46 protein-coding genes (2 of these 46 cut by a window edge) are annotated in these 57,671 nt (G+C 49.2%); 15 read left to right on the top strand and 31 right to left on the bottom strand.

The genetic code is table 11. The features are described 5' to 3' along the window. Positions 1-87: the end of a zinc-binding dehydrogenase gene (locus tag MHB80_RS02425; RefSeq protein WP_341280675.1), read on the top strand. Its footprint begins 924 nt before the window's first position; 87 of the gene's 1,011 nt are visible here — the last part of the coding sequence; its start codon lies beyond the left edge, outside the window; it ends in the stop codon at positions 85-87. On the opposite strand, the gene MHB80_RS02420 is transcribed toward MHB80_RS02425, so the two are convergent. Then, positions 53-964, bottom strand: coding sequence for a helix-turn-helix domain-containing protein (locus MHB80_RS02420; protein WP_341280674.1), 912 nt, complete (start codon positions 962-964; stop codon positions 53-55). The two genes, MHB80_RS02425 and MHB80_RS02420, sit on opposite strands and share 35 nt — an antisense overlap. 205 nt (positions 965-1,169) lie before the next feature. Between MHB80_RS02420 and MHB80_RS02415 the strand changes: the two genes are divergently transcribed. Together MHB80_RS02415 and ytxJ are read left to right on the top strand one after the other, a co-directional pair. Continuing rightward, positions 1,170-2,657, top strand: a complete 1,488-nt coding sequence (locus MHB80_RS02415; protein WP_341280673.1) for an MDR family MFS transporter — start codon at positions 1,170-1,172, stop codon at positions 2,655-2,657. 96 nt (positions 2,658-2,753) lie between these two features. Then, a complete protein-coding gene (gene ytxJ, locus MHB80_RS02410) occupies positions 2,754-3,095 on the top strand; it encodes a bacillithiol system redox-active protein YtxJ (protein ID WP_341280672.1) in 342 nt (113 codons plus the stop codon). A 205-nt stretch (positions 3,096-3,300) separates the two neighbouring features. On the opposite strand, the gene MHB80_RS02405 is transcribed toward ytxJ, so the two are convergent. Then, a complete protein-coding gene (locus MHB80_RS02405; protein WP_341280671.1) occupies positions 3,301-7,749 on the bottom strand; it encodes a glycosyl hydrolase 53 family protein in 4,449 nt (1,482 codons plus the stop codon). A 346-nt stretch (positions 7,750-8,095) separates the two neighbouring features. On the opposite strand from MHB80_RS02405, the gene MHB80_RS02400 reads away from it, so the two are divergent. Together MHB80_RS02400 and map are read left to right on the top strand one after the other, a co-directional pair. Beyond that, entirely contained in the window at positions 8,096-8,842 is a 747-nt protein-coding gene (locus MHB80_RS02400) for a helix-turn-helix domain-containing protein (RefSeq protein ID WP_341280670.1), read from the top strand. A 26-nt stretch (positions 8,843-8,868) separates the two neighbouring features. Next, positions 8,869-9,615: a type I methionyl aminopeptidase gene (gene map, locus MHB80_RS02395; protein WP_341280669.1), complete on the top strand. Its 747-nt coding sequence runs from the start codon at positions 8,869-8,871 to the stop codon at positions 9,613-9,615. 186 nt (positions 9,616-9,801) lie between these two features. On the opposite strand, the gene MHB80_RS02390 is transcribed toward map, so the two are convergent. The 5 genes from MHB80_RS02390 to MHB80_RS02370 form a co-directional block, all read right to left on the bottom strand. Then, the gene (locus MHB80_RS02390) at positions 9,802-10,680 is read right to left on the bottom strand and encodes a carbohydrate ABC transporter permease (protein ID WP_046231688.1); all 879 of its coding nucleotides are present in this window, start codon (positions 10,678-10,680) and stop codon (positions 9,802-9,804) included. 18 nt (positions 10,681-10,698) lie between these two features. Continuing rightward, a complete protein-coding gene (locus MHB80_RS02385) occupies positions 10,699-11,592 on the bottom strand; it encodes an ABC transporter permease subunit (protein WP_341280668.1) in 894 nt (297 codons plus the stop codon). Positions 11,593-11,769: 177 nt separating this feature from the next. Further along, positions 11,770-13,452, bottom strand: a complete 1,683-nt coding sequence (locus MHB80_RS02380; protein ID WP_341280667.1) for a sugar ABC transporter — start codon at positions 13,450-13,452, stop codon at positions 11,770-11,772. A 125-nt stretch (positions 13,453-13,577) separates the two neighbouring features. Further along, positions 13,578-15,218 (bottom strand): response regulator, encoded by a 1,641-nt coding sequence (locus MHB80_RS02375; protein WP_341280666.1) that lies wholly within the window; start codon positions 15,216-15,218, stop codon positions 13,578-13,580. Then, on the bottom strand, positions 15,211-16,983 hold the full coding sequence (locus MHB80_RS02370; protein ID WP_341280665.1) for a sensor histidine kinase: 1,773 nt from the start codon (positions 16,981-16,983) through the stop codon (positions 15,211-15,213). Before MHB80_RS02370 ends, MHB80_RS02375 begins: the two co-directional genes overlap by 8 nt. A gap of 182 nt (positions 16,984-17,165) precedes the next feature. On the opposite strand from MHB80_RS02370, the gene MHB80_RS02365 reads away from it, so the two are divergent. Then, positions 17,166-18,755, top strand: a complete 1,590-nt coding sequence (locus MHB80_RS02365) for a sensor domain-containing diguanylate cyclase (RefSeq protein ID WP_341280664.1) — start codon at positions 17,166-17,168, stop codon at positions 18,753-18,755. 91 nt (positions 18,756-18,846) lie between these two features. After that, on the top strand, positions 18,847-20,073 hold the full coding sequence (locus MHB80_RS02360) for an MFS transporter (RefSeq protein WP_341280663.1): 1,227 nt from the start codon (positions 18,847-18,849) through the stop codon (positions 20,071-20,073). Between the two features lie 71 nt (positions 20,074-20,144). Here the strand turns inward: MHB80_RS02360 and MHB80_RS02355 are convergent, their stop codons facing one another. The 8 genes from MHB80_RS02355 to MHB80_RS02320 all read right to left on the bottom strand — a co-directional run bounded on the left by MHB80_RS02355 (position 20,145) and on the right by MHB80_RS02320 (position 28,869). Then, positions 20,145-20,657, bottom strand: a complete 513-nt coding sequence (locus MHB80_RS02355; protein ID WP_341280662.1) for a C40 family peptidase — start codon at positions 20,655-20,657, stop codon at positions 20,145-20,147. Between the two features lie 211 nt (positions 20,658-20,868). Beyond that, positions 20,869-21,954, bottom strand: coding sequence for a cation diffusion facilitator family transporter (locus MHB80_RS02350; RefSeq protein ID WP_341280661.1), 1,086 nt, complete (start codon positions 21,952-21,954; stop codon positions 20,869-20,871). Between the two features lie 246 nt (positions 21,955-22,200). Then, a complete protein-coding gene (locus MHB80_RS02345) occupies positions 22,201-23,283 on the bottom strand; it encodes an efflux RND transporter periplasmic adaptor subunit (protein ID WP_341280660.1) in 1,083 nt (360 codons plus the stop codon). A gap of 64 nt (positions 23,284-23,347) precedes the next feature. Beyond that, a complete protein-coding gene (locus tag MHB80_RS02340; RefSeq protein ID WP_341280659.1) occupies positions 23,348-24,709 on the bottom strand; it encodes an ABC transporter permease in 1,362 nt (453 codons plus the stop codon). Then, positions 24,706-25,422, bottom strand: a complete 717-nt coding sequence (locus tag MHB80_RS02335) for an ABC transporter ATP-binding protein (protein ID WP_341282836.1) — start codon at positions 25,420-25,422, stop codon at positions 24,706-24,708. The genes MHB80_RS02340 and MHB80_RS02335 overlap by 4 nt, the downstream gene beginning before the upstream one ends. 579 nt (positions 25,423-26,001) lie before the next feature. Further along, entirely contained in the window at positions 26,002-26,655 is a 654-nt protein-coding gene (locus MHB80_RS02330) for an SGNH/GDSL hydrolase family protein (RefSeq protein ID WP_341280658.1), read from the bottom strand. 77 nt (positions 26,656-26,732) lie between these two features. Then, positions 26,733-27,707: an aminoglycoside phosphotransferase family protein gene (locus tag MHB80_RS02325; RefSeq protein ID WP_341280657.1), complete on the bottom strand. Its 975-nt coding sequence runs from the start codon at positions 27,705-27,707 to the stop codon at positions 26,733-26,735. 79 nt (positions 27,708-27,786) lie between these two features. Next, the gene (locus MHB80_RS02320; protein ID WP_341280656.1) at positions 27,787-28,869 is read right to left on the bottom strand and encodes a lactonase family protein; all 1,083 of its coding nucleotides are present in this window, start codon (positions 28,867-28,869) and stop codon (positions 27,787-27,789) included. Positions 28,870-29,162: 293 nt separating this feature from the next. Between MHB80_RS02320 and MHB80_RS02315 the strand changes: the two genes are divergently transcribed. The 3 genes from MHB80_RS02315 (at position 29,163) to MHB80_RS02305 (ending at position 31,064) form a co-directional block, all read left to right on the top strand. Then, complete coding sequence (locus MHB80_RS02315) at positions 29,163-29,378, top strand: hypothetical protein (protein WP_341280655.1); 216 nt, start codon at positions 29,163-29,165, stop codon at positions 29,376-29,378. A gap of 196 nt (positions 29,379-29,574) precedes the next feature. Further along, positions 29,575-30,225: a futalosine hydrolase gene (locus MHB80_RS02310; protein WP_341280654.1), complete on the top strand. Its 651-nt coding sequence runs from the start codon at positions 29,575-29,577 to the stop codon at positions 30,223-30,225. After that, on the top strand, positions 30,222-31,064 hold the full coding sequence (locus MHB80_RS02305) for a 1,4-dihydroxy-6-naphthoate synthase (protein ID WP_341280653.1): 843 nt from the start codon (positions 30,222-30,224) through the stop codon (positions 31,062-31,064). Before MHB80_RS02310 ends, MHB80_RS02305 begins: the two co-directional genes overlap by 4 nt. 69 nt (positions 31,065-31,133) lie before the next feature. On the opposite strand, the gene MHB80_RS02300 is transcribed toward MHB80_RS02305, so the two are convergent. Continuing rightward, the gene (locus tag MHB80_RS02300; protein WP_341280652.1) at positions 31,134-31,265 is read right to left on the bottom strand and encodes a hypothetical protein; all 132 of its coding nucleotides are present in this window, start codon (positions 31,263-31,265) and stop codon (positions 31,134-31,136) included. A 287-nt stretch (positions 31,266-31,552) separates the two neighbouring features. Here MHB80_RS02300 and MHB80_RS02295 point away from each other — a divergent pair, with 287 nt between their 5' ends. Continuing rightward, on the top strand, positions 31,553-32,380 hold the full coding sequence (locus MHB80_RS02295) for a hypothetical protein (protein ID WP_341280651.1): 828 nt from the start codon (positions 31,553-31,555) through the stop codon (positions 32,378-32,380). Positions 32,381-32,818: 438 nt separating this feature from the next. On the opposite strand, the gene MHB80_RS02290 is transcribed toward MHB80_RS02295, so the two are convergent. The 7 genes from MHB80_RS02290 to MHB80_RS02260 form a co-directional block, all read right to left on the bottom strand. Then, positions 32,819-33,010, bottom strand: coding sequence for a hypothetical protein (locus MHB80_RS02290; RefSeq protein ID WP_341280650.1), 192 nt, complete (start codon positions 33,008-33,010; stop codon positions 32,819-32,821). A 385-nt stretch (positions 33,011-33,395) separates the two neighbouring features. Beyond that, on the bottom strand, positions 33,396-34,412 hold the full coding sequence (locus MHB80_RS02285; protein WP_341280649.1) for a hypothetical protein: 1,017 nt from the start codon (positions 34,410-34,412) through the stop codon (positions 33,396-33,398). Between the two features lie 18 nt (positions 34,413-34,430). Further along, positions 34,431-35,420 carry an aldo/keto reductase gene (locus MHB80_RS02280; RefSeq protein ID WP_341280648.1) on the bottom strand — a complete coding sequence of 330 codons (990 nt, stop codon included), beginning with the start codon at positions 35,418-35,420 and terminating at the stop codon, positions 34,431-34,433. A gap of 108 nt (positions 35,421-35,528) precedes the next feature. Continuing rightward, positions 35,529-36,350 carry an AraC family transcriptional regulator gene (locus MHB80_RS02275; RefSeq protein ID WP_341280647.1) on the bottom strand — a complete coding sequence of 274 codons (822 nt, stop codon included), beginning with the start codon at positions 36,348-36,350 and terminating at the stop codon, positions 35,529-35,531. A gap of 363 nt (positions 36,351-36,713) precedes the next feature. Beyond that, a complete protein-coding gene (locus MHB80_RS02270) occupies positions 36,714-36,974 on the bottom strand; it encodes an HPr family phosphocarrier protein (RefSeq protein WP_341280646.1) in 261 nt (86 codons plus the stop codon). Between the two features lie 254 nt (positions 36,975-37,228). Further along, positions 37,229-38,599 (bottom strand): MFS transporter, encoded by a 1,371-nt coding sequence (locus tag MHB80_RS02265; protein WP_341280645.1) that lies wholly within the window; start codon positions 38,597-38,599, stop codon positions 37,229-37,231. Positions 38,600-38,636: 37 nt separating this feature from the next. Beyond that, a complete protein-coding gene (locus MHB80_RS02260) occupies positions 38,637-40,913 on the bottom strand; it encodes a glycoside hydrolase family 3 C-terminal domain-containing protein (RefSeq protein WP_341280644.1) in 2,277 nt (758 codons plus the stop codon). A gap of 311 nt (positions 40,914-41,224) precedes the next feature. On the opposite strand from MHB80_RS02260, the gene MHB80_RS02255 reads away from it, so the two are divergent. Together MHB80_RS02255 and MHB80_RS02250 are read left to right on the top strand one after the other, a co-directional pair. Beyond that, the gene (locus tag MHB80_RS02255) at positions 41,225-42,958 is read left to right on the top strand and encodes a histidine kinase (protein WP_341280643.1); all 1,734 of its coding nucleotides are present in this window, start codon (positions 41,225-41,227) and stop codon (positions 42,956-42,958) included. Continuing rightward, entirely contained in the window at positions 42,936-44,546 is a 1,611-nt protein-coding gene (locus MHB80_RS02250) for a response regulator (protein WP_341280642.1), read from the top strand. The genes MHB80_RS02255 and MHB80_RS02250 overlap by 23 nt, the downstream gene beginning before the upstream one ends. Positions 44,547-44,666: 120 nt before the next feature. Here the strand turns inward: MHB80_RS02250 and MHB80_RS02245 are convergent, their stop codons facing one another. The 5 genes from MHB80_RS02245 to MHB80_RS02225 form a co-directional block, all read right to left on the bottom strand. Next, complete coding sequence (locus tag MHB80_RS02245; RefSeq protein ID WP_341280641.1) at positions 44,667-46,355, bottom strand: extracellular solute-binding protein; 1,689 nt, start codon at positions 46,353-46,355, stop codon at positions 44,667-44,669. Between the two features lie 61 nt (positions 46,356-46,416). Further along, the gene (locus MHB80_RS02240) at positions 46,417-47,295 is read right to left on the bottom strand and encodes a carbohydrate ABC transporter permease (protein ID WP_341280640.1); all 879 of its coding nucleotides are present in this window, start codon (positions 47,293-47,295) and stop codon (positions 46,417-46,419) included. Between the two features lie 18 nt (positions 47,296-47,313). Beyond that, a complete protein-coding gene (locus MHB80_RS02235; protein ID WP_341280639.1) occupies positions 47,314-48,276 on the bottom strand; it encodes an ABC transporter permease subunit in 963 nt (320 codons plus the stop codon). 133 nt (positions 48,277-48,409) lie between these two features. Further along, on the bottom strand, positions 48,410-51,373 hold the full coding sequence (locus tag MHB80_RS02230) for an endo-1,4-beta-xylanase (RefSeq protein WP_341280638.1): 2,964 nt from the start codon (positions 51,371-51,373) through the stop codon (positions 48,410-48,412). A gap of 385 nt (positions 51,374-51,758) precedes the next feature. Further along, a complete protein-coding gene (locus tag MHB80_RS02225; RefSeq protein WP_341280637.1) occupies positions 51,759-54,275 on the bottom strand; it encodes a helix-turn-helix domain-containing protein in 2,517 nt (838 codons plus the stop codon). Positions 54,276-54,471: 196 nt separating this feature from the next. On the opposite strand from MHB80_RS02225, the gene MHB80_RS02220 reads away from it, so the two are divergent. Further along, positions 54,472-54,828 carry a DUF1304 domain-containing protein gene (locus MHB80_RS02220; RefSeq protein WP_341282835.1) on the top strand — a complete coding sequence of 119 codons (357 nt, stop codon included), beginning with the start codon at positions 54,472-54,474 and terminating at the stop codon, positions 54,826-54,828. Between the two features lie 120 nt (positions 54,829-54,948). Here MHB80_RS02220 and MHB80_RS02215 read toward each other — a convergent pair whose 3' ends face one another. Continuing rightward, complete coding sequence (locus MHB80_RS02215) at positions 54,949-55,707, bottom strand: MBL fold metallo-hydrolase (protein WP_341280636.1); 759 nt, start codon at positions 55,705-55,707, stop codon at positions 54,949-54,951. Positions 55,708-55,825: 118 nt separating this feature from the next. Between MHB80_RS02215 and MHB80_RS02210 the strand changes: the two genes are divergently transcribed. Then, positions 55,826-56,239 (top strand): Lrp/AsnC family transcriptional regulator, encoded by a 414-nt coding sequence (locus MHB80_RS02210; protein WP_341280635.1) that lies wholly within the window; start codon positions 55,826-55,828, stop codon positions 56,237-56,239. A gap of 140 nt (positions 56,240-56,379) precedes the next feature. Here the strand turns inward: MHB80_RS02210 and MHB80_RS02205 are convergent, their stop codons facing one another. Both MHB80_RS02205 and MHB80_RS02200 read right to left on the bottom strand, forming a co-directional pair. Beyond that, on the bottom strand, positions 56,380-57,159 hold the full coding sequence (locus MHB80_RS02205; protein WP_341282834.1) for a phytoene/squalene synthase family protein: 780 nt from the start codon (positions 57,157-57,159) through the stop codon (positions 56,380-56,382). A 108-nt stretch (positions 57,160-57,267) separates the two neighbouring features. Further along, positions 57,268-57,671, bottom strand: partial view of a stalk domain-containing protein gene (locus MHB80_RS02200; RefSeq protein WP_341280634.1) — the final stretch only. It continues 1,102 nt past the right edge of the window; only the last 404 of its 1,506 coding nucleotides appear in the window; its start codon lies beyond the right edge, outside the window; its stop codon occupies positions 57,268-57,270.

Genomic DNA, 57,671 nt, shown 5'->3' with positions numbered 1-57,671 from the left:
AAAGAGGCCTTTGAACGTATGAAACGCGGCGAACAGTATGGCAACATCGGAATTAGCATGGCCCAGGAGCCACATGATCCTTCTTAAGCTTCATCACATACTTCTCCAGCTGGAGGGTGAGGCTCCTAAGCTCATGCTCCTGCTGAAGCAAACCAAGCAGCGCTTGGATAATAACCACCTTTGGCTGGTCACGTGCAAATTCCTCAGCAAGCGCCTCGGTCGCATCGACGAGTTGGGTCCGTCTGGAGCCTGTAATCGCCAGCTCCTTAATAACAGCGAGCAAGGCGTCCAGCAATTGGCTGCGCTTCTCTTCCAACGATATCTGTTTGCACTTCATTCCTTGGCTTATCCTATCGAACATCAATACGTCCGTTAAAATCGGTTTCTCCTGCTTGGCCAAAATATTTGCAGCCATTTCCTCCATCCGTTCTAAAACAAATAGGGTGATATCCCGGATGCGGATCGGTCTATTTTCAAAAATCATCAGGAAGTTAAACTCTTTAATGATCCCGCCATATACCGTCACCATATCCCAAATATGAGGCGTTATTTGTTCACCAAGCAGGCGAATCAGACTGTTTTTATGAAGGTCGTACATCATCGTTCTCATTTGGATGAAAAAGGGGGCTAGCTCTTTTTTCGTTTTAATTAATTCCTTAATTTCCTGCATAATAAACTTATTGATCACAAAAAACTCCAGCGTCACTTCCGTTTCCCGCACAAAAACTTCACGAGGCGAGAGCCCCTCTTCCTTAAGAATCCCTGCAAGCTGATCATCCAGCAGCTGCTGCCGACTTTTGTGAACTTCCTTGAATAGTTCTTCCTTCGACTGAAAATATTTATATAAGGAGCCTTTGGCGATTCCGCAATCATCGGAAATATCCTGAATCGATGTTGCCGCATAACCCTTCTCCATAAAATGGCGGACGGCAGACTCAATAATTCTGTCTCTAATCAGGCTCAATAAAATCCCTTCTTTCAAAATCATTTGACTTTCAGCAAAAAATCGATAAAATAAAGCCTAGCGTGACCGACCAGTTTTACAAAGAAACCACTAGTCAATTTTACGAAATCTACTCCTCCTTCGTCAAGGAGCAGCTCGCTAGGCTGACTGGTTCTTTGAGCTCAGATCGGTATATAAAACCCAAGAGAGGACGAGGAGCCTACACATGTCTACACCAAATGCTTCACAGTTAGCCTCAGAACCGGAATTTTCCATCAAATCGATTTTGGCGCCGCTTCTGGCCATCATTATTGGCATGATGATGGTTATTCTGGACAGTACCGTCGTCAATGTCGCTGTTCCTAACCTGCAAGAGTATTTCAACAGCTCGCTCAAAACGATCCAGTGGACAATCACTGGCTATACGCTGGCTCTATCCGCTGTTATCCCGCTTGCCGGATGGATGACCGATAAATTTGGGGCAAAACGAATATTTCTTATTACTATCGCGCTGTTCACACTGGGCTCCATCCTATGCGCATTGGCACAAACGCCTGAGCAGCTTGTTTTGTTTCGAATCATTCAAGGCGTTGGCGGCGGCATGGTCTCCCCTATCGGTATGGCCATGATCTTTAAAATGGCGCCACCCAACAAACGCGGCGCTGTTATGGGGATGCTCGGAATTCCAATGCTGCTAGCCCCTGCCATTGGCCCGATATTATCCGGCTGGCTGATCGGCTTTGCGTCATGGCACTGGATTTTTTTAATCAATCTACCAATCGGTATTGCCGCTTTAATTGTTGGTAATAAATTCCTGCCGAATCTTGAACGTCAAAAAGCTCCTGCACTCGATATTTTGGGGATGATTCTTGCTCCTATCGCATTCGCTATGCTAGCATTCGGCGTCAGCGAAGGGGGAACAGACTGGGGCTCCACTCGAACCTTAACCGGATTAATCGTAGGGGGATCGGCTCTCATTCTGTTTATTATCGTTGAGCTATTACAAAAACAACCGCTGCTGGAGCTGCGCGTGTTCCGCTCCTCCGATTTTACTCGCAGTATTATTTTATCATGGATTTCACAAATTGCCTTGTTCGGATCGATGCTGATGATTCCTTTGTATCTGCAAAATGTCCGCGGGTTCTCTGCGCTTGAGAGCGGACTGACTACCTTGCCGATGGCCATCTGCTCGATGATCTTTATGCCGATTAGCGGTAAGCTGTTCGACAAGTTGGGAGCTCGCCCGTTAGCTTTAACGGGACTATCCATCATAACAATTGCTTTGTTCTCCCTATCCCAAATTGGGACGGATACCCCAATCGGTCTCGTTATGATCCCTATTGGCATGATGGGAGCGGGGATGGGCTTATCCATGATGCCGCTTAACACCCATGTGTTGAACTCTGCGCCGCGTAGACTCGTCAGCCGTGTAACGCCTTTGACATCAGCTAGCCAGCAGGTCGTTACATCCTTTGCCATTGCTGGTCTGACAGGCTATTTTTCGTCACAGATCACGGTCCATATGTCCGAGACAGGCGCTAGCAGCAACATGCTGGATAATATGTCACTCGCCTTTGGCGATACCTTCTTCCTATCAGCGGGCATTGCTGTAGCAGGAGTATTATTAAGTATCATCCTGCGCAAGCCAAAGCTGAGGGATGATCACGAGCAAGAAGAGGATGCACCGGACCCTGCGATGATGATGGGTCATTAATTTCAAGGCAAGATGACTTTTTGCTCCGAGAAGGGTACAATAAAGGGAAGTAAGCTAATATCAATTATTGATTAACAGACAAAAGGAGTGTTAACAATGACACAATATCGTGAAATAGATTCAGCAGAGCAATGGGATGCCGCTTTGGAGGGCTCCAAGGATCGCGCTCTGGTTGTTTTCAAACATAGTACAACTTGCCCGGTCAGCGCGAACGCGCACCGCGAATTTACAACTTATCTGGAAGCTAATCCGCGTCAGGATACCGATTATGTCCTTGTAAAGGTCATCGAATCACGCCCTGTATCGAACAAAATCGCTGAAGACACGTCGGTTAAGCACGAGTCGCCGCAAATTATTTTTATCCAAAACCAAGAGAAGGTTTGGAGCGCTACACACTGGGCGATCACATCCGAGCATATTACGGCTGTTCTTGACTAATTGGATTATAAATGCAACACAGATATCAACTGTCTTGCAAAAACTTAAAACCCGAGCCGCTTGTTTCCGCAAGCGGCTCGGGTTTTTTAAATCTAAATTAACTGAACAGGCTTCGCTTTCGTTCAAATGACTGACAAAAAGACGGTGCCCCGGTCGCTATCGACCTGGAACACCGTCTTCATTTACTTCCTAGCAGGCTTTGTTGTTATTCGTATAATACGGAAAGCACCTTGGCAATTACGACTGCCGATTGTGCGCGAGTTGCCGTCGCCTGTGGCGCGAAAGCACCATTGCCCATGCCGGAAATCAGCCCAAGCTGCTTGATCGCAGCTACTGCTTCCTGTGCATAATCGGAGATTTGCTCGGCATCTGTGAAGGAGGCTGGTGCATTCGCAGGCTGCGCTGCTCCTCCATCAGCTGCGAAACCGCTTTGCTTCGCAGCGCGGTACAGCATAACCGCCATTTCCTCGCGCGTAATGGAGGCATGGATGCCGAAGGAGCCATCCGCTCTGCCATTAATAATGCCACTCTGCTCTGCGGCAAGGACAGACTGCTCATACCAGCTGCCAGCCTTGATGTCGCTCAGCTTCGTTGTAGCTCCGTCTGTGCTCTTAAGACCGAAGGCCTGAACGAGCATATGCACAAACTGCGTCCGGGTTACGCTGCCGGCAGGCTGGAATTTGCCTGCCGCTGTACCTTGAACGATGCCCTTGGCCGCAAGGCCTTCAATTGCAATCTTCGCCCATGGATACTGCGCGATATCGTCAAATGAAACATTTGCATAAGCCGCTGCATAACGGCTGAAATGCGCCGCCTTGAATACGATCACTTGCTCCGACTCGCGGTACACACCGCTATGGACGGCTTCTACAGTGCCGTTGCTGTTCAAATAATAAACGACTGCCTGATGCGGCTGCTCGCCTGCTTTCAGCGTATAGGGCAAAGATACTTCAACTTGCCCTTCGCTCCATGCGATCTGCTTGCCATCATGGACAAGCGTCAAATCATACACTTGATTCGCGCCAACTTGCGCGCGCTCCTCAGCTGTAAGGGCAGCCGAGTCTACTTTCTCGGCTGTGAAGGCCAGCGTTGCAGCGGTGTTTTGCGCCGCTGCTACGGCAAGGGCTTCGACGGAGACGCTGATGCGTACGCCGCCCAGCCATACATGCAGCACCGGAACGTTGTGATCGGTCAGCTCTTTAATTGCAGCCGCTGGCAGCTGTACGACTGCCTGCTGTGCTGCAGCTGCTGGAACGACGCGAATCGTGACGTCGTTCCCGCTTGCCTGCGTCGCCGCCTTGCCCAGCTCGCTGGCGGTGACAGTCGCGACCAGCTTGCCGGAAGCATCTGGCACGCCGCTTGCGATCGTAATCACAGCAGCCGATGGCGCTGCTGTTGGTTGTGGGCTAGCCGCCCCAGTACCCGACCCCGACGAGGTGCCCGGCGTTGACGCCGCAGATGCCGTTGGCGCCGGCGTCCCTGGTGTTGGCGACACCGGAGATACTGTCGGTGTTGGTATCCCTGGTGTTGGCGACACCGGAGGTACCGTCGGTGTTGGCTCCCCTGGCGTTGGCGTCGGTGTTGGCGTCGGCACCTCTGGTTCCGTCGCCACTTCCAGCCCTGCAACCGCAGCTGTCACTGCTTCTGCGCTCGCAGCTACCTGCGCCTGATCGGCTTCCTGATCCGCGCTTACCCGCTGCGCAGCAGCCAATGCTTCAGCAAGCACAGACCAGCTTGCTGACGTGTATTCGCTTTGCGTCAAGCCAGCCGCTTCAGCGACTGCAGCATGCAGCTCGGCCTTATCGGCTAGAGCAAGCCCGAATGCCTTGAAGTCCATCATGCCGACCCAGCCTTGACCCTCAGTAATCGTCAGCTTGAGATATCGGCCCGTGTTGTTATCCGTCAGCTTGTGGCTGTCTGAAGGCATCGCCAGCGTTTTCGTATCCGCTGCGGTGCGGAACGTTACGCCATCATCGGAAATTTCCACCTTGTAATGGACAACTCCCGCCCATTTGTTGAGCACTACTTTTTTCACCAGCGAGGATTGGCCCAGATCGACCATCCACCAGCTGTCCACTCCTTTATCTGTACCCCATGATGTGCCTTCATTTTGATCGATTGCACCTTCTGGAGCATTGGTCTTGCCTCCGCCGCTGCCTGCGTTGCTGGAAGAAGTCGCTGCTTTAAACGCTGCGATATCCTGCAATGGCTTAAGATCTTGAATCGCTGCAGCAAGTGCTTCCGTCGCAGCCACAACCGCTGTTTGAACGGCCTGGCCATCGCTGTTTACCGCCTTCGCATTCCCTAATGCAGCTTGCAGCAAAGCCCATCCGGCCGCATAATATTCCGCGCCGTCGAGCTGCTCAGCCGATACGATGGTAGTGACCAGTGTGCCTTTGTCCACGTTAGACAAACCATTCAGAGCTGCCTGCAAGCCGGCAACCGCCTGATTGACGATCGTTTGTGTTGCTCTTGCATCACCAGACGCCGTCCGTGCGATAGCAAGCGCATTTTGCAGCGCCTGCCAGCTTTTTACTGACCAGTCCGCCTCTTGCTTCGTTTCGGCATCAGCAATCAGCTGTGTCAGCGCCGCCTTATCCGCCGCTATCACTTCAAGCCCAGCGACTACGGACGCCAGCTGCGCCTCAGCCGCGTCCACTTCAGCTTGCGTTACGCCTTGAGCCGTATACGCTTGATCATGAACGAGCTGCGCCTGATTGATAGCAGGTTCAAGCTGCGGCCAGCTCTGCGGCGTAAAATCTGCCCGGGCGAGCGACTTGGCTTCCGCAATTGCTGCCGCCAAATGCTGACGATCTGCCGGAGCTGCCGTTAAGCCATGCTTATACACGTTCAAGGAATCCAGCGCATAGCCCTTGTAAGCATATCCGCCGTTAGCTGGATATTCATCGTAATCAAACATCGCATGATTTTCCCACGCGTCGCCCTCAGACGCAATCCAGCCTACATTCGATGGAATCCATGCCGGCTCCCAATAGAAAAATCCAGCTCCCTTGTTATTCTCCACATTGGAGATCAAATCCATAATCGTTTGAATCGCGTCATATTGACCTTGAACGGTTGCGTCCCATGTTGCCCCGCCTGTTTTCAGCTTTTGGTCGGAGCTGATAATATTTTCATGGGCATCGCCATTTTTATAAGAGAACGGATATGAGGTTTCGGCAATAACCACTTCTTTGCCGTAACGCAATGCCATATCGTCCATGTTGATTTTCACTGCTTCCAGCGTACCATGCCAGAACGGATAATAAGATAATCCGATAATATCGTAATCGACTCTACCGTTGATCCCGTCAAAGAAATAGCGGAAGGTCGCATTTTTTCCGCCTTCAGCAAGATGAATCATAATTTGCACATCATCGCCGCCAGGTATGGCGCGGACAGCGGATGAACCACTGTTCAGCAGCAGCGACTGATCGTCAAAATTAACCGAACCGCCTTTGCCCGTGAGCACACCACTGTTAATTTCATTACCAATCTGCACCATGTCAGGCATCGCATTTTCCGCCTGCAATTCGGAAATGACCTCATACGTGTAGTCATATACCGCCTGGCCCAGCTCAGGCATCGTCAGGTTTTTCCATGCCGCAGGGCGAACCTGCTGGCCCGGATGCGCCCAGTCATCCGAATAGTGGAAATCGACGAGCAGCTTAAGCCCCTTCGCCTTTACTCGCTTGGCGAGTCTAAGTACATCATCCTTATCATTGTAGCCGCCTGAGTTTTGCGGATCATTCCACACCCGCAACCGCACGTAGTTGACGCCGCGGTCTTTGAGAATGTCCAGCAGGTCGCGCTCCACGCCATTGCTGTCGTAATATTTGCCGCCGTTGTCCTCAATCGCGGTCAGCGTCGAAATATCAACCCCGCGAATAAAATCATCGCGGTAGCCAAGCACCGTTACTGACGCTTTCGGCTGCAAGGTTGCCCCCACTACCGTTCCTGCTACTTCAAAGCTGCCTGCACCCGTATAGCTCTGTGGGTCAACAGCGTCCCATGCCACATCGACCAGCCCAAAGCTGCCATCCGCATAGGCGGCATTCACCTGTGCCGGAAGGCTCGGAGCGGTTCCGCTGTAGGTTTCTAAATTTACCGCATCATAGCCAGTAATATCCGCTGGATTTTTAACAATTTCCTTCTCTCCTACCTTTAATTCTTTAATACCCGGCCACCAGCCGCTTCCCGCATAAAAGGAAATCGTGACGCGCACATAACGCATGCTGTCTGTCTCGAAAGCAAGGCTTGCCGTCTGCTGCTTTGCCGCATTAGCGGATTTATCGGCAGCGATCGTCCAGTTCATATCGTCCGGCGATACCTCTACGATATACTTGACGATTTCATCATCCTTCCAAGTGATTTCCACACCAGAAAGATCAAATTCGCTGCCCAAATCCACCTTGAGCCAGTGTGTCGGATTAACAGCGCTTGCTGCGCTCCATGCTGTATCCGGATTGCCATCAACCGCGTTTTCCTTCGGCTGGCCCCACTGTGGATCTATATATTCTTGGCTTGCGGTAACGATTTTGCCAAGCGCCAAATTTGCTGCTGCTGCCTTTACGGCTGCTTGCGGCCAGGCCATTTGCGTCATAAAAAGCGCTACGACCAGCACGAGGCTGATGTACCCTTTCCCCTTTTTCATGTAAACCTCTCCCTTGATTATATTGTTTCTCCATGCTTCTTCTAATTGTAAGCGATTTTATGAAAAGCGATATACATACCAAAAGCAACATTCCAGCATTTTATACAACCTGTTTGACGCCGCACATTCCGAATATTGGGAGCGCTATCATTCAAAGGGTTTTCATAAGCAATACCTGCGCAAGCAGACGCTTTAAAAACGAACTAGTAGAAAAGTTCTGAAATAACGTGCTTAAGCTCCATAACGGGGATTTACCAAGAATTCCAGCTAGTCTCTTGTTATTCGCAAGCCGATGTTTTATATTGACATAATAGCAGGTCAAAAATAAAAGAGGTGATCGGACGAGATGACTCCACGCACGAAGGAACAAAACGATGAGATCCGGCTGCGGCGTCTAGCGCAAATCCGGAGTGCCGCTGCCGATGTGTTTTTGAACAAAGGGCCTTTACTGGAAATCCGCGATGTGGCCGCGCAGGCGGGACTCGGCTATGGCACGGTATACCATTATTACAGCAATAAGGGAGATTTGCTCCAAGATCTGCTATGGGACGCATTGGAACGGGCCGGGGGATGGCTGGAGACGCCGCTAGTGGCTCCGCTGGAGCTTCCTCGCGCTTCGACTTTGGAGGAGGCACCGGCGGGCGGGCATTTTGGCTTGGCTGCTGCGGCGGACTCCGGGAATTCGGCTGTCGCGGATTCCCGAAGCGGCAGCCGCGAAACGGCCGCTGCCGCAGAGCTTGGCCCTGTCGCCGCCGCCAGTGTTCGGCTGCTGCAGCTTTGGGCGGAGGACCACGCCCATTACCTGCTGTATAAGCTGGCCGGTGAGGGCTTTGCCTCGATGCCTGAAGCGCGCTCGGCCACGCTCTCGGCCGCCTTTCGCCGGGAGGTGCTTGCGCCGCTGGCCGCGCTGCTGGAAACCGGGCGTGCGGCGGACGGTGCTGCCACTTCTGCCGGAAACGCATCGGAGCCGCCGTATCAGCTACAGCACGCGGAAATGCTGCTGGCCGCCTTGGTCGGCTGCGCCTCGCTTTCGCTTCGCCGCGGTAAGCTGCACGAGGAGGCGAAGGATATCGCCCGGTTTTTAAAATTGTAGAATGGATAAGGAGCGAATAAACAACGATGATCATTTTAAAATCACCTAGGGAAATCGAAGAGATGAAGCCGGCGAGCCAAATTGTTGCGGCCTGCTACCGCGAGGTGGCCAAGCTGATCGAGCCTGGGATCACCACCCAGGAAATCAATGACTTTGTTGCCAGACACATTACCAAGCTGGGCGGCAAGCAGTTTACGAAAGGGTACAACGGTTACCCCGCCGAAACCTGCATTTCGGTCAATGATGTGGTGGCCCACGGCATTCCTTCGAGCCAGGTGCTTATGGACGGCGACTTGCTCAAGCTCGACATCGTCGTGGAATACGGCGGGTGGTTCGGCGATTCGTGCTGGTGCTATGCAGTGGGCAATATCAGGCCCGAGGCACAAAAAATAATGAGGGTAGCAAAGGAATGCTTGGACCTGGGGATAGCCCGGGCGCTCCCTGGGGGCCGGCTCGGCGACATAACGTCGGCGATTCAACAGCATGCGGAAGCGAATGGGTTTTCGGTCGTACGCGATCTGCTGGCGCACGGGATCGGGCGGAGCCTGCACGAGGAGCCGAGCTACGAGCATATCGGCGTAGCCGGTAAAGGCATTCGGTTAAAGGAAGGCATGGTGTTTACGATTGAACCGATGATCAACGAAGGGACGTTCCGTATCAAGATCGATGATGATCGGTGGACGGCGAGAACGGCCGACGGCAAGTTGTCAGCGCAATATGAGCATACGATCGCAATCACGCAAGACGGACCGCTGATTTTAACGGCTCAGTAAAATATAGAACCAAGCGGAAACGGCTGAAGCCGTCCTCTGGCGGCAAAGCTTCCGTTTCGCGTAGAAATATAGAGAAAGGATGTTGTTACGATATACTTTCCTATATTTCAAAAAAAGGCTGCTCTCCGTTTCCGGAAAACAGCCTCCTGTACATCTTTTAAAACCCGTAAGATCGCCTTGGTTATACTATTCTTTTACCGAGCCTACGACGAGGCCTTTAACGAAAAACTTTTGCAGAAACGGATAAATAATCAGGACAGGAAGCGCACCGATAAAAATTTGCGCCGCACTAACCGTCTTCTGCGAGATCAAGGCAAGTGATACCGGATCAAGGCTCATCGAGCTCATGTCGCGCGAAATAATGACCGTTTGCAGAAAGGTCGCCAGTGGATATTGGTGAACACCCTCTGTGTACAGCAGGCCGTCGAACCATGAATTCCAGTGGAACACGATGCTGAACAAACTGAGCGTTGCAATCGCTGGCTTCGATACGGGCAGGAAGATCGTGAACAGCACCCGGAAGTGCCCTGCTCCATCGATCATCGCCGCCTCCTCCAGCTCCTTCGGAATGCCCCGGAAGAAGTTCATCATCAGGATCGTTAAATAAATATTAACCGCTCCGGGAAGCACCAGTGCCCAGAAGGAGCCCATCAGGTTCAAATTCTGGATCATCATATAGAAGGGAACAAGCCCGCCATTAAAGACCATCGCGAAGACGAAAATCCAGGAGTAGTAAGAACGTGCCTTAAAGCTCGTGCTTTCTCTGGAAAGCGGGTAGGCTGCCATAAAAGCCAGCAGCAGCGTAAGCGCCGTGCCAATGGAGGTCCGCATGATAGATATCCAGATCGAGTTTAGAAAGATCGGGTTGTCGATCGTTTTACGATAAGCCTCCAAAGTGAAATCTACCGGCCATAAATTAACGATATTGGCATCGGCCGCTGACTTCGCACTGAACGAAATCGCCAGTACATGAACAAGCGGGATAATGCACAGGAGCGAGATAAACAGCAGCCCTGTATTATTGAGTATTGAAAATATGCGATATGACAGTGTTTTATGATACATTCTAGGCTCGCTCCATTCTTAGAAAATTCGATAGTTTGCCAATTTATAAGCCATGCGGTATGAGACGAATATCAAGATCATGCTGATAATGGATTTGAATAATCCGACCGCTGTTCCAAAGCCCATTTCCCCGCTGATAATCGCTGTGCGATAAACGAACGTATCAATAATGTCGCCTTTATCGTAGACAAGCGGATTATAAAGGTTGAAAATTTGGTCAAAGCCCGCATTCAAAATGTTGCCGAGTGCCAGTGTACCTACAACAATCGCCATCGGTACCATCGAAGGCATCGTAATGTGAAGCGTCTGCTTCCAGCGGCTTGCGCCGTCCACTTCAGCTGCCTCGTACAGCGAGGGGTTAATGTTCGATAGAGCTGCCAGAAAGACAATCGTTCCGTAACCGAACTCTTTCCACACCTCGGAAATAATAACCGTAAAGCGGAACCAGTTGCCTTCTCCAAGGAAGAAGATAGGCCCGATCCCGACCATGCCCAGAAGCCGGTTTACAAAACCGCCATCGCTAGACAGGATGTCGATCAAAATACCACCCAGTATGACCCATGACAGGAAGTGGGGCAAATAAACCATCGTTTGCACATAACGCTTGAAAAGCTCCTTGCGCACCTCATTTAAGAAAAGAGCAAAGATGAATGGAGCTGCGAGGTTAAAAATAATTTTCAAAACCGCAATGACCAGCGTGTTCCAAATAACCTCCAAGCTGTCCTCCCGCTCGAACATATAGCGAAAATTATCGAGACCGATCCATTCCGAGCCTGTAATGCCCAGCCGGGGCTTAAAGTCTTGGAAGGCCATGACAATGCCGGCCATTGGCAAATAGCTGAACAAAATCAGAAAAACAAGAGATGGCAAAATCATGAGATGGAACGGCCAGTGGCGCTTTAGCTGCCTCATATTGTAGTATCCTCCTGAACGCATTTGTATGAATTACCTCAATTATAGCAACGGCCCAAACCGCCTGAACACATGACGGAACCAATATTGATGGCACTATTGCAACTACTTTTCACAGGAGTCTTGCAAAAAAAACAAAAGCAGCCTGCCGGGGGCAGACTGCTTTGCTGACTTGCACTATTTTACAGACGCATACCATTCATTTACTTCTTTCGTAATTTGCTCGCCGCCGGATTTCTTCCAGTTGGCAACGAACGTATCGAATGCGTCAATCGGCTTCGTGCCGTAAATAATTTCGTTAAACGTTTGAAGCTCGATTTTTTTCAGATAATCCATTTTGGACTTCATCGTCGGCGTTGTAGGACCAGTAAACATGTTCATAAGCGCAACATCCTTCTGGGACATGAGCACCTTCGCCGCCTCTGGCGTTTGCTTGCCAAAGCTGTTGGCAATATCTTTTTCCAGCTTCGTCTCCGGCTCCTTGCCATCTGCCAAAGCCAGCAAAGCTGTCATTTGAGCATCTGGAATACGGGCTCCATCGCGAACGAGGAAATAACGAACAATGTTGATATAGCCTCCAGGGATATCATCTTGATAAAGTGTGTTGCCATTGGCATCAACATCATAGTCATAGCCTTTGAACATACCCACCTCAAGCGAGCTGCCCTTAGCAGGGTTTGCGAAGTTGTCAAACATCCAGTTCTCATAAGTGAACAAAGCTTCAGGATGCTTAATATCTTTGTTGATTAAAATAACAGCGCTGGAAAATGGCGTGCCATGGCTTGTTGCTTTGCCATCCGGACCTTTTGGCAGTGCGATCGGTGTCCATTTTGCTGTTGGCACGTTTTTCGCTGTATCGGCAAGCGGCCAGCCGCTCATCCAGTAAGGTCCAGGGATAATACCCGCTGTTCCTGCAACTGCTGGCTCAGCCGTCTTGTTCTCATCCCATAGCGCAGCTTCTTTTGGAATAAAGCCTTTTTTGCTCCACTCCGAAAGCTTCTCCAGACCCTGCTTCATGCCTGTATTAATAGATCCATATTCAAGATTTCCGTCAGTCCCAACATTCCACTGCTCTGGCATAGCACCATAAGCACCAAAAATCCATGATGGGTCGCCCATCCAACTGCTCAGCTTCGTTTTGAAGCCAATGCTAAGCGGCGTTACTTTATCCGGAGCCAAACCGTCCGGATTGTTGTTTTTGAAAGCTTCCATTACGGTTTCCAGCTCGGCAATCGTAGTTGGGACCTTCATATTCAGCTTGTCCAGCCAATCCTGGCGGATCCAAAGCAAGTAATCGTTGTTATAAGCATAATCTAGTACAGGAATACCCATTTTTTTGCCGTCGCGAATATATGGATTCCATACGTTAGGATCAAGCTCCATCGCTTTTTTCCATGTGTCATTTGCGTATTTGTCAAACAGGTCGCCAGCTTCACCGAAATAGCCGGAATCGACCAAATCAGCAACCAGCTGCGGATCATTATTGCCTACAACCAGCACATCAGGCATATCCTGTCCTGAGGACATGGCCAGGCGCAGCTTTGTAGCTAAAGCATTGTTTGTATCCGTTACCGACCATAGCGATTTAATCTCGATACCGAATTGCTCCTTGGCCCATTTTGTCGCTACATTGTTCTCAATCGTTTCACCATTTTTATATTTCACCTCAGGAGCTACGCCCCATACGGTCGTCAATGTGACAGGCGGATCATATTTCTCTTTATATTCATTTCCTGTTGAAGCTCCTGCGTTCGTGCTCTCGCCCGTGCCTGTGTTATCCTTGCCGCATGCTGCGAGCAGGCTGACAACGAGAATGAGGCTTAATACGAGCAGCAGCTGCTTTTTGTAAGCGCTAATCATTTTTGTTTTTCCCCCTCCAACTGTGTGGTGCAATTGTTTATGACTTAATTATAGGAGCATTGCTGGGGAAGTCATATGACAATAACCGAACATTTCTGCACCTTTGGCAACCTGTTCACCCTTCGCTATTGGTCGCGGAACTCCTGCGGCGTCATGCCGTAATGCTTGCGGAAAATTTTGCTAAAATATTGCGGATTTTGATAACCTAGCTCCGACGTAATCTCATAAATTTTCTTATTGGTCTGCTTCAGCAAATAATGCGCCCGCTCCATCCGCATTCGGGTAATATAGTCACTGATACTCTCGCCAGTCTGTGCTTTATAAATTTTGGACAAATAGACGGGGTGCAAAAACACCTTGTCAGCAATCGTCTTCACCGACGTATCATGACCAAGACTTGCGGACACAAGCTCCTGCACCTGCTTGACCAAGCTGCTCTTGGCGTATTCCTCGGTGCTAGACAGCTCCGTGCGCAGCCGCTCCAGCATATCTGTCGACCAATTCCGCAGCTTGTCCAGCGAATGAATAACCGTATGGTCGAGCAGCATATCAAAGCCTGCGTGATCGATCTCATAAATAAATTGTCCCTGTTTATGGGCCGTATACATAAAGGCATTCGTAATGGAGAGAAACACCTCATACAGATGCTCACGCGAAAACTTCACCTGCTCTAAATTGCCGAACACCTCATCGATCTTGAGCAGCGCCGTGTCCCACTGCTTGGACTCCAGCAAATGAATAAGCGTAGGCGGCTTATACAGCGCCTCCATCAGATTCACTCGCGTCTCCGGCTCCGCCTGATGATTTTCCAAGTAGACGGCAATGCCCGATTCATGAATCGCGCTCGACAAATAGACGCTCATTCCTGTCCGGTATGCATTCGCCATGCCACTCGGAAAGGAGAACCAGTCGGAAATAATAAGCGATACTTCCGATCGGAGAAAATGGGAAATTTGCCGCCTAAAGACGTCCACCGCCTGCTCCAGCATCGCCCTCAGCTGTCCTTTGTAATCCGGCGAAAATTCCAGCAGCCGCTGCTGCTCCTCATTTGGCTGCGCAACGAAGATGAGGCAATTATGCGGCGCTTTGCCATACCATACGTTCATATGCTCGGCGAACACTTCCTCGCCAATATTGCCGACCGCATATTCCATCAGCTCCATGCTGCTGCGATTGCTTTCATCGTAAGGATTGCTGTATTGAATCAGCAAAATGACCGAAGGAGCATCTAGCCGCAGCGGAATTTCATATTGCGCCAGCTTGGAGCCAATCGTCGTATCCGACAGCTGGCGGCCGAGCAGCAGATCATGCAGCAAATTGCGGCGCAGCAGCCCATATTCCGACTTCATATTGTACACGAGCTGATGGTATTGCTCCGCCTGCTCCCACTCCACCTTCAGCTCCTCGATCGTATTCATCAGGCTGCGCACAAATTCCTTATCGTCCACCGGCTTCAAAATATAATCCGACGCCTGAAGCTGCAGCGCTTTTTTCGCATATTGGAAATCCGAGTAGCCGGTCATTAAAATACAGCGCAAATCCGGCCAAAGCTTCTTCGCCTGCTCAATCAGCTGCAAGCCGTCCATCCCCGGCATACGAATGTCGGTGACCAAAATATCAATGTCGCCCGCCTCCATAATAGCGAGTGCCTCGGCAGCAGACTCGGCCCGGTACACCTTGCTGACGCCAAGCTCATCCCACGGAATGGTCTTCTCTAAGCTCAGCGTCACATAGGCCTCATCATCTACAAGCAGCAATTCAATCATTAGAATTCCCCTTTCCTGTCGTTGTCTGTTCGATCTGTTTCTCGCGGGTCACATTCCAGCGAATCTGCACCTTCAAGCCGCCTAGCGTCGAAGGCGACAGCACGATGCCTGAGCATGCTCCAAAACGCAAATGCAAGCGCTGATGGACGTTCCACAGGCCGCAGCCCATCTCCTGCTCCATAGGCCGCGTCAATTGATACTGCAAGGAAAACAGCCGTTCAGGGGAAAGCCCAACGCCATCATCCTCCACCGTAATGGCAGCAAACTCGCCGTCAAATTCACCCGATATGCGAATACGCCCTGCATTTGGGGATTGCTCGATGCCATGGATGACCGCATTTTCCACCAACGGCTGAATGACGAGCGGCGGAATTTGAAAACGCAGCAAATGCTCCGGAATGTCCAGCTCATAAGACAGCCGACTCATTCGCATCTGCTGAATATCCAAGTAGTTGCGGACAAAATCGATTTCCTCCCGCGCATCAACCAAATCCCGCTCCTGCCGGGTCGTATAGCGGTAGTAATTCGATAGGTTCTGACTCATCGCAATGACTGACTGATAGTTTTCCAGCTTCGCCATACTCGAAATAAAGGAAAAGCAGTTATAGAAAAAATGCGGATTGATTTGCGATTGCAGCTGCTTGAGCCTCGCTTCGCGCACATGAATTTTTTCCAAATAAACATTTTCGAACAAATCTTGAATTTGCTGAACCATTAGATTAAAACGGATAAACACAAACTTGAATTCATTGTTGCCGCGCCCTTTCGGCGTAAGCCGGACGCCGTAATCGCCGTTTTTCAGCTTCTGGAAGCTGACAACGAGCTGCTTTATCGGCACCTGCACCTGCGCATAAAGCATATATGCGATTAAACAGCTCATCAATAGCAGCAAACCAACCGAATAATAAAATAAACGGTTCGTTTGGTTGATCGGCTGGAGCACATCCGATAAGGGAATATAATCAATCAAATCCCAGCCTATCGTTTCCGAACGGACAATATTGACCAGATAGCGCTCCTCATTTACTTTAACGGTATGACTGCCACTGGTCAGAGAGCCGCTCTCATCCAATTGGGCGATGAGCCGATTGCCAAGCTGCTGGTCAGCGGTACGATTGTATATCGTGCCCCATTCTTCATTGTAATAAAAAGGATCGCGCCTGCCATCTCGCTTGAACTGATCAAGCATGCCCTGAATATTCGAGCTGTCAAAACTGACCTCGATGAGCAGTCCCGTATCTGTAGCCTGGGATAAATTATTATAGGGCAGCGCCGTCATCAGCGAGAAACGGAAGCCCTCATCGCCAAGCGGCTTTACCTGCCAGCCGTGTTTCAGACGGTCGGCCAGCGTCTCTTTATTATAGGGTACGGCATCATTCACCGTGATGACGCGTGCCAGCGTAGGCGAATAAATCGCCAGATTGCTTTTCCAATTGGAGGAGCTTTCCTGAATGCTCAGCTTAGTCTGAATGCGCTTGACCATCGTAATAGCAGGAAGATCAAGATTATCGAGTTCAATGTAATAGTCGCGCAAATTCGCAATATCCGGGTCTTGAATGAGCAAATTTGGCCATAGCCCCAGCAGATCAATCGAGGAATTGACCTGATTTTGAAAAAAAACGAGCTGATTCGTATTCGAGCGGTTTAGCTCGGAATCTAGAACTTCTGTACTAATATGATTGGAATAGGAGTACAGTCCTATGATCGGCAGCAGCATAATAATGAACAACCCAACGATTTTGGAAAATAAATTTACTTTAGGCATCCGTACACCTGGCTTTCTTCTAATCAAAATGCTGCATTCAGTATAATGTCCCTCTCGAATTGGAGCAATGCCTGACCGAACCGAAGCAAAGAAAACATCCGGCTGGCCTGTCATTATATGTCGAAAATCTCGCACAAAAATGATAAACTACTTATTAGAATTTCAACGAGAAGAGGTTTAGCATGTACAGCGCAATAAAACGCAAAAAAGGCTTTACTCTGGCATCCATCATCTCCTGCATCGTGCTTTTGTCCGTCCTCATTACCATCGTCATCAATGTCATTATCGCTTTCAAGTCCCAGAGGGAATCTCTATATCATAATACACTAGAATTAAATCGCATTACGGCTGGTGATCTTAGCAAAACGACACAATCACTGGTTGTCTCTATGAAGCATAGCCTTCAAATCGCAGCGAATTATTTATCGGGTGCCGACCTTGAAAGCGGCGCTGTGCTGGCGCAGCTTGATTTTTTCATGGGAACCAACCATTACTTCAACTCGATTGCTATTGTGGATGCTGAAGGCGTCATCGTCTCCAGCTCCCCTAATAATTTGGGCATAATCGGCCACAAGCTGTCAACCGAGGAATCGAAGCTTGCGCTTAAAGTACAGAAACCGCATATTTCCAAGCCTTATATTTCTTCGACGAATCGGATGATCGTACTGGTCAGCCACCCGATTTTCAGCCGGGAAGGCGCCTATCGGGGATATGTGGCGGGATCGATTTATTTGCAGTATGAAAATATTTTCCGAGAAATTCTTGGCGTGCAAAACGAGAACAACAGCGGCTCTTATTTTTACGTCGTGGATGGGGAAGGCAATATAATCTACCACCCGAATATGGAGGATCATCTGGCAAATGTAAGCATGAATCCCGTTGTACAGCAGCTGATGCAGGGAAAAAGCGGGGAACAGCAGGTCATCAACAGCCAAGGCGTCGACTTTCTTGCAGGTTATTCCGTCGTACCTGAAATCAATTGGGGAATTATTTCCCAGACGCCGGTTAGCTACGTTGAAAGTAAAAGCTGGGATCTCATTACGGACATGCTGAAGGTTTCAGCGCCGTTCGTGCTCCTGCTGCTTATTTTGACCATGTGGCTGTCGCGCACGCTTTCCTCTCCACTCTACCGGCTGGCGAATTATGCGGCGCAGTTGACTAAGCTGGATCAAATCCCAGACACGCTGCCTTCGCGCGTTTACTGGAACTATGAGGCGAATCAGCTAAATGCCACCGTTGCGCTTGCTTTTCATGAGATGAAGCGGAGAAATGAAGAGCTGTTCCAAGAATCGCAAACGGACGCCCTCACAGGACTTCCGAACCGCCGGACGCTCAAGCTGATTACCGAGGATTTAGAGCTCAGACAAATTCCATTCTCTGTCATTATGCTGGATTTGGATCATTTCAAGTCGGTTAATGACGAATTCGGGCATCCGAAGGGCGATGAAGTACTGCGCCTGCTTGCAGCAAAGATGGTGGAGCTCAAACGCGAGGGCGATTACTGCTTCCGTTACGGAGGCGAGGAGTTTACAATCGTCCTGCCGCACACGTCGGAGGAAGAGGCATTTGACGTGGCCGAACAGCTGCGAATACAGATGGAGCAGGCGATTACGCCAATCGGCAGGCAGGTCACCCTGTCACTCGGCATTGCTTCCAATACAACCCGTTTAAAAGAGACAGACGATATATTCAAGCAAGCAGACGATGCATTGTATGAAGCCAAGCATAGCGGCCGCAATCAAACGATTTTGCATAGTCACATTTCGGAGTAGCCGCTTAGGAAATAACTGGATTGGAGTAGTGTTCCCTCGAAAATAGGTTTACAATGGAAATAACGATGGAACCTACAGGATGTGACTGCACATGGATTTTTCTTGGAAAAGAAACTTATATGTATTGTGGATTGGCGTGTTTTTTACGAGTACGGCTTTCACCACCTCCATTCCATTTATTCCGCTGTTTCTCTCAACCGAGCTCGGTATTGACCAGCATCTGGAGGCTTGGTCCGGTATTTCTTTCGGCATTACCTTTCTGGCAAGCGCGCTTATTGCACCTTATTGGGGCTCGCTCGCCGATAAATATGGCCGCAGGCCCATGCTCATTCGCTCAGGGTTCAGCCTAGCTGTCCTTTACATGTTGACCTACTTTATTTATGACCCTTATTTGTTCGTCGTGCTTCGTATTTTCCAAGGCCTGCTTGCCGGCTTTGTTCCAGCGGCGATTGCACTAGTCGCCACCAACACGCCGGAGCAGAAAACCGGCTATGCCCTTGGCATTATGGCGACAGCCGGCGCGACAGGCGGTATTATCGGCCCCGTCATTGGCGGGGTCGTCAGTCATTACATCGGCAATCGCGAAGCATTCCTTTTCTCGGGGTGCATCGTTCTTATTGCCGCGCTTATTGCCGTCTTCTTCGTGCGTGAAAAGAATTTTAACCGCTCGGGCGCCCGCTCCTCCATCAAAGAGGACTTGAAGCTTGCGCTGTCCAACCGCTCCTTCACCACGCTGCTGATTTTGGCCGCACTTGCAACGTTCTCGGTTATGATTCTGGAGCCGCTGCTCACCGTCTACGTCATGCAGCTTGGCGTCAGCGGCAGTGAAGCCGCCCTGCAGTCTGGCATTGTCTTCTCGGCGGTCGGGATTGCCACGCTCATTGCCGCACCGCAGTGGGGAAAAATCGGTTCAAGGATCGGTTTTTCCAAGGTGTTGTTTATTGGACTTCTCGGCGGCGGGATCGGCAATTGCTTGCAATTTTTCGTCAATGATTACGTAGAGTTTGGTGCACTGCGATTCGTCTATGGGCTGTTTTTCGCCAGCGTCTACCCCGCTATTAATGCCTTGATCGTCAAGGTAACGGACAGCAGCTTTAGAGGACGAGCCTTCAGCCTTAACCAGTCAGGCACCATGTTCGCCACGATGCTCGCTCCCGTCATTGGCGGGGTGCTAGGAGGCATCATTCCGATTCGCTGGGTGTTCATCATCAATGGGCTTATGCTGATTGCGGCTGCCCTGTTTCTGAAAACCCACGCGCTTGGCGGCTCGGCAAGGACTGCAGCAGTAGACACAGGCAAGCAGCCTGCCCGTCCATAACCAAAAGCCCCGCTCCCGCTGACAAGGCTAGGCCTTCGGTCAGTAGGGGCGGGGCTTTTGGTGCTAAATCACTATATGACTCGACGAGCGGTTACATATGTTTTATCCCATGTGCTTCCGGAAAAAGTAGAAATCGTTACGCCGAGTCCTTTCCGATACGTATGCAGCAGCTTGCCATTGCCCATATAAATGGAGACGTGGTTAATGACGCCGTCTCTATTCGTATCGGAGAAAATCAGATCTCCAGCCTTCAAATTGCTTTTAGATACATATTTGCCGGCTTTGGATTGGCTCACCGAGGAGCGTGGCAGCGTAATGCCGTTCTTCTTGAAAACATATTGTGTGAAGGATGAGCAGTCGAACGAGCTGGTGCTGCCCGCCGTTGCCCCAAATTTATAATTAACGCCCAGAAATTTCTGTCCCGTTGCAATGACGCTGCTGGCTGTAGAAGACGTTGCGGCCTCTACCTTTGCTGCTGGTACAGCCAAACTGCCGGTCAAAGCGACGGATAGGCTTAGCGTGATACTAAGTAACGTTTTGCCTAGCAGGGTTTTGCCCATAAGGGTTTTCTTCGTGCTGTTCATGATGTATCCTCCTTGGTAAAAACAGATGCGGTATAATTCCTGCTAATACCATACCACAGCTATTTCCCCCACCAATTACCAATGAGAGGACAACCCTTACATGCGCCTTGACCCAATCCATTTCATTAAAAATCCATTTTAATTATGAAAGCACTCTTGCTTGACTTTTATTATAATGGCGCAATTTTCGAAGAAGCTCATGCTCCGCCTGCTAAACCTTCATCTCAGAATGCTGAATCTGCGACTTTTCTATCTGAATCGTCGTATGCGAAATGCCAAACTGCTGCTCGATTCTCCCAAGCGCCTGCTGCAGAATATGCTGGCTGTCACAGTCATCCTCCACTAGCAAATGGCAGCTCAGTGAGTCAAGTCCTGATGTAATCGTCCAAATATGCAAATCATGCACATCTATAACGCCTTCGATAGCCGCGAGCACCCGCTTCACCTTCTCGTGATCAATAGAAGGCGGTGTGCCTTCCATGAGAATATGAAGAGTTTGCTTAATAATATTCCAGGCACTGCGCAAAATAAGCACCGACACAATCACTGATATAATCGGATCGGCAATATTCCAATCAAACAAGTAGATGAGAAGTCCAGCAAGCACAGCCCCGACTGAGCCAAGCGCATCGCCCAAAACATGCAAATAGGCGCTGCGTACATTCAGGTTGTTATGGACATCGCCTTTGCGCATTAAAGCCCATGCACTGGCCAAATTCGCCAGCAGGCCGACAAGCGCAATGAGCATCATGGAGCCGCTGGCCACAGCAGGAGGATCGAACAAGCGATGGTAGGCCTCCCATACAATAAACCCGGCTATGACGAACAAGGCGATCCCGTTGAACAGCGCGGCCAATATTTCAAAGCGGTAAAAGCCGTAGGTTTTCGTTTTGGAAGCAGGCTTGCTGGCGAACCAGACGGCGACAAGGCTAAGGATAAGCGCACTCACATCGCTCAGCATATGGCCAGAGTCCGCAAGCAGTGCGAGACTGCCCGTCAATAAGCCGCCGAAAAATTCAAGAAACATAATTCCGACTGTAATCGACAGTGCAATGATTAAGCCGACCTTATTGCCATTGACATCAAAATGATGGTGGCCGCCCGGCCCATGTGAATGATCGTGTCCATGGCCGTGACTGTGGCCAGGGGCGTGATTATGATCATGGTGGTCACCTCCGCTGTGGCTATGCCCATGGTGATCAGCCTGGTCATGACTGTGCTCCTTGCTGTGCTCATGATCGCATTTTTGACTGTCCTGCCGTCCAGCTGCCTGCTGTTGCTTTTTCTTTGTATCCATATCCTCTACCTCCTGCTGCTATTAAAAGCGAAGCCATTCGCTTTTTCAAATAAACTAACATATGAGCATGTATTCATATATTATATAATGAACCAGCTGGACACTTTTGTCAACTAGCGTACCGCCTTATTTTTCTCCACTCTTGCCCAAAGCATTCCTTCCCTTGCGCACCACGCTTCCAATAAAAAAACGAGTGTGCGCAGCCCAGCTTTTTCAAGCTTAGACGCGCACACCCGGGCTACCTATTTATTGCAAGGAAACAACGTCGCCTTCCTTCAAGCCTTCCAGCACTTCCACCTTATCTCCCGCTGACATTCCGACCTTGATGTCCTGACGCTCATATTGGCCTGCGCCTTTTTCCAGCATGACATAAGACGAAGCCTGATCGCTCATAATAGCAATGGACGGGAGGGCCAATGCGTTCTCCTTACGGCTCGTCTCAATATTGCCGGTAAGCGACAGTCCTGCGATTAAATATTCGCTCGGCTCAAGCGAAATTACAACCTCGAATTGTGCAGCTTGATTGAGGCTGTTTTGATCGGTGCCGGTTTTCGCAAATTTGGATACCCGCAGCACTTTGCCGTCAAGCACAATATCCTTCATCGCTGTCATCTTCACTTTGACCTGCATGTCCGACTTGATACGGAACACATCCTGCTCCCCGACAAGGGCAGTGAATTGCAGCTTGTTCAAATCTACAATTTTGCCGATCAACTGGTTGTCGCCAACAGCCTGCAGCTGCTTAGCCGCTTGATCAAATAGAAAAATGCCATCGCCCGGCGAACGATACTGAGCTTCATTCAGCTTCAGCCGCTTTTGCGTCAGCGCTTTGCGCCCAATCGATTCCTTCACATCGTTCAGCTCCTGCGTCAAACGGGCCATTTCCTTGGCAGCCAGCGCCTTCTTGCGCTCAACCTCCGTAGCCTCAAGCATGCCAAGCTCATCTTCCGTATTCGTTACAAAAGCTTGCAGCTGCGCCTCTAGATCAGCCTTATGAAGCTCAGCTTCCTCCTGCGTAATCTGATTTTGCAGCTCGGTCTGGTCAAGCGTGAACAATACCTCGCCCTTTTTTACCTGCTGTCCGTCCTTTACCTTCCACTGCGTCACCTTGGAGCTGAAAGGCGCATAGACTGACGTTTCCTGCTCATATAGCGACTTGCCCTTAACCTGAATCGTATTGACGAGCGTCCCCTTGGTCACCTGAAATGTAATGGCCTGTGAATCGCCCGACATATCGACCATCTCCGGCGGCTTCGACATGGAGTAAAGCACCACGCTTATTCCGATTAGAACAATCCCGATGATGATCCATTTAATCTTTTTCTTCATCTCTTCTTCTCCCCCTGGTTGCTCGCTGGCTCAGACATGCCCTGACAATAGCGCATGACCTTCTCTAATCTCTCTTGATTGCGGTCAATGCATCGGTACGCGAAGCGCTGACTGCCGGGTATATCCCCGATATAATGCCCGTCATCACGGCAAACGCTAATCCGACCGGAATAGCGGTCAACGGAATAAAGATAGACATATTCTCCTCGCCGGTAGACATCGATAAAATAAGGGCATTAATTCCCCATACGATCCAGTATGAAAATAAAACGCCAAGCAGTCCGCCAAGCAATCCAAGCAAGGCTGCCTCTACAATAAACATATTGCGGATTTGCGCCAGATTGGCACCGAGCACCTTCATAATGCCGATTTGACGGCGCCGTTGGTATGTGGACATCGTCATCGCTACAATGATGGAAATCGAAGCGATTATGAGAATGAATACGCCTGCTCCTACTGCGATGCTTTTGAACACAGCGAATTGCTCTTCTAGGCGCTCCTTTTGCAACAGATTGGATTGGGTGTTCAAGGTGAGCTTCTTAATTTGCTCCTCCACCTGCTTCACATTTTCCTCAGCATCCACCTTGACCGTAACTTGATTATAGGTATCGTTAGCCGTCTCCTCACCGCTGCTTTGCATCAGCTGCTCTCGCAGCTTGTTCGCCGTTTCAATTGAAACGTAAATTTTGCGGTCATTGGCAATTTGTATATCGGATACACCTTTAGGCTTCTTCAATACCCCTACAACTCGAAGGCCCTCGCTTATCTTTTGCTTGTTATCCTGATCGTAGTTCACCAGCTGAATCTGATTCTGGTACAAGGCGGATGGTGTAATCATCATCGTATTGTATTGCTCTTGCAGTGCTGGATCGCTTGGATTTAGATTCATGGCTTCAAACAATTTATTCTGCTCTTCTTGATTCATTAATCCAAGCGTCGTACCATAGCTTAATACGACAGAGTTTGGAGCATCTGATGCCGAGCCCTGCCAATACGTATTGCCGAAGGCTTCCAGACTGTTTAGATCCGTTCCAATAATTTGGGCATACGCCTGTTTATCGTCCGAAGTTACCATTTGCATGTAGTTAAGCTGCTGCATAGCCGCTACGGCCTTGACATGCTTAATATTTCGCATAATTTCGACCTTTTGTTCAGAAAGCTTGCCCCGATTTTTCACTTCATCGCTTGCCGTGCTTTGGCTTCCGGGACCGGCGGATGCGCCATTATCCGGCATAACCGTAATTTCATCCATTTTCAAATAGCTCGTGAGCTGGGTTTCGACAATTTTCTGCGTAGATTCCCCAATGCTCATCGCCAAAATAATAGCGGCACAGCCAATCGACAGGCCGGCTGCACACAGCATGGTAACTACTTTACGCCGTCTGACCTGATCCCATGACAGCCTTGTAAGATCGCTTACTCTCAATGGACAGCCTCCTCTACCGGAAGCTTTTCTAACTCGACAGCAGGCGACGATTTTTCCAGCAGCCCATCGCGAAGCGTAATAATGTGCTGGGTCTGCTGTGCAACCTCGCGCTCATGCGTAACGATAATAAAGGTCGTGTTCATCGTTTTGTTCAAATGCTTGAGAATGGCCAAAATCTCCTCTTCCGTCTTCGTATCCAAATTCCCCGTAGGCTCATCAGCGAAAATGACCGATGGCTCTGTAATGAGCGAGCGCGCAATACTGACACGCTGCTGCTGTCCGCCCGACAGCTGGGAAGGAAACATTTCCCCTTTATCCGGTATGCCGACCTGCTCCAGCAGCTTTAACGCCTTCTGCTTGCGAATTGAAGGGCGCGTCGATTGAAACACGAGCGGCAGCTCGATATTTTCACGAACCGTCAAGTTCGGAATGAGCTCATACGCTTGAAAAATAAACCCGATATGCTCACGGCGAAACTCCGCCAGCTTGTTTTCATTCATATTTACGATATTTTGATCGGCAATGTAAATGCTGCCCTCCGTCGGCTTCATCAGTCCCGCCATCAAATTCAGCAGCGTCGACTTTCCCGAGCCTGAACTGCCCAGCAGCGCAACCATATCCCCTTTATTTACGCGAAAATCGATCTGTTGAAGAACGCGCGTCGTCTCATTTCCATTCTTAAATGCATGGGACAAGCCCTCTACACGAAGCAATTGCTCCACTCCCCTTGTCTCTCTAACTCTATCAAGCGTAAACGGCTGTCGCCCTCTTCTGGCGGCAAAGCTACCGTTTCGCGATGAAATATAGAGAAAGGATGAAAAACCATATACTTTCCTATATTTCAAGCGTAAACGGCTGTCGCACTCCTCTGGCGGCAACTACTGCTGCACAAAATACAGCCAAAGCGCTTATTGCTTTAACTGATCTATATTCCATAATTATCCTTGCTTTTTCAATCGTACTATAACCTCTGTAAAAGGACAATACCGCTGCCAATGCTTCCTATTTCTCAAAAAGCTACATGAATTTTATTCCTTTCCTCATAAAAAGTAGTTACAAATTAGTTACTTAGACATGCGAAATGATGCTTTTCATCTTAAAATTGCTATTTTAGACATGCCTGTATACTCTTTTCTGCAAAATAAAAGAAAAGCATCCCCAATTTCTAGCGAAACGGGGATGCTTATTCACGGCTGCATCTGCCTATTAAGCCGCCTAGCTGCCAACTGCTCCGATCCTACAAATCTATACGCAGTAAAAAGCGGACGGGTTCAAAAATATCATTTTTGCTATTAAATCGCTAAGCTGCTGTTTTGCACCGTAGACAGCCACTCGCGGGCGAGCAGCTCATGCCCCGCCGCTGTAGGATGAACGCCATCCCAAAGCCAGTAGGCCGCGCCGGTCACTTCGCTTGCTTTGTCGAATACATGCTGCACGCGTACAAGAACCGCATTATACTCTGCCGCCAAAGCAGCTGTTTTTTCCTGATATCCCTTAATGATTTGCTGCCACTCTTCCCAGCGCTCCAACGGCACGCCAGTTTTCAGGATGAAGGGCTCGACAAGAACAAGCCGCGTCTGTGGCAGCACCTCGGTTGTCTCCTCCAGCAAATGCCGGTAAGCACGCTCGAAACGGTCTGTTGCGCCGCTCGCTTCGCCAGACATCGTGCGCCCCGCATCATTGACACCAACCAAAATACTGAGTATATCCGGCTTCAAGCTGAGGGTATCCTCGTTCCACCTAGCGTACAAGTCAGAGACCCGATCGCCGCTAATGCCCCTATTAATGAAATGGGGAGCTTTCTCCGCCAATTCATAGCCAAGGCGTGAGGCAATTAAATACGGATAGCTATGGCCTAAAATATGATTTAAATCATCATTGCGCCCTCGCGAACCATCTGTAATGGAATCCCCTTGAAATAAAACGGTCAATTGCTGCTCGCTCATCTCGTCCCAACTCCTTAATAGTGGATAAAAAAATGATGCATGTTCGGTTGCAATATTGAAATGCTCTGCTCTGTTGCCTATTCAAGCCCCGGCTCCTCACGCTGCAGTTCTGCAAAGCAAGCAGCTGTTTCAAGAGCAGCAGCGCTATCACCAACCCCATCTTCGACGCACCATGCTGCGGATAGCACCATATGGCTGAAGCCATAGGCGAGAACACGCTCCGGCTTGAGGCACAGGGCCTCGCTGAGGATATGGACGCGATTACGCAGCAGCTTGATTCGCTCCGCCCATGTCTCAGGCAGCTTATTCATCAGCAGCGGAATGACGCCATAAGCCGCCTCGCCGATGACACCTTTGGGATCAATCGCCAGCCAGCTGGCAGACGCTTCCCCATCACGCACGGCGGACAAAATATTGCCCTGATGCAGGTCGCCATGCAGCAGCAGCTGCGGCTCGCTCTTGCCCGTTGCAAATAGCTGGCCGAAGGTCAGCTGCGCCTGCCGGGCGAGCGGCTCCGGCAGCGGCCCAGTGCCGCCATCATAGCGCTGGCGCAGCCGCTCCAGCCCGCGCGCCCACTGCAGAGCCGTAGGGAAGCTCACGCCTCCGGCCGCTTCCCCTGCAGCCACTGCGTCCGCTGCTGGCACAGCCAGCTTACGCATCACTTCCGCAGCGATGCGGACGGCCGCCGCATCGTCTGCCACTTCCGAGAGCAGCTGTCCCGGCCTCAGCCGCTCCAGCAGCATAACGCCGCGCTCCGCATCCGATGCCAGCAGGCGAACCGCTCCGCGCCCTTCATATAGCTGAAGCGCTGCCAGCTCCGTCCGGCTTTCCCCTGACGGCACGCCCAGCTTCAGCACAGCCTCGCTCCCGTCCTTCCGCAGCGCCGGAAGCACCAGATTAAAGGTCAGCTCATACGGCGTGTGATCCGCCAGCCGCAGCTCCCACCGCTCCGCACAGCTTGCCAGCAGCAAATCCAGCTCAGCCAGCCACTTCTCGCCGCGTTCTCCATGTACGCTTTTGACAGTCTGCACCCATGCTGATGGCCATTTCATCTCCGCTGACCTCTCTTTTCCGCTTGTCGCCGCATTCAAGGCATGTTCAAGGCACGTCCACCTCAACTATTTCCTGCTGTTATACTAACACCGGCTGCACATACACCGGCCCAGATACCGTAACGGAATGTCCGGTATACACAGGCAGCCCTGTTGCCACATCTATGCGGAATACAGCCAAATTATTCGTATCGCGGTTAGCCGCGATTATATATTGGCCGCCCGGCACAAAAGCAAAATGGCGTGGATGCTCGCCCTCAATCGGCACATGACCAGCAAGGGTAAGCTTGCCGTCTGCTTCATTAATGGCGTACACTACGAAGCTGTCGTGCCCGCGATTCGAGCCATATACATATTTGCCATCCTCGGAGACGGCAATTTCAGCGCATGTATTTTCACCATCAAAATCAGACGGCAGCGTTGGAACGGTTGCCAGCGTCGCAAGCGTGCCTGCCTCAGCATCGTAACGGAACGCAGTAATCGTCGAATCTACCTCATTAATAACATAAGCAAATTGCCCATTCGGGTGAAAAGCCATATGCCTCGGGCCAGCGCCTGCATGAAGCAATGTTTCCCCATGGAAAACCAGCTTGTGCGCTTGATTATCAATGCGATAAGCCATAATGCGGTCAATGCCCAGATCCGGCGAGAACAGGTAGCGGCCGTCCGGGCTGAATTGGATGCTGTGGGGATGCGGCTGATTTTGGCGCTCCGGGTGCTGGCCGACTCCCGTATGCTGAGCGATATCCAGCAGCTCTCCCACCTCGCCATTGTCCGTCAGCACAACAAGGCTGATTCTGCCGCCATGGTAGCTTGACAGCAGCAAGTAGCGATTGGATGGATCGCGTTGAATGTGGCAAGCCGGAGCCGTAATGGCTTCGCTGCGGTTAAGCTCGGTCAATGCTGTTTTATCCGTATCGATGGCAAAAGCTACAGCATCGCCGACTTTGTCGCCTGCTGCGGATACTCCTTCTGCAATGGCATACAGCCTCTTGCTTGGAATATCCACATTCAGAAACGTAGGATTTTTAAGGCCCGATACTTCATCCAGCAGCGAAAGCTTGCCTTCCTTTTCATCAAAAGCATACGCATATACGCCGCTTGCCGCAGCCTCTGCATAGGACCCGACAAATACGACAACTCGTTCATTATGTACAGACACGATTTATATTCCTCCTTCAAATTAGCGGGACCTGCCCCGCTGCGTGTAATGGCCGACGTTATGGCAGCGGAGCTTGCCGCTTGCCTTGCCAGCTTTCCCGCATTAAAGCTTTCCCTCCTATTGTACTAGCAGTCAATGCACAAACCAAGTGCTGTTAAGGCGGTTTTTATCCCATTTGAATAAACGGCTGAATATGAGGCACATTGTTGCAACGGGCCGCTAGCTGGTCTATCATAGCGCTAGGGCATGCCGCTTTTATAAGGTTTAATTTTAATGGGCAAAGGAGTCTGAGGATGGCGATAAACCGTAAATTGATAACGGATGCGGATTTCGAGGAGGCACTTCAGCGGGAGCTTCGGCTGCGCGTCTTTGAAAATGATTATATTGTGTGCTCTGGCGGAAACATCGTCCGTTTCGACGATACGCAGGTCGTCATTCAAACGAGTGTCAGCGATATTACTTATTTTTCCCGTGAGCAATGCGAGTTTTTTGAAATGAAACGCAAATAGCCGCTTGTCAGCGGCTCATTCATGGCCCGCAGCCGGGAAAGCGCTCGCCTTTCCTTACGTCTGAAACCGTACTATAATTAAGTAATAAGCTTGGAAAAAGCATTAACCCTAGCTTTTCGCAGCATTATGCGGCCGTAGATGCAATCTGCTCCCGCATGATGGTGCGAAATTTTTCCGTTAAAGGAGATTGCACCTGATGGATGCCGGCCCAAATATTTTAATTATGACCCCCGTCACTGCCGAGAAGGATGCGGTGTGTAGGGGCTTGCAAAACAGCCCGCGCTTTCATGTGACAGAAGCCGGAGTTGGCCCAGCGGAAGCCGCTGTCCGCACGACACTTGCTCTCACACGGGGCAGCTACGATCTTGTCATTTGCATGGGCATCGCCGGAGGATTCGAAGGCCGGGCAGCCGTGGGCTCGCTCGTCATTGCCGATGCTATCATTGCCGCCGATCTCGGAGCAGAGACACAAGACGGCTTCAGCAGTCTGGACACACTCGGCTTCGGTTCTTCTACAATCGCGACTAATGTACAAGCCGCAGCTATTGCCGCAGCACTTGCTCAGACTGGGCTTGCTGCAGCGCTGGCTCCCATTTTAACGTTGTCGACCGTCACCGGAACTGCTGCTACCGCCCAGGTGCTGAGTGAGCGCTTTCCTCGCGCCGCCGCTGAAGCGATGGAGGGCTTTGGCGTTGCAACAGCGGCACAAAGCTTCGGCATTCCCGTTCTTGAAATACGCGCCATTTCGAATGCTATCGGCCCAAGGGACCGAAGTGCATGGCGAATTGGCGAAGCTTTGCAGGCTTTGGAAGCTGCGGGCTCCACACTATTGGAGGTGCTTGTATGAAAATCGCTTTTTCTCCATGTCCGAATGATACTTTCGTCTTTCACGCTTGGGCGCATGGGCTTATCCCGGATGCACCAGAGCTGGAAATTACGTATGCCGATATCGACATCACCAATCGTCTGGCAGCCAGTGGCGACAGCCCGCTTGATGTGCTGAAAGTTTCCTACGCTGCCCTCCCATGGGTGCTGGAAGATTATGCCCTGCTTCCATGCGGCGGTGCGCTCGGCAGAGGCTGCGGCCCGCTCGTCTTGACAGCCGGAACCCGCACAGATGCGGCAGCGTTGTCAGGCAAACGCGTAGCGGTGCCAAGCGACCGTTCCACTGCTTATTTGCTGTTCAGGCTTTGGGCCGCTAAGCACGTTCCAGGAGGGGTAGGCGATATCGTCATCATGCCATTCCATGAAATTATGCCTGCCGTTCGCGACGGACATATTGATGCTGGCCTTGTCATCCATGAGGCGCGTTTCACGTATCCAAGCTTTGGCCTATCCATGATGACGGATCTGGGCAGCTGGTGGGAATCCGACACGGGACTGCCTATACCGCTCGGAGCCATCATCGCCCGCCGCTCACTCGATCTGCCTGCCATTACGAAGTGGATTCAGGCTTCAGTCGCTTATGCATGGGCCAATCCCGAGGCGCCTCGCGAATACGTCATGCAGCATGCCCAAGAGATGGACGCGGCCGTTGCGAAGGCGCACATTGATCTATACGTGAATGACTTCACTGCCAACCTTGGCCATAGCGGTTACGAGGCAATTACGACGCTGCTGAACCGCGCTGCGCAGGAAGGGCTCGTTCCTGCCATCGATCCTGAGCTGCTGAAATTTCAGCCTTAGCTTAAGAACAGGCTATTGCGACGTGTGACTTGTGACGCACACTCCTTGTGAAAATGTGGGCTCGTCGATCTACGTCCCTATATCCTGATCGGAATCGTCCCATTTTTTCGAATACGCTTTTTTCGTTACCCAAAGTGTCATCCATGTCAGCAAAATAACGATTATTCCGGCAAAAATCCAAACGCCTATAGGTACATTCATTCGCCGCGTCCTCCCTTTCGTCTCTTTTCCTACTATCATACAGGAGAATGGGCAGGGGGAACAGCCCTTCCGAAAGAGCTTGACGAATGGCCTTCCTTTTAGTATATTTGGAAATAATTATTTGAATAGCAGCGGCTTACGATGGAAGCACCCGTAAGAGAAGACGCCTCAGGCGTCCTTCTTGCGGGTGCTTTTTTGCGTACATTCGGGACTATGCCCTCTATCGCTGCCCTTCAACGTCTTTTCTTTTTCGCTTGATTACCATCATTTTAAAGGAGGGCTCCACTTTGTTTATTTTCAAGCCGCTGCATCTGTTTACCAGCCTTATCGCATTATCCTTATTTTTAACGCTGCCATCTGTCTCCACCGCTGCCACATCGATCTTGCCCTTTTCGCCGACCGTTCAGACAGCCTTCGACAAGCTGACCGCTAGTGCCGACTCCGCGTCAGCCTCCCAGCTCAAGAAGCAATACGACAGCCTGCTGTCCGCCCAGCAGCAGGAAGACACTTGGGAGGGGAAAATCACCGCCAGCCACTATCGCAATGAAGAAGCGCTTGTTGCCATCCGGCAGCGCATCAAGCAGTTGAATGAGGAGAAGCTTGCCCAGCTGGCGGCTGACGTTAAGCAGACGAAGGAGCGCTATCAGCCGCTCTTTGACCTGTATGCTTCGCTGCGAAAGCAGCAGGAAGCCGCCAAGCTGCTGCAAAGCAAGGAGCTGAATGCCGTGCTGAAGGCACAGCTGGCGCAAACGAAGCAAGCCGTCCAGCTCGCCAAGCTGGATATTAAAAATAAAACCGAGGCCTACAGCAAGCTTAAGGCCGCCACAGTGCTGAAAGCGAAGCAGACACGCGCCATATTAGAGACAGCTTCCTCACAGCGCATTAAGATCCGTTCTGCCAAAAGCAGCATATCCAGCAGCCGCAAGCTTATAACGGCCGAAGGCAAGCTATTGACCCAGTCCGTGAAGAAAGGCGATACCGCAGCAGCTTCGCGCTCCTTCGCTAAACTACTGACGCTGCAGCAAGGCATTTTGGATAAGAAACAGACGATCTACAGCAGCGAGGAACAGATCGCCGCCATTATTACGAAGGGTAATGTATCACTTTCTTCATAAGAAAGCCTCTCCCAATTTAGAATGTGACCAGGATCATGCCGTGCGGCATAGCTGTGCAGATGCCTTGCGATATGTTGTTTTATGCTTGAAGAAGCCTCACGATAATCGAGAGGCTTCTTCGGCGGCGTGTGACGCGGCTGCTATAAGTTTTAGTTCGATTTTCTCTTATGATATTCCCATCTGATTACGTTTATAATGGCTAGTGCAGTATACATTACTATAAATAGGGACAAAATAACATACCATCCTGATTTAATGCCCTTCACAAATAACTCATTCGCGAATAATTGTCCATAATCGAACCACATGAACAAGTATTGAGCGCCGACTACAAAAATGGTTGAAACCCCTGAGGTCAGCATAGGCTGAATCACAAAACTGTAGGTTCTACCTTTCGATTTCATGTGGTTAAATGTGTTATTGCCAGTTCCCATGATTCTAATTCCATCGACTCAACTGTACCCGTTCTTCTAACACCTCAATTATATTACCTGCTGCGTCATAGAATGCACTCTCATCTAGAGCGCTTACAGCACCATCCCCACTATTGGTGCTTGCTGAAGCGATTGTAGGTAATACTATTACAAGACACAGTAGTAAAAAGCTAATTTTCTTACGAAATCTTGTCATTATTACACGCTCCTAATCATCTTTTTAGTTTTCTTAACTGAAAGTAAAATCGCGAAAGACCTCCACAATCTTACCAAAAATTCCAAAATTTTTAAAGTTTTCAAACTGGATTAGTAGATACATTTGCAGCTTCTCTCACAATTCTATTTCTTCGTTATTTACTCCCGCTTGCTTGATAAACAAAAGCAAGAGTCAAACTCAACTCCTGCTCATCAAGTTTTTTTTCAATAAAGAATGTAAAAAAGCCGTGAAACCCATTTTCCAAAGGTTTCACGGCACTATGCATTCGTCTCTCTTTTTTTCCACAAAATTTTCGGAAGTCTTCACAAAATGCCGTAGAAGAAACCGAAACATAAAAGAAATTAAAAGCTCAATAGACAGACCGTTAAATGAACGGCCTGCGATCCAATACAAGCTGGAGCGGGCGATCAGTAAGGACAAGCTCGGGTGCCAGCTGTTGAATGACTGCAAGGCCGCTTACGGCGCCGCATAGCGAATGCAGGTCTTCAAACGGCTCTGCTGGCGATTGTTCTCCCAATTTCTCGATATAGGCAAGGAACGGTGCTGCCGATTCACGAATAACAGCCAGCACTTCATCCCGTCGATAATCGGTTTGCTTCAGGCAGCTCCCCAGCACGTATACCCAATCGATTTCGAAAAAAGAAAGCTGCTCCTTCGGCTGCTCCCACTGCTTGCTGCGGAACAAGGCGATGCAAGTATCGACCAGCGCCTCCACATATGGAATCGGCTGATTGCGATAAGCCATATTAAACAGGTAATGAAAGCTGCCGGCCAAATGATGAAACAGCGGCGCACCACGCAGCTCGCCATCTCCATCGACAATGCAGCCTTTACGCCACAAGCCCGTTGCCGGATCTGCCTGCTCCTTCAACCAGTCGAAGTACCAGGTTTCCCACACAGAGTCTACTTCCTGCGCGAGCACCAGACTTGCGAAGACGCCAGAACCCTTCTGCGATTCTCCCCAAGGCTGCTGTATCCAATCCAGCTGCTCCAGCAATTCGTAAAGCCCCTCTTTGCTTCTATAGGCTGCAAATTTCTGAAGCGGATAGAGTGGCTTTCCATCAAAAAGCTCTAGAGCCGATATTGCGAAAGCCGCGCTATGCAGCTCATTATGGTAAAGCCCGCGGAACATGCCGCTGCCTTGCTCCTGAAAGCTTTGCAGTTCCTTTACCCAGGCGGCTTTATCCGCCTCCAGCTCCGGCATTCCGTTAACCGTGTATAACAGATTGGCGGCATCTGCCGTTCCATAAACATCAGTTCGGCCTGCCTGCTTGTCCGCATGAAGGAAACGCTCATAATAGACACCATCGGCATCCTCTACAAGATGTGCCTTAAGCGTCAGCAGCACTCGATGGATGAATGCTTGCGCCTTTATAGCCATTGCCTCATCTCCCTATGCCTATTGCAAAATCTGATCGATCAGCGTCAGCTCTTCATCGGTGAAATGAGCAACAGCAAGCGCCTGAACGGCATCCTCAATCTGGCTGACTTTACTTGCACCAATAAGCGCAGAAGTCACTCTTCCGCCACGCAGTACCCATGCGAGTGCCATTTGCGACAGCTTCTGGCCACGGCCAGCCGCCAGTTCATTCAGTTGGCGCAGCTTAGCGATAAGCTCATCGGTAATTTCCTCTGGGCGCAAAAATACGCTTGGGCCAGCCGCGCGAGAATCCGGAGCAATGCCATTCAAATAGCGATCGCTCAGCATGCCCTTCGCAAGCGGGGAGAATACGATGGAGCCAATACCCTCCTCGTCCAGCACATCCAGCAAACCATCCTCAACATGGCGATTAATCATTGAGTAGCTTGGCTGGTGAATCAGACAAGGTGTGCCCAACTGCTTCAAAATGCGCGATGCCTCACGCGTCTGCTCCGGCTTATAGTTGGACAGGCCGACATACAGCGCCTTTCCTTGGCGCACAATCAGGTCAAGCGCAGCCATCGTTTCTTCCAGCGGCGTATTTGGATCTGGACGGTGATGATAGAATATATCAACATAATCGAGTCCCATCCGCTTCAAGCTTTGGTCAAGGCTGGACACCAAATATTTTTTGGAGCCAAAATCGCCATAAGGCCCTTCCCACATGCCGTAACCGGCTTTGGTCGAAATGATCAACTCATCGCGGTAAGCTGCAAAGTCCGCTTTCAAAATGCTGCCGAACGTTTGCTCAGCCGAGCCCGGAGGCGGACCGTAGTTATTCGCCAGGTCGAAATGTGTTATTCCGAGGTCGAATGCCCGTCTTACCATTTCTCTGCCCTTCTCTACCGAATCAATACCGCCAAAATTATGCCACAGCCCTAACGAAATAGCGGGCAGCTTCAGTCCGCTTCTTCCACTTCGATTATATGTCATAGTGTCATATCGATTATGACTTGCCAAATAGCTCATTCATTTGTTCCCCCTCAGGTTGAATATAAACCTATTGTAGCGGGAAACGACTATGAATCCTATGTCAGCAAGGATGATATTTATGGAATAATGTCTTTTTTTAATGAGCTATTCAAAATTGCGCGGAGGTGTTCCCTTTACCTTTTTGAACATTTTAGAAAAAAGCAGCGCATCTTGATACCCTACGGAACGCGCCACCTCACTGATGCTGTATATGCCCTTGCCGAGCAGCTCACAGGCTTTATTCATGCGATAGTTAAGCAAATACTGCTGTGGCGGCATGCCTACAGCCTCTTTGAACAGAAAAGACAAATATTTGCGATCCAGACCGAGCACATCAGCAAGCTGCTCCATCGTAATTCGTTCACTGTAATGGGCGTGTAGAAACTCCATGCTTCGGTGAATGTAGGCTTCCTGCTTGCGCGCGGCATTACTGCTATTGCTGTCCGTTAAAGGAACGAACTCGACAAGCAGCGACAAAAACTCATACAAAATAGCTTGAAGGCGCAATTCACTGCTGGCTCGGTGGGCGACCGCTTCCGTTAACTGATCATACAACGTTGGCATCAGCTTCATATCCATGGGAAATACGGGGTTTTCTGGCGTAATCGCTGTCCGAGCGATAATTTGGGCCGCCTGCTCTCCAAAAAAACCGATCCAGGAATACGTCCAAGGGTCCTCCTCGTCCGATTCATAGGAAATAAGCACCTGCGGATAAATGAGGAATGCTTGTCCGGCTGTCAGCGTGTAGGTTTTGCCCGCCACCTTCACAGTCCCTTTTCCTCTATGGATAAAATGCATTTTAAAGTTTTCCCTAACAATCGGCCCTACGAGATGGCAAGGCTTACAAGCCTCTTTGCCCCAATAAAGCAAATACATATCCGGGTCATCACGAAAGGGACGCTCCGGATTATACTGAAACACTGCCATGATGACCTTCATCCCTCTCTACGCTATCTTGCATCGTGATGTGGCGAACGACCGCTGCAACAAGGCAATACCACTCATGATTTCTCTATAAAAAAACAGCCCCTATAGTGGGGGCGCTGCTTTTTGGGTGCTTTCCGATAATAATAGCACAGTTTTCAAACATCTGACACAATTAAACGGATGCCATTTTTTAATAATAAATGCCCTTTTCGACCATATTAAACAATGATTAATTTAAAAAATATAATTGTCATTCGATTTCAATTAAATTCAATAAAAAAAGCAGAGTGAGGTTTTCCTCTCCCTGCTTTTATGGTTTATTTACTGTACTATTTTCTCTGCTTTGCTGAACGCGTGCATTCCTTATTCGTGGCTTTCGAATAAAGCAGCCAATTTCTCGATCGCCTGATCCTCATCTGGACCTTCAGCAGTAAGCTTAATCGGGGTGCCCTTCATAATATCAAGCGCCATTAGGCCCAAAATGCTTTTGCCATCGGAAATAATGTTTTTCGCTTGCCAAATGACGCGGATCTCGGATTCGAAAGAAGATGCAAGCGTCGTGAATTCTTTCGCAAACAACACATTAAAGCCATTTTGTTTCGTTAACGTGTCATGTGATTTCATCGTTTTCCAGCACCTTTCATTCTTTATAAGTTGAACAATTGATTAGCATGGGGCTATGATCGCAACTGCGAGAAAGGTTGGACTTCCAGCCGCTGTTGTTTTCTGATTTCTTTCTTTTATTCCTCTTTGAGGATGAAATCTGAAAACAAAGGCGGACGCTATCGCTCTCTCCAGTTCCAACCTTTCTCTCCGTTGCTCCACTCCCCATCGCTTTCTTACGTTCAACTTATAAAATAATTGTTTATTACCTCTTATTAACCTTTATTAACAGCCTTCAGATCAGCAACAATTTGCGGATACAATTTATCGAGCTTATGGAAATACAGGATGACAATCTGGATAACCGCCAAAATAATCGGCAAGTAAATAAACATGAAGTGAATCGCACCGCTTGCGGCAGAGCTAATCGATTCTTGTCCGCCAATATAGCCGCCAATCGCCAGCCCCCAGCCAATAATGGCTGCGCCAAGACCACTGCCTGCTTTTGTACCAAAGCTTCCTGCACTGTATACGAGCCCTTCTGTACGTACGCCTGTTTTCCATTCGCCGTATTCTACGGTATCTGCCAGCATGGCAAAAATCGTACCAATGATTGGCGTCATACCAAGCGCCTTGATTACCAATCCAAGAATAACAAAGGTTACATTCGTTGGATCAATCAATACGACTAGCGAGCCTAAAATCATAATAAAGCTTCCGACAATTGCAACGTTCCGTTTACCATACCTTTTAATAATCGGAGCAATCAAGAACAAACCAATTGCAATTGGAATCAATCCGGCAAAGCTGAGAATACCCAGCAATCCAGCATCCTTCAGCAAATATTGTGCGTAATAAATGTTCAATCCACTCATGCCGTTGTTTGTATACACAATGACAGCAAACATCAGCATAATCGCCCAATATTTATTGCGGAATAACGCTCCCAAGCCTTGCTTGAAAGGAATTTCTTTTTGGGACACGGATGGTTTTACGCGCTCACGCGTCGATTTAAAAGTGATGTAGAACATAAAGAGCGACAGAACGCCATACAGGGAGAAGGTTAAAATCCAGCCTTTTTCCCCGCCGCCAAATGCTTGTACCAGTGGCTGAGTAGCGAAGCTGACACCGATTGCCCCTGCAAGCGCACCAAGCATACGAACGATGTTGAGCACCGAGCGCTGGTAACCGTCTTGCGTAATAAGCGAGTTCAACACCCCATAAGGAATGTTAATGAACGAGTAAATAAAGTTCATGAGCAAATAAGTGACATAGGCATAGACGAGGGCTCCGCCTGGTCCTACATCCGGGAAAGTAAAGAGCAGTACGCCTGAAGCGGCAAACGGGATCATCATCCATAGCAGCCATGGACGTGCTTTACCATGCTTATTTTTCGTTTTGTCTACCAATGCCCCTACACCGACGTCAAGGAAGGCATCCAATATACGGGCTATCAGCATCATCGTTCCAATTGCGCCTGCGGCAAGTCCCATGACGTCCGTATAATAATACGTTAGAAACGTTGCTGCTCCTGTGAAGATAAGGTTGCTGGCTGCATCACCAAAACCATAACCAATTCGTTCCGACCATCTTACTTTGTGGTATGCGTCGTCTTGAACGCCACTTGCTGTCTGATTCGCACTCATCGCATATTCTCCTCATGTACCTGGCTTTAACGCTAATTTATAAGCTGTTCAACTCTACAATTAATTGGTCCAGCATGTCTTTGGTGAAGGCATCGCCACCGAATGCCATCAGGTTGCGAAGCGGCATGTATTGCATCATTTTAACCATCATTTCCGCATGGGCATCATCTTCATCTACGCTGGCGAGCGGGCTGTTTTCTTGGAACTTTTTCATATATGGCTGCAGAATAGCCGTTGCTTCTTCGTTGTTATACAGATCGCCAAGCGTCGTATTTTGCGAATAATGCTTTTTCAATTTAACAGTAGATTCAACTGCAAGTGTCGCTTCAAGAACGATTTCCTGCGAGGAATGTCCCACCAAAATCGCGAATTCACCGCTTTCCACATGCCAATCCTTAATGTCTACATTGTAGTAGGCAAAGGAGCGCTTATTCAGCACAAAGCTTACCGTCTTTGTCTCGCCAGGTGCGAGTGCAACCTTCTTAAAGCCTTTCAGCTCTTTCTCTGGGCGATTGACCGTGCTTGCAACATCCTTCACATAAAGCTGTACAACCTCTTTGCCTGCTACGCTGCCTGTATTGGTTACATTAACCGTTATTTCAACCTCGTCTGTATCCTTGATGCTGGCCGCGCTTAGCAACAAATCGCTGTAAGCAAACGTCGTGTAGCTCAGACCAAATCCAAATGGGAACAGAACATCTAGTTCCTTTTTGTCATAATAACGGTAGCCTACGAAAATACCTTCTTTGTATTCAACGCGGTCGCCTTCACCTGGGAAATTCAGGAATGAAGGGTTGTCGCTCAGCTTCAGCGGGAATGTCTCTGCCAGCTTGCCGGATGGATTCACTTCTCCAAACAGCAAATCTGCTACGGCTCCGCCAACAGCTTGACCGCCAAGATAACCTTCAAGCACTGCATCTACTTGATCCAGCCATGGCAGCAGCACTGCCGATCCATTGAGTAATACAACTACGACGCGGCTTTGAACGCTGGCAACAGCTTCAATCAGCTTATTTTGATTTTCAGGCAGGTTGAGATGTTCGCGATCATATCCTTCTGATTCATAACGATCAGGCAGGCCGGCAAAAATAACAGCAACCTCCGCCTCGCTTGCAGCAAGCTTCGCTTCTTCGATCAGCGCTTCATCAAGCGCATCATCACCTGCGTGATAGCCTTGCGCATAAACAACAGCCGATGCATCGCTAACGAGCGTTTTAATTTCTTCGACTGGGTTATCCAGCTTTGTCGGTACGATATGGGAGCTGCCGCCGCCTTGGAATCTTGGTTTCTCGGCGAAAGCGCCGATAACCGCTACACGGCTGTTTTTCGCAAGCGGAAGCAAGCCGCCTTTATTTTTCAGCAATACCATGCTCTCGCTAGCAACCGTTCTAGCCAACTGGTGATGCGCGTCTTTGTCATACGTAGCATCCTTGACTTTCTCATCCACCGATTTGAAAATAATGCGAAGCAGACGAGTTACGGCACGGTCCAGTGCTTCCTCAGTCAAAGTGCCATTGCCGATCGCATCAAGTACTTTTTTCTCGCCTACGCCGTTGCTTGCGGGCATTTCCAGCTCCATGCCTGCTGCAAGCGACAGGTCACGCTCATTAACTGCGCCCCAATCGGAAACGACAAAACCTTCATGGCCCCATTCATCCTTCAAAATATCCGTAAGCAGCTTTACATTCTCGGAAGCAAAGGCGCCATTCACTTGATTGTACGAGCACATAACCGTCCAAGGCTGCGCTTTCTTCACTGCGCCCTCGAAGCTTGCCAAATAAATTTCACGAAGCGTGCGCTCATCGACGACCGCATCGGTCGACATCCGGCGATGCTCCTGATTGTTTACCGCAAAATGCTTGAGCGACGTTCCGACGCCTTGGCTTTGTACACCGTTGATATGACCTGCCGCCATCTCGGAGGACAAAAACGGATCTTCAGAAAAATATTCGAAATTGCGTCCACATAGTGGGGAACGCTTAATGTTCACGCCTGGCCCAAGCAGGACGGCAACATCTTCGGCCTGGCATTCTTCACCAAGCGCGACGCCGACTTTGCCAATCAGCTCTTCATCCCATGAGCAGGCAAGTCCTGCAGCGGAAGGGAAGCAGGTTGCCGGTACGCTGTCGAAAATCCCTAGATGATCCGCACCCGTTTGCTGCTTACGCAAGCCGTGTGGTCCATCCGTTACCATAATGGAAGGTACGCCTAGACGCTCGACACCTTTCAAATGCCAGAAGTCCAGACCCGAGCAAAGCCCTGCCTTTTCCTCCAGCGTCATTTGAGCTACGATATCCTGAATGTTTCTCGTCAATGTAAAAACCTCCAATTCGATATAGGTGATGATGAGTCCCTGTTCTGTCCCACAGAAAAAAATGGATGACTTAGAAGCTTAAGTTGCTCCAATCCCCATTTCCTAATCAACTAATTTAAGTATATTGCGTTTGTTTAGCACTTTCCTTCCCTCGTTTCATTGAAAACAATGTCACTTTTTATGATTATCCTTGCGCGTCATTCTCACTCTTTCAAAAAGAAAATAAAAAAGGCTATATAGCTGCCGCCTATTCGTCTGCATTTTATATGTATAATGGAAGAAAGATCATTCAGACGCAGGGGAGAAATAGCATGTTAAGAGGACAGGCCGCAAAGGGCGGTTTTTCAATTTTTCAAAAGCTGGCGCTCGGCTTAATGCTGATGTTTTTGTCTATCGTCATTATCTTCTGGTGGATTTATCAGCTTAATGTAAAGGATATTCAAACCGAGCTGCGCAAAAACAAACTGGGCGAGGTGAAATTCATGACCTCACAGCTATCCAGCCAGTTTGAACAAATTTTAATGAATGCGATCGTTTTGTCGGAGGACCAGACGGTTCGCAGCTACCCGTATATTTTGGAGCGGGGCGATGATTATGCAAAATATGAGATGAAGCTTGCCATTATTGACAAGTTGGCCTTAAACAGCGCTTCTACCTCCTGGAACAATACCGTTATTTTATATTATCCCGACCAGAGGGAAACCGTATCCTCTGATCCCAGCTTCTCATTTCAAAAATTTGAGTTGCCGGATGAACCACTTAATCAGTGGACGATCCATATGGAAGCGAATGGAGAGGGTTACTATTCCCATTTAACCAAAGGCCATCTCGGACCGCTGTATATTGAGACCAGAATTTCACTCGACAATTTGCGGAAAATGATGAATCAATACCTCTCGGGAACGCCGCTGCTTTACGACGCTCATCAATCGGTGGCAATCCGCAATGACAAGTCAAACGCCTTGGCGAATGCTGACAGCCGGACTCTTCCACTCATCAAAGGACACAGTGGATTCATCACCTTGGAGGAAAATCAAACGGAATATTTGCTCAGCTATATGAAGCTAGATATGGTGGAGCTTTATTTTATTGACTATCATCCGATTACCCAGCTCATTAAGCCGATTTCACGAAATAATACACTGTTCGTTATCGCCCTTGTCGCGCTGCTGCTTATATCGCTTATATACAGCCTCATTCTTCACAATCAAGTACGTACGCCCATTATAGGCCTGAGAAAAGCGATAGACCGCTTTGATCGCGGCGATTATTCCAGCCGGGTCGGGTCCTTGCATACGAAAGAATTTGGCATGCTGGGGAATTCCTTCAACCGAATGGCCGAGCATACCCAGTTTCTCATTGAGCAGGTGCTGCTAGGCGACTTATCCATTCAGGAGGCGAGGCTTAAGCAATACCAAGCGCAAATTAATCCTCATTTTCTGTATAACTGTCTAAACTACATCCAGAGCAAGGCCAGCATTAAAGATCACGCTGCGGTGACAGCAATGACGCTGGAGCTCGCTTCTTACTGCCGTTACATTAACAAAATCGAAGAAATCGACTCTACGCTTCAAGAGGAGTTGAATTTTGTTAAACATTATCTTTCCATCATGCATATGCGAAAAAAATCGATCAACTTCACGATTGAAGTTGACGCAAGCCTATCATTCATTCGCATACCCAGAATGATTCTTCAGCCGCTGGTTGAAAACTGCATTAAGCACGGAATTGAGCCTTCCTTGCATCCCGGGCTTATAGAAATCCAAGCCGAGGAAGACGATCAGGAAATTCGCATTTATATCAGGGATAACGGGGTAGGTATAAGCGAGGAGCGGCTGACTGTCATTGGTAAGCATATGGAGGAGTTTATGCATCATGCGGAGGATGCCATTGGGACTGGCATTCGCAACGTCAACCAACGGCTGCGGCTTTATTTTGGCAAAAGCTCAGGGCTAGCGTTACAGCTTCCTCCGTCAGGCGGCACCTGCTATATCATTACCATTCAAAAACAGGAGGAAGAACATGCTGCAAATATTGTTAGTTGATGATGAATCTTATGTAATTGATGATTTGGAAATCGCTTTTCCATGGAGCGACTATGGGATAGATAAAATTCATAAAGCCTATTCAGGTATGGCCGCGCTTCAAATCATTGACAGCCAGTCCATTGACATTGTCATTACTGACATTGCCATGCCTGGCATGAATGGATTGGAGCTAATCAAACAAGTTAGAGACCGCGGGAGAAGCATCCCCTGCATTTTGCTGACCGGCTTTGCGGAATTTGAATATGCGAGAGAAGCAATTGAGCAAGGGGTTGTTGAATATTTAATTAAGCCTCTAGATCAGGAAAAGCTTGCCGTCTGTCTGACAAAAACGATACGTCTAATCGAGCTTCAGCTTGAGAAAGCAGCCTCCTATGAGCAAGCAATGATTACGTTTCGCGAGCATCTGCCTTCATTAAAAGACAAGCTGCTGAATCAGCTGATTCAGGGAACTCGTTTTAGCACAGAAACATTAAATGATAGGCTGTCAGGCTGCCAGCTCGCTTTTCGCGATGGGGATCATATATTTTTGGTACTCGTTCGTCTGGAGGAGCAATTCACACGCTACAGCTTGAACAGCCTGCAGCTCTTCGAATATGCAGTAACCAATATTGCCTGTGAGCTGTTTGAGGACAGCTTTGATATCTGGCATTGTCGGGACAGCTACGACTATCTTGTTTTTCTGCTGCGACCGAAGCAGGAGGAAGTACTGCCTACAACCGATTTTCTGAATAAGCTGCTCAAACACCGATCGCTTCAACTCCATCACAATGTCAACGAATATTTGAAGGGCGGCATTTCGGTCATTCTTGCCTCTCCAGGCAAGCTTCAGCAGGACATTCGCGACATGTATGAGCATGCTACCTCGGCATTAAAGAAGCAGGTTGGCAAGGGAAGCGGGTATTTTCTATCGCTTTCGGAGCAGCCACAGGCGGTGTTCATTCGCTCGCTGCATGTGCTTTATGAGCCTCCAGCGCTCAATCATTTGCTAGAGCTGGGACAATGGGAGGCCTTTGAGGAGCGCTTGCGGCAAATCGAAGCTGCCTATTCTTCCTTATCCGAGCAAACGGAGGAGCATCTAGAAGAGATCAGAAGTCTGCTAATGTCCGCCTTTCATTATATCGCGCATAAAAATCACTCGCTATTATCCGATCTGGTGGGGCAGGAGCTCGTGTATAGCCGGATGTTCCGATCGGTAACCCAACTAATCGAATGGGCTGAGGAGCTTTGCCATACACTGCGCACAAGGCTGGAGGAGCAATCCCTCAATGAGCAAAATACCGTTATACAAGCCATTCAGGTGTTTGTTTCCACTCATTTGCCTACGCTCAGCCTTCAGTCGATAGCCGATCATGTTGGGCTGCATCCGGTCTATGTATCCAAGCTGTTCAAGCAGCTAAAGGGCATTAGCCTAAGTGAGTACATTCTCGGAGTTAAAATGGATCTTGCCATCTATTTGCTCCGCCATTCCAGCGATAAAATTTATGAAATTTCCGATAAGCTCGGCTATTCCAATTCGCAATATTTCATTAAAGTTTTCCGTGATAAATTCGACATGACACCGCAGGAATACCGGGAACTGGCATAAGCTGCGTTAAAAAAGCATGGGGAATAGGGCGGCTCCTAAGCAGGAGCCGCCCTTTCTACTTTCCCTATTCACCTATTCATACCCTGATTTCAAGCTCATTCTAATGCTAAAGTTCGGAGCTTACTTAACCGTAGCATACCATTCATTGACTTCCTCAGTCACTTTCTTGCCGCCAGAGGCGAGATACTGCTCCACAAAGCTGTCAAACTCGTCCACCGATACTTTGCCGTAAATGATTTTATTCAAAACTTCCTTCTCCAGCTTAGTCAGCATATCGTTTTTCGACAGCTGTGTTTTCGTAGGAACGCCTGTAAACATCTGTGGCATCGTGGCAGCCTTCTGATCTATGACGATTTTAGCTGCCTCAAGCTGCTTTGGAAGCGACAACGACATGTTTTTCTCGAACCGTGTCGTTGGCTCTGCTCCACCTGCCAGCTTAGCTAGCGTGTTGAGACGCAGGGATGGAATAATAGCACCGTCGAACGTCAATGTGTAACGAATCGGATCGACCCAGCCGCCAGGAACTTTATCGGTTTCCGTAGCAGGATAAGGTTTTCCATTCGGATCGAGCGCAAAATCATAGTTTTCAGCGAAGCCATTTTCAAACTCTCCGCCTTCTTTCGGATTCGCCCAATTGTCGAACAAATAATTCTGGTAAACGAAAAAGGCATCTTTATTTTTCATATCTTTATTAATCAGAACCGCGCCTGTACTCGTTGAGGTGCCATGACGTCCAATCTTGCCGTCCGGGCCTGCTGGCAGTGGATAAGCTTTGTAGTCCGCGCCTTTAACGTTTTTCAGCAGATCAGGGATCGGCCAGCCTGTCATCCAGTAAGGACCGACGATAATACCGGATTTACCTGCCGTGAATGCTTCTGTCGCCTTAACCTCATCATAGAGGCCCGCTTCTTTGTCAATGTAGCCCTTTGCCATCCATTCCTGCATTTTGGCCAGCGCTGGCTTCATTTCCGGTTGGATAGAGCCATACAGCAGCGTTCCGTCCGCTCCCAAGTTCCATTGATTCGGCATAGCGCCAAACATGCCAAAAATCCAGCCTGAATCAGACATCCATGTATTCAGGTTGACTTTGAAGCCTACAGAAAGGGCCGTCGTATCTTTCTCGCCATTTTTATCTGGGTCCTGGTTGACGAATGCGTCCATAACCTTCTCCAGCTCATCCAGCGTAGTTGGCGCTTTAAGGTTGACCGCCTTCAGCCAGTCCTCACGAATGTACATAACTGGGTCGTTATTGTAGGCGTTCTCCAATATTGGAATACCCATCCGTTTGCCATCGCGAATATAAGGGTTCCATACTGATGGATCTTCTGCCATCGCCTGCTTATACGTTTCGGATGCGTATTTGTCGAATAATTCTCCCGCATCCGTAAATTGTCCGGATTCAATTAAATCGCTGATAAGTGTCGGCTCGCCGCGGAAGGCAACAATATCCGGCATCTCCTGGCCTGATGTAAGCATTAAACGGAGTTTCGTTTGATAAGCATTATTTTGCTCGCTGACGGTCCATAAATATTTAATGTCAATGCCGAGTGTCTCTTTTGCCCATTTCGTATGAACATTGTTGTCGATGTTTTCGCCATTTTTAAACTTCACATTGCTGCCGATTGGAAATACAGTAGTAATGGAAACGGGCTCGGTATACTTCCCATTCTCAAAGCCTGCGGAATAAAAGCTGTCGCTGCTGCTATTTGTTGTGCCTGCCTCTGTGTTATTGCCGCAAGCTGCAAGTACGCCAGCAAGCATCGTAGCAGACATCAGTACGGTAAAAGGCTTTTTAAGCTTGTTCAACATTGTTGTTTCCCCCAATTTAATATCTTTTGAAAGCTGTAATTGCTTCTACTTCCTCATCTTGCTATTCCTTGACCGCCCCAATGACGATGCCCTTTACGAAAAAGCGCTGCAGGAACGGATATACGAACAATATAGGTGCCATCCCGATGAAGATTTGTGCTGCCTTCACCGTTCTTTGTGAAATACTTTCCAAATCCTCGGGGCGTACCGACACTTTGCTGAAATCCTGCTGGACGATGATCGTTTGCAGGAAGGTTGCCAGTGGATAGTTTTTATGATCGGTCATAAAGATCAGTCCGTCGAACCATGAATTCCAGTGACCGACCATCGCAAACAACGAAATGGTAGCAATTGCTGGCATGGAGACCGGAAGATATACGCTGACCAGCGTTCTTAAATAGCCCGCCCCATCGATAAATGCAGCCTCCTCCAGCTCCTTCGGCACGTTCTTGAAGAAGTTAAGCAGCAAAATCATATTCCATACCGACACCGCTCCTGGCAGGATAAGTACCCACAGCGTATTCATCATATTCAGCTTCTGAATCAGAATATAGAAAGGAATGAGTCCACCGTTGAAAAGCATCGTGAACACAAAAAACCATGTATACACTTTTTTGCGTTTGAAATTACTATTTTCCTTGGACAATGGATAAGCCGCACAGATCACGACGATCATGCTGATCAGCGTTCCGAGCCCCGTTCTGACAAATGAAACCCACAGCGACCGTAGAAAATTTTCATTGGCCAGCGTTTGGGAGTAAGCATCAATTGTAAATTGCACCGGCAGCAGCCCAACGAGATTGGCATTTGCCGGGGCTTTGCCACTAAACGAAACGGCGAGAATATGGATGAGCGGAATCAGACAGACCAGCGACAGTACAGCAAGAAGCGTATAATTAAAAATTGAAAATACTTTATAAGACTTGGTTTTGTGGTACATAGGTTCAGCTCCTCCTCTCTAAAAAATGCGGTAATTGGCGAATTTGTATGCAGCGCGATAAGCTGCGACGATCAGTACGAAGCCAACGACTGATTTAAACAGTCCAACCGCAGCGGAGAATCCGAACTTGCCATCCACAATTCCGACGCGATACACGAAAGTATCAATAATATCACCTTTATCAAATACCAATGCATTATACAGATTGAAAATTTGATCGAAGCCCGCGTTCAAAATATTGCCTAGTGACAGCGTTCCTACTACGATCATAATCGGAATAAGTGATGGCAGTGTAATCGACCATGTTTGCTGCCATCTATTCGCGCCATCTACTTCCGCCGCTTCATACAGCGAAGGATTAATACCGGCAAGCGAGGCTAGAAAAATAATGGCGCCAAAGCCGAATTCCTTCCAAATATCACTGACAACAACGACGAAGCGGAACCAATTGCCTTCACCAAGAAAGAAAATCGGCTCGATGTGAAACACTGCTACTAAAAACTGATTGATTAGCCCCTTAGTCGAAAGCATGTCGATCAGAATGCCGCCCAAAATAACCCATGAGAGAAAATGCGGCAAGTAGACGAAGGTTTGCACGGTCCGTTTAAATGCCGCTTTTCTAACTTCATTTAATAGAAGAGCAAATACGAGCGGGGCAATCAGCCCGCCAACAACCTTCATTCCGGCAATAATGAGCGTATTCCAGATAACCTGCATATTCTCTTTTGTGCTAAACAGGTATTCGAAATGCTCAAGACCAATCCACGATGATTTGGCGAAGCCCAGCCATGGCTTAAAGTCCTGAAAAGCAATAACAAGACCGCTCATCGGAATATAAGCAAAAACTAATGTTAAAATGACCGCCGGCAGCAGCAGCAAATCCAGCACAATTGTCCTTCTCCACTTCCCACTCTTTCCTGAACCTGGAAGCGATGGTACGCTTGCTGTTTTTTCCACTGCCTGGGTACTTGAATGCTTCATAATTGCGCTCCCCTTCTGTTCATATTCCGTACTACAAACGATGTAAATTAACGTCTGTACTCAGTATAAAGACAAAAGGTTTGCGCCTATATAATAAAAGAGTGGCTCTTATAACAAATTATTAATATTCCATTCAATGACCGTTTCCGTGCCCAGGACCGTGCCCAGGGCCATGACCGTGTCCAGGGCCAGGACCGTGTCCAGAGCCAGGACCGTGCCCAGGTCCATGACCGTGTCCAGAGCCAGGACCGTGTCCAGAGCCGGGACCGTGCCCAGGGCCGGGACCGTGTCCAGGGCCGGGACCGTGTCCAGGGCCGGGACCGTGTCCAGGGCCGGGACCGTGTCCAGGGCCGGGACCGTGTCCAGGGCCGGGACCGTGTCCAGGGCCGGGACCGTGTCCAGGGCCGTGTCCAGGGCCAGGACCATGTCCAGGGCCGGGACCGCCTCCTGTTTCAGGCAATACAAACGTTAAAATGCCAAATTTCGAGGTATTTCTCCACGTTTCATTCGTCGGATCATTCCATTTTGCATTGCTGTTTTGTCCAGTTCCTTTATCGTCATTCACTTGCAAATCAAGGCCCATTACGGATCCAGGAATGGGCTGAAGGCTGTTTAATTTGATCTTCAACTCAACGTTATAGCCATTATCCGTGCGGGTTACCGCGCTTTCCAGCCGCGATGGCGCAGCCCCTCCGCCAAACGTTGCTACATTATCGGCATTCACACGGAACTGCACATCATCATATTGATAAAAAGGCGTCCGCTGATGGTTTTCATCTATAAAAATTTCTACCGAGTCTTGATCCCAAGGGTTGAGTCCGGTAGTCAATACAATAGGGTCTTCCACCTCGACAAACAAATATAGGCTGTCATTCGACCACATTGAGCGTGCAGTTCCAGTCGCCCCTCCAGGTTGATTCAAAATGTCCAGTTGGAACGGTGCTGCTTGGCTCCAAGCTGTCTCCCTAATTCCGTCAATTTGCGCTTCACCCTTAACCGACTCTGCGATTTTCGGCATGCCGTCCAGTTGAATGATACCGAACTTGCTCGGATCACTCTGCTGGCTAAGCGTACTGTCATTCCAATAAATCATTTGCTCCCCATTAGCTGAATCTTTATCCGTTATCTTAATATCAAATCCAACATCAGCACCCAATGATCCTTGGACACTTTCCCATGGAATAGATGCTTCCATAGTGTAGCCTCCGGGAATTTCTCTCGTCATGGAGGTGATTCCATTGGGCGCTTGCCCGGATCGTTTGAGCGTAATATGGCGGTCATCTTGCTCATATTCGCTTGATTTAGCGTTATTTTCATCAATAAACAGCTCAACTTTATCATTTGTATTAAAAGTCATGTCGTTTACGTCCACCAAAACATGCAGGTAGTCTTCATCCCAGAACGTACGGAACGTGCTAGACAGCGAATGGCTCCCTTTCAGCTTACTCACAACCGCATGACTCCACTCTTTAGCCAGCACAGCACCAGCTACCGGTGTTCCTGCGAGTGAAACAACACGATTCGTCTCCACAGGCAGTAGCGACGGATCAATCAGCCCCCAATAGGCTTGCTTCGCTTGCAGCTTGGCATCAAACAGCATCGCTTGATTGTTATAGGACTTCTCATCCTGAAGGCCCCAAAGCGTCACGGAAGAAATGTGCGCCTTGTACTCTTTATAAAGCTCAAACAGCTCCTTATAGCGATGTGCCTGCTTGACCGCTATATCATAGGGCATCGTCTGACCAAATGGAATGACGCTATCAACATCAAGCTCAGTAATTTGAATATCTAGTCCCAGGTCAATAAACATATTGAGCGTTTTCTCAATTTCATCGATTGGCGGCGAGTATAGACCATAGTGAGATTGCAGGCCTACACCGTCGATCAGCCCTTTCTCCTTCAACCCTTTTACAAGCTGGTACATATACGCTCGTTTTTCTGGAACCTCTGTATAATATTCGTTATAGTACAGCTTGGCATCGGGATCAGCCGCACGTGCAAACTCAAACGCCTTCTCGACGTAATCAGGTCCAATTAGTGTGTAAAAAGGACTGATCCGCATGCCGTTCTCATCGCCGCCGTTGTCGGCTATCGCTTCGTTAACAACGTCCCAGGCATCAACCTTACCCTTATAACGTGTCATTACGGTTTCAATATAGCTTTGTATGCGACTAAGCAGCAGCTCCCTACTCGCTGGCTGCCCCGCACTATCCTTCAGCATCCATTCTGCAGCGTCAATATGCCAGAGCAGCGCATGCCCCCGTATCTGCATATTATTATCCTCTGCGAACTGGACGTAGCGATCCGCTGCATCAAACACATATTGGCCTTCAGCTGGCGCAATAAATTTCGGCTTCATTTCATAGGTTGCCGTCAAGCTGCTGAAATGCTTTTTGAGCAGTTCACCATAGACGCCCTCCATCTGCCAAGTATAGACTGCTGCGCCGATTGGAAAATCATCTGTGAAATGCTCCTTCAGCGCAGGAATTTGCTCTTCTATGACAAGCGGCGAAGCTCTCTTAATCGTAAAATTATCGACATAAAAAGAAAGTGTATCAACCGTTTCCTCCGATATATACGGAGTCTCAATAAACAGGTTCAGCTCTGTCGGATTATCGCTGTATTGGAACTGACCCTTTAGTTCATGCCACTGCTGCCAATCTGCTCTCTCAATAACTACCGAATCGAGTGCATTCCAGCTCTCCGCACCCTCTTTTTTATAAGCGGTCATTTGCAGCGTCTTGTTCTCTGTCGGCTCCTCCTTCAAGCGGACATATGCTTTAAATTCATATTCCTCATTGCGTTCAAGCACGTTAACGAGCTCAAGCATCGGTCCATAATAGGAACGCTCCCGCTGCTCAACTAGCATACTATAAGTGCTATCATTTGCCGTTTGGTTTGAAACCGTCAGCAGCTCCCCGCCGATCCGGGGCTTCCACCCCTGCAAAGTAGCATCCTCAAAATCTGAAGTGAAAATAATTGTAGGCTCTTCCTCTGCATAAGTGACTACCGGCCCAGCAAACGCTGTTGCGACGAGTAATGAAAATACAAGTACGATAGCTGCGAGTTTTCTGGTGTACCTTCCTGTGTACAACATGAAACGATCTCCTCCTCATTTCGATTGTTTAATTCCAAAAGAAAGCGCATACAATACTCGAATGACTGAACGAGAGGGAACGATAACGAGAAGTGCCTAGCGATCTGGGGGGCCTCCCGATGTGCCCTTCTCGATTCAGCATAGCCCGGCTAACATATACGCTTCATAACCGAACACTTGCATTATAGATCATTTGGGTGATACTTCCATATAACAAATTGGTAATTAAAATAATAAAATGTAAACATGTAGAAAATTTTTCGAAAGAAAGTATCGATCTGCTTCATAAAAAAAATGCCCCACCCCCAATTTTGCAATCGGTAGCGAGGCATTTGAATAAAAGAAGGGACAGCTCTGTTCCCAGCTGTCCCTTCTTATCGTATCCTTAGGCTGGCTTCCATTCTCGCTTGAGCTCAAGCAGCCTCACCTCATGAGGTGCAAGAAGAAATTTCAGCGTCAAAGCATCCCCTGCCATCTCGGTACACATATACTGCTTCGGCACACTGCACTGGTTCAAATAGTCAATATCGGGTTGCATCAGCCCTGCGGGCGCACCCATCCGCAGCCATTCATCATAAGAGCTGCCCGATTCCCGGTTAATGGTATGCTGGTGAATGCGGTAAGCCCCCGGCTCCAACCCCACGAGCTGTATGGTCAGCTCCAACTGGTCGTTATGATTAAATACCGCATATCGATTATGCGGCTGAATGCCTGAAATATCATTTTTAAGATACATCTGGTCAAAATGGGCGTAATGAAACAGCAGCAGCTGATACGTGCCATCCTTCGACATCGTCAGGCAATAGCCGTCGCCGCGGTCCAGCAGCTTGCTGCCCAGCTTGGCAAGCAGCTCGTAGGCATAGAAGGCCGCTTTTTTGAGTCCATTATTTGTAATCATCCCGAGTCCGCCATGGAAGGTCTCCTGCGGCAGCGGCAGCTCCTCCAGTAAATCCGTTACCGTCCAATAGCCTAGACTGCTTATCTCGTCGAACGTTTCCACTATGTTTTTGGCAATGTATGCTGCTTTGAAGCAAGTATCATTCGTCAGTTCCCGATGATGGGGTGTGGCATTCCATTCCGTCACATGCAGCTCGGAGCCTGACCAGCCAAGCTCCAGCAGCTTGCGCTTCACCTTGCCGAGCATCTCGGCAACATAATCTTCGCCCGCGTAGCTGAAATCGCTCATCTGGACTTCATCATTATCCTCGGTTTCTTCAATCCTATATTCGAACGGATACATATGGATCGTCAGAAAATCTGGCAGGCATTCGCTCTCGGTACAATAGGCCAAATACCGTTCCATCCAGCGGCCCCGATATACGAGCGTATCGCCCTGCACGCAGGGACCACCGATTTGCGCCTGCGGAAACACCTGTTTAATCGCCTTAAAGCTCGCTTCATACAGCTCCAGAAATTGGTTGAATGAGCCCGGCCAGAACAATCCGCCATCCGGCTCATTCCAAAACTCAAAACGCCAGCTGCTCACCTCTGCGCTGCCATAACGATTTAAGAGATGCTGCATGAAGGCTTCCAGCAGCGCGGTCCAATGCCCCATCTCCTTAGGCATGCTCATATAGCTTTTTTTATGGAAGAAAAACTTTGACTGGTCTGCAAAATCGCCCGGCATAAAACCAAGCTCGAAGAAGGGGCGAAGCCCGATGCTCCTGAAAAAATCAACCACCTGATCCACATAGCCAAAGCTGAATACAGGCTTGCCGTCTGGCCCCAGCCGCGCCACCATCATTTCGTCATCGAAGATGCCATGGAAGCGAATGTATTGAAAGCCAATGGCATGCTGCACCATCCGCAAATGCTGTTGAACGGGAGCAAACAACGCTTCCTTTGCCTTGCCGATTGTACATAGGTTGCGCCAAGTGTGCTTGAGCGTCCGGCCGCTGCCAGAGGCGCGGATTTGTATGGACCGGCAGATGGAGCCTTGATCAGCAGCGACGATCGTTCCAGCATTCGCTTCTGTTGGCAAATATTTAAACAAGCTGGTGTAGGCATTTTCCCGGTCAAAAGCCAAGTAATTGTCGCTGGAAGGCTCGGACAATTCCGCCTCCGGGGAAGGCTGCCCGCGATGGCCGCGATATTCCGTGGGCGTCATCTGGTAAACCGCTTTGAACGCCTTGTGAAAAGCTTTCAAATTGGGAAAACCGCTATCCAGCGCGATTTTGATGATCGGCTCCTGTGTCGTCAGCATCGCTTTGACCGCATGCTCCAGCCGAATACGCGTAATATAGGTACGGAAGGTCACACCCATGCTTTTCTGAAAAAAGCTGGATAAATAGGAGACTGAAAAATTTTCGCGCTCAGCAAGCTCATTAAGAGTCAGCGGACGATTGTAATGCTCCTGAATATATTCATTCAAATGAAGAAGCCTTGCCATCGTGCGGCGATTAAAGGGATATTCCCGCGTTTCCTGCGTACTTCTGAATTTGCGCAGCAGCAAATAAATCAGCTCCAGCAGCAGGGAGCGGACTTTAATTTCATAGCCATATCCAGCTTTATTAAAATTCCACATAATGGTGGACAGCAGCGTGCGAACTTCAATGAACTTCTGCTGATCGCCTTGATCATGCAAGCAGGAATTGCACTCAAAGGCGGTCTGCTCCGTGTCTACCCCCTGCTCGCGCAGAAAGGAATCGGGAATTTGCAGCGCAAGCAGCAGATTTTCCTGCTCCGATTGAATCGTGTGAATATCATTGCTATTAATAAGGATAATATCCTCTTCATTAAGCACGAATGGCTTGCCCTGTACAGCAATAATCGCCTTTCCCTTCAGCACAAACAGAAGCTCCATGCTATCATGCCAATGATTTGGAACATATCTGACGTTATGAAAAAATATATGCAGCGGAAGCTCATGATCCGTCTGAATGATTTCATAAGTATGATCCATCTGTGTCCTACCTACCTCGTCCATCTGACCTTATGCTATCGTCTACCCAACGTATCACCTGCTCACAGGACTGTCAAATCCAGTCATGCGAAGATAGCGTAAAATCATAGTCTGCGCTTGATTATAGGAGAGGTTAGGAGTAAGATGAGTAGGGAAGTTTTTTTCCAATATTTGAATTTATTCAGGAGGGTATATGATGTTAGCTGCAATATTCGTCGGCCTTGTGGCTGCCGAGCATTTGTACATATTGGTTATGGAAATGTTCCTGTGGACGAAACCTCGGACGCGCAAAACATTCAACACTACGCCAGAGTTTGCCCAGCAAACCAAGTCGCTCGCCGCCAATCAAGGATTATACAACGGTTTTCTGGCCGCTGGCCTTGTCTGGGGCCTTGTGCATCCGAATGCCGATTTCGGCTATCAAATTCAGCTGTTTTTCCTCATTTGCGTGCTCGTTGCTGCTTTGTACGGCGGCCTCACTACCAAGCGCTCCATCTTGGTTATGCAGGGTCTGCCTGCGCTAATTACGCTGCTGCTTGTACTGTTTACGTAGAGCGTGCAGACTGCACAGCCGTACTAAACAGCTAGCAATCAATAAGAACAACTAAAAAATCTCCAGCCGGCCGCTGTTAAAGCGAGGCTGGAGATTTTTTCGACTTCATGAACCATATGATTATCTCGTAATCGTCTCGCCGTCCTCTGGCGCAAGGATTACGCCGCTGAGCCCTTTGCTGGCTGCATATTCGCGCAAATCAGCTCTAGACAGCATGCAATGATTGACCGCCTCCATATGGGAGGAGAGGATGACCGCCTGCGGCGCCGCAAGATGCGTGGCATAAATATCTTCCTTCGTCATAAGGATTGGATCGCCTTGCAAAAAGCGGGCCGCGCCTCCATTTACGACGATGACCGACGGCTCATAGCTATCGATTGCCGCCCCCGTCTCCTCGCACCAAATCGTATCGCCAGCCACATAAAGCGTCTGTTCCTGCGTATGCTGAAAAACAATCCCCGACACCTCGCCCATTTGCTCGCCGATTTCCCCTGTTCCGTGCCGTCCATAGGTTCGGCTGAGGCTCACTTCCCCAAGCTGCGCCGATGGCGTAAACAGCTGTACCTGCTCAAAGCCTTTTTCACGAATGGCTTCCGCATCCTGCTCATTTTGGGCAAAAATCAGTATATCCTTCGGCAGCAGCTCAATCGCCGCCTGATCAAAATGATCAATATGCAAATGCGTGACAATGACCGCATCTACAGGGAGCAGCTGCTCTGCTGGAAAGGGCAGCTCGACTGTCGGATTAGACTGCTCCTGGTTAGCTGTATTGGGGATCGGCGGATAAGTGCCCTTTGGCGCCAAAAAAGGATCGATCAAAAAGCTCAGGCCACCGTAGTTTATTTTCAAAGTTGCATTGCGGACTTGGGTAATTTGCATATGCTGCTCCTCCTTTATTGTTGCTCTTTAATAGGTTACTATCAAAGAAATGGCATGAACATAGCAGCAATCATTTAAATTGCACCAAATACTTGATTTTTGAAAGAGGTTGTCGCTTATGCTGGATCATACGGATAAACGCATTATTGAAGAGCTGTCGAAAAATGGCCGTATCTCGATGAAGGAGCTTGGCCAGCTCGTTCATTTGACCGGTCAGGCCGCTGCAAATCGTGTCAGCCGGCTGGAGGAGGAGGGATTTATCGAGGGATATACGATTCGTTTCAATCAGGAGAAGGCTGGACTTGCTGTCCATGCTTTCATCCACGTTTACATACGCGGGCTGTATCATGGGCCTTATTTGGCATTTGTACAGCAGCAGACGGTCATCCTCCATCATTACAAAACGAGCGGGGAAACCTGCTACATGATGGAATGCCGCTTTCCATCCAATGCCGCGCTCGACCAGTTTCTCACTGACCTGAACGAGCATGCCAATTACAAGCTGTCGATTGTGATTAATCAGACGCTTTAAGCGCAATAAAGGATAAGGTAAACGGTATACAACGCATACAGAATGTATGCAAACATAACAAATAACCCGCAGGGATAGCGGCTTTACGAGCAAAGTCGTTATCCCTGCGGGTTATGAGCGCCCTCCTGTCCAATCGGCAGCTAGTTCAATCGGTTAACCAGCTTAAGCACCGCATCGCGCGTGAGCTTGTTGCCCCCAGCAGCAATGAGGTTCACGGTAGCATGAGCCAGCGTGAGCGGGATTTTACAGAAGCTAAGCGCAGGACCCTTCTTCAGATCCGCGATATAAGCATCCGCTACCTTCAGATTGCGGCGCGTATACGCCAGCATTTCCTTAGGCCCCCAGCCATCCGGGTAAAAGTCCACGCCCCGTTCCAAATCCTCATCGCGGTTGCGAAGAATATTGACGGCTTGCAGCCCACGGCCAAAAGCGACCGCCTTCACCGTATCCGACTTCGTTCCATCAAACCATAACCAGATTTCCGACAGCATCTCGCCTACCATTCCAGCTACGCTGTATGTATAACGGTCGAGATCCTCCTCCGTATGGATATGCCAGCCTTTCTCCACCCATTCTGCCATTTGCTTCGACATCATCGCGATATAGCGATAGATGGTGTGGGCAACAGTCGACGGACACAGCTCCGCCCATTCATTTACCCGCATCGATACAGCTGGCAATACATCGTCATAAGGGGACAATAGCTTCTGTGTGGCGGCTGTCACGTCAGGAGACTGGAAAGCTTCTTCCATTCCGACGAGCAGCTTGACTTTCAATTGGTCTGAGATGTCGTTATGATCCTCTATTTCATCAATAGCCCGCATACACAGATATGCAGCTGCTACAGCTTCCTTCAAGCCGGGCTCGAGACGACTGATAGGAATATAAAAAGTCCGGCTTGTTTGCTGCAGCATGGTCATAGCATCATTAAGGACGACGTTAGTAATGAGTGTTCCCTCCAAAAGTAGCTTCACATTTCTTATAATCATATCATACGACGCTTAACTTCCCAAATAAAAAACGTCCTATTATTGCCCGCTGTCTAGGACAGCAGCGCGATATTCGGTGTCATAGACGGCAAGGAATGAAGTTAAGCTCTCCAAGTGGCTGGCCTCGATATAAAGCGCGCCTCTCGTTATGACAACTTTGCCCTTGGAATCCGGCTTAAGGCTCAGTGACCAATCGCCTTTATGCAGCTTGGCGGTTTTCGATGCGGCATGCCAATTCAGCTCAGCGCCCCATGCTGAAAATACGCTTCGCACCGGGAGATACACCTTATTCTCGCGCGTGTAAGGTGCAGGACCGCTCGTCAGCTGCTTGCCGTCCAGCCACAGCTGTACAGCTGCGCCCGCAGGCAACAAATCAATGCCAGACAATAGATCCTCCGCATTTCGCACAGGCTGCAATTGAGCCGGATTAACCGCTAGCGCCT

Origin of the sequence: Paenibacillus sp. FSL H8-0537 (assembly GCF_038051995.1) — a bacterium.
Lineage (GTDB): Bacteria > Bacillota > Bacilli > Paenibacillales > Paenibacillaceae > Pristimantibacillus.
The sequence above is the reverse complement of the archived record's forward strand: the minus strand, read 5'-3'. Positions and strand labels throughout refer to the sequence as shown.

What these genes read in the sequence shown, in the direction of transcription:
- MHB80_RS02415 (WP_341280673.1), top strand. Translation starts at nt 1,170, where the DNA reads ATGTCTACACCAAATGCTTCACAGTTAGCCTCAGAACCGGAATTTTCC.
- ytxJ (WP_341280672.1), top strand. Translation starts at nt 2,754, where the DNA reads ATGACACAATATCGTGAAATAGATTCAGCAGAGCAATGGGATGCCGCT.
- MHB80_RS02405 (WP_341280671.1), bottom strand. Translation starts at nt 7,749, where the DNA reads ATGAAAAAGGGGAAAGGGTACATCAGCCTCGTGCTGGTCGTAGCGCTT.
- MHB80_RS02400 (WP_341280670.1), top strand. Translation starts at nt 8,096, where the DNA reads ATGACTCCACGCACGAAGGAACAAAACGATGAGATCCGGCTGCGGCGT.
- map (WP_341280669.1), top strand. Translation starts at nt 8,869, where the DNA reads ATGATCATTTTAAAATCACCTAGGGAAATCGAAGAGATGAAGCCGGCG.
- MHB80_RS02390 (WP_046231688.1), bottom strand. Translation starts at nt 10,680, where the DNA reads ATGTATCATAAAACACTGTCATATCGCATATTTTCAATACTCAATAAT.
- MHB80_RS02385 (WP_341280668.1), bottom strand. Translation starts at nt 11,592, where the DNA reads ATGAGGCAGCTAAAGCGCCACTGGCCGTTCCATCTCATGATTTTGCCA.
- MHB80_RS02380 (WP_341280667.1), bottom strand. Translation starts at nt 13,452, where the DNA reads ATGATTAGCGCTTACAAAAAGCAGCTGCTGCTCGTATTAAGCCTCATT.
- MHB80_RS02375 (WP_341280666.1), bottom strand. Translation starts at nt 15,218, where the DNA reads ATGATTGAATTGCTGCTTGTAGATGATGAGGCCTATGTGACGCTGAGC.
- MHB80_RS02370 (WP_341280665.1), bottom strand. Translation starts at nt 16,983, where the DNA reads ATGCCTAAAGTAAATTTATTTTCCAAAATCGTTGGGTTGTTCATTATT.
- MHB80_RS02365 (WP_341280664.1), top strand. Translation starts at nt 17,166, where the DNA reads ATGTACAGCGCAATAAAACGCAAAAAAGGCTTTACTCTGGCATCCATC.
- MHB80_RS02360 (WP_341280663.1), top strand. Translation starts at nt 18,847, where the DNA reads ATGGATTTTTCTTGGAAAAGAAACTTATATGTATTGTGGATTGGCGTG.
- MHB80_RS02355 (WP_341280662.1), bottom strand. Translation starts at nt 20,657, where the DNA reads ATGAACAGCACGAAGAAAACCCTTATGGGCAAAACCCTGCTAGGCAAA.
- MHB80_RS02350 (WP_341280661.1), bottom strand. Translation starts at nt 21,954, where the DNA reads ATGGATACAAAGAAAAAGCAACAGCAGGCAGCTGGACGGCAGGACAGT.
- MHB80_RS02345 (WP_341280660.1), bottom strand. Translation starts at nt 23,283, where the DNA reads ATGAAGAAAAAGATTAAATGGATCATCATCGGGATTGTTCTAATCGGA.
- MHB80_RS02330 (WP_341280658.1), bottom strand. Translation starts at nt 26,655, where the DNA reads ATGAGCGAGCAGCAATTGACCGTTTTATTTCAAGGGGATTCCATTACA.
- MHB80_RS02325 (WP_341280657.1), bottom strand. Translation starts at nt 27,707, where the DNA reads ATGAAATGGCCATCAGCATGGGTGCAGACTGTCAAAAGCGTACATGGA.
- MHB80_RS02315 (WP_341280655.1), top strand. Translation starts at nt 29,163, where the DNA reads ATGGCGATAAACCGTAAATTGATAACGGATGCGGATTTCGAGGAGGCA.
- MHB80_RS02310 (WP_341280654.1), top strand. Translation starts at nt 29,575, where the DNA reads ATGGATGCCGGCCCAAATATTTTAATTATGACCCCCGTCACTGCCGAG.
- MHB80_RS02305 (WP_341280653.1), top strand. Translation starts at nt 30,222, where the DNA reads ATGAAAATCGCTTTTTCTCCATGTCCGAATGATACTTTCGTCTTTCAC.
- MHB80_RS02300 (WP_341280652.1), bottom strand. Translation starts at nt 31,265, where the DNA reads ATGAATGTACCTATAGGCGTTTGGATTTTTGCCGGAATAATCGTTATT.
- MHB80_RS02290 (WP_341280650.1), bottom strand. Translation starts at nt 33,010, where the DNA reads ATGACAAGATTTCGTAAGAAAATTAGCTTTTTACTACTGTGTCTTGTA.
- MHB80_RS02285 (WP_341280649.1), bottom strand. Translation starts at nt 34,412, where the DNA reads ATGGCTATAAAGGCGCAAGCATTCATCCATCGAGTGCTGCTGACGCTT.
- MHB80_RS02280 (WP_341280648.1), bottom strand. Translation starts at nt 35,420, where the DNA reads ATGAGCTATTTGGCAAGTCATAATCGATATGACACTATGACATATAAT.
- MHB80_RS02275 (WP_341280647.1), bottom strand. Translation starts at nt 36,350, where the DNA reads ATGGCAGTGTTTCAGTATAATCCGGAGCGTCCCTTTCGTGATGACCCG.
- MHB80_RS02270 (WP_341280646.1), bottom strand. Translation starts at nt 36,974, where the DNA reads ATGAAATCACATGACACGTTAACGAAACAAAATGGCTTTAATGTGTTG.
- MHB80_RS02265 (WP_341280645.1), bottom strand. Translation starts at nt 38,599, where the DNA reads ATGAGTGCGAATCAGACAGCAAGTGGCGTTCAAGACGACGCATACCAC.
- MHB80_RS02255 (WP_341280643.1), top strand. Translation starts at nt 41,225, where the DNA reads ATGTTAAGAGGACAGGCCGCAAAGGGCGGTTTTTCAATTTTTCAAAAG.
- MHB80_RS02250 (WP_341280642.1), top strand. Translation starts at nt 42,936, where the DNA reads ATGCTGCAAATATTGTTAGTTGATGATGAATCTTATGTAATTGATGAT.
- MHB80_RS02245 (WP_341280641.1), bottom strand. Translation starts at nt 46,355, where the DNA reads ATGTTGAACAAGCTTAAAAAGCCTTTTACCGTACTGATGTCTGCTACG.
- MHB80_RS02240 (WP_341280640.1), bottom strand. Translation starts at nt 47,295, where the DNA reads ATGTACCACAAAACCAAGTCTTATAAAGTATTTTCAATTTTTAATTAT.
- MHB80_RS02235 (WP_341280639.1), bottom strand. Translation starts at nt 48,276, where the DNA reads ATGAAGCATTCAAGTACCCAGGCAGTGGAAAAAACAGCAAGCGTACCA.
- MHB80_RS02230 (WP_341280638.1), bottom strand. Translation starts at nt 51,373, where the DNA reads ATGTTGTACACAGGAAGGTACACCAGAAAACTCGCAGCTATCGTACTT.
- MHB80_RS02225 (WP_341280637.1), bottom strand. Translation starts at nt 54,275, where the DNA reads ATGGATCATACTTATGAAATCATTCAGACGGATCATGAGCTTCCGCTG.
- MHB80_RS02220 (WP_341282835.1), top strand. Translation starts at nt 54,472, where the DNA reads ATGTTAGCTGCAATATTCGTCGGCCTTGTGGCTGCCGAGCATTTGTAC.
- MHB80_RS02215 (WP_341280636.1), bottom strand. Translation starts at nt 55,707, where the DNA reads ATGCAAATTACCCAAGTCCGCAATGCAACTTTGAAAATAAACTACGGT.
- MHB80_RS02210 (WP_341280635.1), top strand. Translation starts at nt 55,826, where the DNA reads ATGCTGGATCATACGGATAAACGCATTATTGAAGAGCTGTCGAAAAAT.
- MHB80_RS02205 (WP_341282834.1), bottom strand. Translation starts at nt 57,159, where the DNA reads ATGACCATGCTGCAGCAAACAAGCCGGACTTTTTATATTCCTATCAGT.